The sequence below is a fragment of the Planomicrobium sp. CPCC 101079 genome, from assembly GCF_007859275.1.
GTDB lineage: Bacteria > Bacillota > Bacilli > Bacillales_A > Planococcaceae > Planococcus.
In genome coordinates this window covers 172145-229621 of sequence record NZ_VOHC01000028.1, presented here as the reverse complement: position 1 = coordinate 229621, position 57477 = coordinate 172145, and the positions used below count along the sequence as shown (strand labels likewise).

Annotated in this window: 58 protein-coding genes, 1 pseudogene and 1 riboswitch (1 of these 60 running past the window's edge); of the genes and pseudogenes, 42 read left to right on the top strand and 17 right to left on the bottom strand. The window is 45.1% G+C overall.

The window, feature by feature from the left end; all coding sequences use genetic code 11:
- Positions 1 to 44 precede the first annotated feature (44 nt).
- The 3 genes from FQV28_RS13255 to FQV28_RS13245 all read left to right on the top strand — a co-directional run bounded on the left by FQV28_RS13255 (position 45) and on the right by FQV28_RS13245 (position 2656).
- A complete protein-coding gene (locus tag FQV28_RS13255; protein ID WP_146496972.1) occupies positions 45 to 446 on the top strand; it encodes an acyl-CoA thioesterase in 402 nt (133 codons plus the stop codon).
- A gap of 62 nt (positions 447 to 508) precedes the next feature.
- Positions 509 to 610, top strand: a riboswitch (purine riboswitch).
- Positions 611 to 758: 148 nt separating this feature from the next.
- A complete protein-coding gene (locus FQV28_RS13250) occupies positions 759 to 1346 on the top strand; it encodes a xanthine phosphoribosyltransferase (protein WP_146496971.1) in 588 nt (195 codons plus the stop codon).
- A complete protein-coding gene (locus FQV28_RS13245) occupies positions 1343 to 2656 on the top strand; it encodes a nucleobase:cation symporter-2 family protein (protein ID WP_146496970.1) in 1314 nt (437 codons plus the stop codon). The genes FQV28_RS13250 and FQV28_RS13245 overlap by 4 nt, the downstream gene beginning before the upstream one ends.
- Before the next feature lie 42 nt (positions 2657 to 2698).
- Here FQV28_RS13245 and FQV28_RS13240 read toward each other — a convergent pair whose 3' ends face one another.
- Positions 2699 to 3697, bottom strand: a complete 999-nt coding sequence (locus FQV28_RS13240; RefSeq protein ID WP_255472944.1) for an alpha/beta hydrolase — start codon at positions 3695 to 3697, stop codon at positions 2699 to 2701.
- A gap of 203 nt (positions 3698 to 3900) precedes the next feature.
- Between FQV28_RS13240 and FQV28_RS13235 the strand changes: the two genes are divergently transcribed.
- From FQV28_RS13235 to FQV28_RS13225, 3 genes are all read left to right on the top strand, one after another.
- Entirely contained in the window at positions 3901 to 4599 is a 699-nt protein-coding gene (locus tag FQV28_RS13235) for a hypothetical protein (protein ID WP_146496969.1), read from the top strand.
- A 2-nt stretch (positions 4600 to 4601) separates the two neighbouring features.
- Positions 4602 to 5759: a pyridoxal-phosphate-dependent aminotransferase family protein gene (locus FQV28_RS13230; RefSeq protein ID WP_146496968.1), complete on the top strand. Its 1158-nt coding sequence runs from the start codon at positions 4602 to 4604 to the stop codon at positions 5757 to 5759.
- 93 nt (positions 5760 to 5852) lie between these two features.
- Complete coding sequence (locus FQV28_RS13225; protein WP_146496967.1) at positions 5853 to 6794, top strand: ring-cleaving dioxygenase; 942 nt, start codon at positions 5853 to 5855, stop codon at positions 6792 to 6794.
- Between the two features lie 46 nt (positions 6795 to 6840).
- Here the strand turns inward: FQV28_RS13225 and FQV28_RS13220 are convergent, their stop codons facing one another.
- The 3 genes from FQV28_RS13220 to FQV28_RS13210 all read right to left on the bottom strand — a co-directional run bounded on the left by FQV28_RS13220 (position 6841) and on the right by FQV28_RS13210 (position 8947).
- Positions 6841 to 7749, bottom strand: a complete 909-nt coding sequence (locus FQV28_RS13220) for a proline dehydrogenase family protein (protein ID WP_146496966.1) — start codon at positions 7747 to 7749, stop codon at positions 6841 to 6843.
- A 287-nt stretch (positions 7750 to 8036) separates the two neighbouring features.
- On the bottom strand, positions 8037 to 8366 hold the full coding sequence (locus tag FQV28_RS13215) for a hypothetical protein (protein WP_146496965.1): 330 nt from the start codon (positions 8364 to 8366) through the stop codon (positions 8037 to 8039).
- Between the two features lie 2 nt (positions 8367 to 8368).
- A complete protein-coding gene (locus tag FQV28_RS13210) occupies positions 8369 to 8947 on the bottom strand; it encodes an SCO family protein (RefSeq protein ID WP_146496964.1) in 579 nt (192 codons plus the stop codon).
- Positions 8948 to 9196: 249 nt separating this feature from the next.
- Here FQV28_RS13210 and glgB point away from each other — a divergent pair, with 249 nt between their 5' ends.
- The 8 genes from glgB to FQV28_RS13170 all read left to right on the top strand — a co-directional run bounded on the left by glgB (position 9197) and on the right by FQV28_RS13170 (position 19388).
- Positions 9197 to 11080, top strand: coding sequence for a 1,4-alpha-glucan branching protein GlgB (glgB, locus tag FQV28_RS13205; protein WP_255472943.1), 1884 nt, complete (start codon positions 9197 to 9199; stop codon positions 11078 to 11080).
- Entirely contained in the window at positions 11077 to 12243 is a 1167-nt protein-coding gene (locus FQV28_RS13200) for a glucose-1-phosphate adenylyltransferase (protein ID WP_146496963.1), read from the top strand. The genes glgB and FQV28_RS13200 overlap by 4 nt, the downstream gene beginning before the upstream one ends.
- Complete coding sequence (locus tag FQV28_RS13195) at positions 12221 to 13243, top strand: GlgC family sugar phosphate nucleotidyltransferase (RefSeq protein ID WP_186763875.1); 1023 nt, start codon at positions 12221 to 12223, stop codon at positions 13241 to 13243. The genes FQV28_RS13200 and FQV28_RS13195 overlap by 23 nt, the downstream gene beginning before the upstream one ends.
- On the top strand, positions 13240 to 14676 hold the full coding sequence (glgA, locus tag FQV28_RS13190) for a glycogen synthase GlgA (RefSeq protein ID WP_146496961.1): 1437 nt from the start codon (positions 13240 to 13242) through the stop codon (positions 14674 to 14676). The genes FQV28_RS13195 and glgA overlap by 4 nt, the downstream gene beginning before the upstream one ends.
- A 9-nt stretch (positions 14677 to 14685) precedes the next feature.
- Positions 14686 to 17034: a glycogen/starch/alpha-glucan family phosphorylase gene (glgP, locus tag FQV28_RS13185; protein WP_146496960.1), complete on the top strand. Its 2349-nt coding sequence runs from the start codon at positions 14686 to 14688 to the stop codon at positions 17032 to 17034.
- A 33-nt stretch (positions 17035 to 17067) separates the two neighbouring features.
- Positions 17068 to 17874 (top strand): SDR family oxidoreductase, encoded by an 807-nt coding sequence (locus tag FQV28_RS13180; protein WP_146496959.1) that lies wholly within the window; start codon positions 17068 to 17070, stop codon positions 17872 to 17874.
- 160 nt (positions 17875 to 18034) lie between these two features.
- On the top strand, positions 18035 to 19129 hold the full coding sequence (locus FQV28_RS13175; protein WP_255472942.1) for an MBL fold metallo-hydrolase: 1095 nt from the start codon (positions 18035 to 18037) through the stop codon (positions 19127 to 19129).
- A 1-nt stretch (position 19130) separates the two neighbouring features.
- The gene (locus tag FQV28_RS13170) at positions 19131 to 19388 is read left to right on the top strand and encodes a DUF3006 family protein (protein WP_146496958.1); all 258 of its coding nucleotides are present in this window, start codon (positions 19131 to 19133) and stop codon (positions 19386 to 19388) included.
- 47 nt (positions 19389 to 19435) lie between these two features.
- On the opposite strand, the gene FQV28_RS13165 is transcribed toward FQV28_RS13170, so the two are convergent.
- The 4 genes from FQV28_RS13165 to FQV28_RS13150 all read right to left on the bottom strand — a co-directional run bounded on the left by FQV28_RS13165 (position 19436) and on the right by FQV28_RS13150 (position 22645).
- On the bottom strand, positions 19436 to 19732 hold the full coding sequence (locus FQV28_RS13165) for a DUF3219 family protein (RefSeq protein ID WP_146496957.1): 297 nt from the start codon (positions 19730 to 19732) through the stop codon (positions 19436 to 19438).
- 18 nt (positions 19733 to 19750) lie between these two features.
- Positions 19751 to 20908 carry an acyl-CoA dehydrogenase family protein gene (locus tag FQV28_RS13160; RefSeq protein ID WP_186763874.1) on the bottom strand — a complete coding sequence of 386 codons (1158 nt, stop codon included), beginning with the start codon at positions 20906 to 20908 and terminating at the stop codon, positions 19751 to 19753.
- A gap of 103 nt (positions 20909 to 21011) precedes the next feature.
- A complete protein-coding gene (locus FQV28_RS13155) occupies positions 21012 to 22070 on the bottom strand; it encodes a YkvI family membrane protein (protein WP_146496955.1) in 1059 nt (352 codons plus the stop codon).
- A 248-nt stretch (positions 22071 to 22318) separates the two neighbouring features.
- The gene (locus tag FQV28_RS13150; RefSeq protein ID WP_146496954.1) at positions 22319 to 22645 is read right to left on the bottom strand and encodes a YflT domain-containing protein; all 327 of its coding nucleotides are present in this window, start codon (positions 22643 to 22645) and stop codon (positions 22319 to 22321) included.
- A 124-nt stretch (positions 22646 to 22769) separates the two neighbouring features.
- Between FQV28_RS13150 and FQV28_RS13145 the strand changes: the two genes are divergently transcribed.
- The 6 genes from FQV28_RS13145 (at position 22770) to FQV28_RS13120 (ending at position 28128) form a co-directional block, all read left to right on the top strand.
- On the top strand, positions 22770 to 23507 hold the full coding sequence (locus FQV28_RS13145; protein WP_146496953.1) for an MBL fold metallo-hydrolase: 738 nt from the start codon (positions 22770 to 22772) through the stop codon (positions 23505 to 23507).
- A gap of 135 nt (positions 23508 to 23642) precedes the next feature.
- Entirely contained in the window at positions 23643 to 24629 is a 987-nt protein-coding gene (locus FQV28_RS13140; RefSeq protein ID WP_146496952.1) for a cation diffusion facilitator family transporter, read from the top strand.
- 80 nt (positions 24630 to 24709) lie between these two features.
- Positions 24710 to 25714, top strand: a complete 1005-nt coding sequence (locus FQV28_RS13135) for an LLM class flavin-dependent oxidoreductase (protein WP_146496951.1) — start codon at positions 24710 to 24712, stop codon at positions 25712 to 25714.
- A 23-nt stretch (positions 25715 to 25737) separates the two neighbouring features.
- Positions 25738 to 26379, top strand: a complete 642-nt coding sequence (locus FQV28_RS13130) for an NAD(P)-dependent oxidoreductase (RefSeq protein ID WP_146496950.1) — start codon at positions 25738 to 25740, stop codon at positions 26377 to 26379.
- 182 nt (positions 26380 to 26561) lie between these two features.
- Positions 26562 to 26756: a hypothetical protein gene (locus FQV28_RS13125; RefSeq protein ID WP_146496949.1), complete on the top strand. Its 195-nt coding sequence runs from the start codon at positions 26562 to 26564 to the stop codon at positions 26754 to 26756.
- 85 nt (positions 26757 to 26841) lie between these two features.
- A complete protein-coding gene (locus FQV28_RS13120) occupies positions 26842 to 28128 on the top strand; it encodes a purine/pyrimidine permease (RefSeq protein ID WP_146496948.1) in 1287 nt (428 codons plus the stop codon).
- Positions 28129 to 28174: 46 nt separating this feature from the next.
- On the opposite strand, the gene pepF is transcribed toward FQV28_RS13120, so the two are convergent.
- Entirely contained in the window at positions 28175 to 29986 is a 1812-nt protein-coding gene (pepF, locus tag FQV28_RS13115; RefSeq protein WP_146496947.1) for an oligoendopeptidase F, read from the bottom strand.
- 741 nt (positions 29987 to 30727) lie between these two features.
- On the opposite strand from pepF, the gene FQV28_RS13110 reads away from it, so the two are divergent.
- The 4 genes from FQV28_RS13110 to FQV28_RS19275 all read left to right on the top strand — a co-directional run bounded on the left by FQV28_RS13110 (position 30728) and on the right by FQV28_RS19275 (position 33733).
- Complete coding sequence (locus FQV28_RS13110; protein ID WP_146496946.1) at positions 30728 to 31207, top strand: PaaI family thioesterase; 480 nt, start codon at positions 30728 to 30730, stop codon at positions 31205 to 31207.
- Positions 31208 to 31442: 235 nt separating this feature from the next.
- Positions 31443 to 32501: an LLM class flavin-dependent oxidoreductase gene (locus FQV28_RS13105; protein WP_146496945.1), complete on the top strand. Its 1059-nt coding sequence runs from the start codon at positions 31443 to 31445 to the stop codon at positions 32499 to 32501.
- An 11-nt stretch (positions 32502 to 32512) separates the two neighbouring features.
- Entirely contained in the window at positions 32513 to 33463 is a 951-nt protein-coding gene (locus tag FQV28_RS13100) for an ATP-grasp domain-containing protein (protein WP_146496944.1), read from the top strand.
- A 96-nt stretch (positions 33464 to 33559) separates the two neighbouring features.
- Positions 33560 to 33733, top strand: a complete 174-nt coding sequence (locus tag FQV28_RS19275; RefSeq protein ID WP_186763873.1) for a hypothetical protein — start codon at positions 33560 to 33562, stop codon at positions 33731 to 33733.
- 29 nt (positions 33734 to 33762) lie between these two features.
- Here the strand turns inward: FQV28_RS19275 and FQV28_RS13095 are convergent, their stop codons facing one another.
- Positions 33763 to 34059, bottom strand: coding sequence for a hypothetical protein (locus FQV28_RS13095; protein WP_146496943.1), 297 nt, complete (start codon positions 34057 to 34059; stop codon positions 33763 to 33765).
- Positions 34060 to 34188: 129 nt separating this feature from the next.
- Here FQV28_RS13095 and FQV28_RS13090 point away from each other — a divergent pair, with 129 nt between their 5' ends.
- On the top strand, positions 34189 to 34866 hold the full coding sequence (locus tag FQV28_RS13090) for a hypothetical protein (RefSeq protein ID WP_146496942.1): 678 nt from the start codon (positions 34189 to 34191) through the stop codon (positions 34864 to 34866).
- A gap of 80 nt (positions 34867 to 34946) precedes the next feature.
- Here FQV28_RS13090 and FQV28_RS13085 read toward each other — a convergent pair whose 3' ends face one another.
- Together FQV28_RS13085 and FQV28_RS13080 are read right to left on the bottom strand one after the other, a co-directional pair.
- On the bottom strand, positions 34947 to 36215 hold the full coding sequence (locus FQV28_RS13085) for an erythromycin esterase family protein (RefSeq protein ID WP_255472940.1): 1269 nt from the start codon (positions 36213 to 36215) through the stop codon (positions 34947 to 34949).
- Between the two features lie 103 nt (positions 36216 to 36318).
- Entirely contained in the window at positions 36319 to 36588 is a 270-nt protein-coding gene (locus FQV28_RS13080) for a GNAT family N-acetyltransferase (RefSeq protein WP_146496940.1), read from the bottom strand.
- Positions 36589 to 36795: 207 nt separating this feature from the next.
- On the opposite strand from FQV28_RS13080, the gene FQV28_RS13075 reads away from it, so the two are divergent.
- From FQV28_RS13075 to FQV28_RS13065, 3 genes are all read left to right on the top strand, one after another.
- Positions 36796 to 37722 (top strand): ABC transporter ATP-binding protein, encoded by a 927-nt coding sequence (locus FQV28_RS13075; RefSeq protein ID WP_146496939.1) that lies wholly within the window; start codon positions 36796 to 36798, stop codon positions 37720 to 37722.
- A complete protein-coding gene (locus FQV28_RS13070) occupies positions 37719 to 38498 on the top strand; it encodes an ABC transporter permease (protein WP_146496938.1) in 780 nt (259 codons plus the stop codon). Before FQV28_RS13075 ends, FQV28_RS13070 begins: the two co-directional genes overlap by 4 nt.
- 61 nt (positions 38499 to 38559) lie before the next feature.
- On the top strand, positions 38560 to 39474 hold the full coding sequence (locus tag FQV28_RS13065; protein ID WP_146496937.1) for a catalase family peroxidase: 915 nt from the start codon (positions 38560 to 38562) through the stop codon (positions 39472 to 39474).
- Positions 39475 to 39543: 69 nt separating this feature from the next.
- On the opposite strand, the gene FQV28_RS13060 is transcribed toward FQV28_RS13065, so the two are convergent.
- From FQV28_RS13060 to FQV28_RS13050, 3 genes are all read right to left on the bottom strand, one after another.
- On the bottom strand, positions 39544 to 40923 hold the full coding sequence (locus FQV28_RS13060; RefSeq protein ID WP_146496936.1) for a Glu/Leu/Phe/Val family dehydrogenase: 1380 nt from the start codon (positions 40921 to 40923) through the stop codon (positions 39544 to 39546).
- Between the two features lie 110 nt (positions 40924 to 41033).
- Positions 41034 to 42524, bottom strand: a complete 1491-nt coding sequence (locus FQV28_RS13055; protein ID WP_146496935.1) for a glycine betaine uptake BCCT transporter — start codon at positions 42522 to 42524, stop codon at positions 41034 to 41036.
- 111 nt (positions 42525 to 42635) lie between these two features.
- Complete coding sequence (locus tag FQV28_RS13050) at positions 42636 to 43193, bottom strand: SLOG family protein (RefSeq protein ID WP_146496934.1); 558 nt, start codon at positions 43191 to 43193, stop codon at positions 42636 to 42638.
- Positions 43194 to 43333: 140 nt separating this feature from the next.
- Between FQV28_RS13050 and FQV28_RS13045 the strand changes: the two genes are divergently transcribed.
- The 9 genes and pseudogenes from FQV28_RS13045 (at position 43334) to FQV28_RS13005 (ending at position 50756) form a co-directional block, all read left to right on the top strand.
- Positions 43334 to 44296 (top strand): threonine ammonia-lyase, encoded by a 963-nt coding sequence (locus tag FQV28_RS13045; RefSeq protein ID WP_146496933.1) that lies wholly within the window; start codon positions 43334 to 43336, stop codon positions 44294 to 44296.
- A 147-nt stretch (positions 44297 to 44443) separates the two neighbouring features.
- Complete coding sequence (locus FQV28_RS13040; RefSeq protein WP_146496932.1) at positions 44444 to 44599, top strand: YfhE family protein; 156 nt, start codon at positions 44444 to 44446, stop codon at positions 44597 to 44599.
- A gap of 192 nt (positions 44600 to 44791) precedes the next feature.
- The gene (locus FQV28_RS13035) at positions 44792 to 45565 is read left to right on the top strand and encodes an SDR family oxidoreductase (protein WP_146496931.1); all 774 of its coding nucleotides are present in this window, start codon (positions 44792 to 44794) and stop codon (positions 45563 to 45565) included.
- Between the two features lie 60 nt (positions 45566 to 45625).
- Entirely contained in the window at positions 45626 to 46048 is a 423-nt protein-coding gene (locus FQV28_RS13030; protein ID WP_146496930.1) for an acyl-CoA thioesterase, read from the top strand.
- The gene (locus FQV28_RS13025) at positions 46038 to 47810 is read left to right on the top strand and encodes an acyl-CoA dehydrogenase family protein (protein ID WP_146496929.1); all 1773 of its coding nucleotides are present in this window, start codon (positions 46038 to 46040) and stop codon (positions 47808 to 47810) included. The genes FQV28_RS13030 and FQV28_RS13025 overlap by 11 nt, the downstream gene beginning before the upstream one ends.
- Before the next feature lie 12 nt (positions 47811 to 47822).
- Positions 47823 to 48322, top strand: a pseudogene (locus FQV28_RS13020) (zinc-binding dehydrogenase).
- A 109-nt stretch (positions 48323 to 48431) separates the two neighbouring features.
- Positions 48432 to 49349 carry a ketopantoate reductase family protein gene (locus FQV28_RS13015; protein WP_146496928.1) on the top strand — a complete coding sequence of 306 codons (918 nt, stop codon included), beginning with the start codon at positions 48432 to 48434 and terminating at the stop codon, positions 49347 to 49349.
- Between the two features lie 49 nt (positions 49350 to 49398).
- The gene (locus FQV28_RS13010) at positions 49399 to 50382 is read left to right on the top strand and encodes a zinc-binding dehydrogenase (protein ID WP_146496927.1); all 984 of its coding nucleotides are present in this window, start codon (positions 49399 to 49401) and stop codon (positions 50380 to 50382) included.
- 65 nt (positions 50383 to 50447) lie between these two features.
- Positions 50448 to 50756: a DUF4870 domain-containing protein gene (locus FQV28_RS13005; RefSeq protein WP_146496926.1), complete on the top strand. Its 309-nt coding sequence runs from the start codon at positions 50448 to 50450 to the stop codon at positions 50754 to 50756.
- 235 nt (positions 50757 to 50991) lie between these two features.
- Here FQV28_RS13005 and FQV28_RS13000 read toward each other — a convergent pair whose 3' ends face one another.
- Both FQV28_RS13000 and FQV28_RS12995 read right to left on the bottom strand, forming a co-directional pair.
- The gene (locus FQV28_RS13000; RefSeq protein WP_146496925.1) at positions 50992 to 51432 is read right to left on the bottom strand and encodes a YtoQ family protein; all 441 of its coding nucleotides are present in this window, start codon (positions 51430 to 51432) and stop codon (positions 50992 to 50994) included.
- Between the two features lie 52 nt (positions 51433 to 51484).
- On the bottom strand, positions 51485 to 51706 hold the full coding sequence (locus FQV28_RS12995; RefSeq protein ID WP_146496924.1) for a transcriptional regulator: 222 nt from the start codon (positions 51704 to 51706) through the stop codon (positions 51485 to 51487).
- A 131-nt stretch (positions 51707 to 51837) separates the two neighbouring features.
- Here FQV28_RS12995 and FQV28_RS12990 point away from each other — a divergent pair, with 131 nt between their 5' ends.
- From FQV28_RS12990 to FQV28_RS12970, 5 genes are all read left to right on the top strand, one after another.
- Positions 51838 to 53004: an exonuclease SbcCD subunit D gene (locus FQV28_RS12990; RefSeq protein WP_146496923.1), complete on the top strand. Its 1167-nt coding sequence runs from the start codon at positions 51838 to 51840 to the stop codon at positions 53002 to 53004.
- A complete protein-coding gene (locus FQV28_RS12985) occupies positions 53001 to 56093 on the top strand; it encodes an AAA family ATPase (protein WP_146496922.1) in 3093 nt (1030 codons plus the stop codon). Before FQV28_RS12990 ends, FQV28_RS12985 begins: the two co-directional genes overlap by 4 nt.
- A 95-nt stretch (positions 56094 to 56188) precedes the next feature.
- Entirely contained in the window at positions 56189 to 56842 is a 654-nt protein-coding gene (locus tag FQV28_RS12980) for a hypothetical protein (protein ID WP_146496921.1), read from the top strand.
- 30 nt (positions 56843 to 56872) lie between these two features.
- Positions 56873 to 57085, top strand: coding sequence for a hypothetical protein (locus tag FQV28_RS12975; RefSeq protein ID WP_146496920.1), 213 nt, complete (start codon positions 56873 to 56875; stop codon positions 57083 to 57085).
- Between the two features lie 103 nt (positions 57086 to 57188).
- Positions 57189 to 57477, top strand: partial view of an acetyl-CoA hydrolase/transferase family protein gene (locus FQV28_RS12970; protein ID WP_146496919.1) — the 5' end (the start) only. 980 nt of this gene lie beyond the right edge of the window; the window shows 289 of its 1269 coding nt (coding positions 1–289); the start codon lies at positions 57189 to 57191; its stop codon lies off the right edge, out of view.

Genomic DNA, 57477 nt, shown 5'->3' with positions numbered 1-57477 from the left:
AGGTAAAAGCAGCCATATTAATTGGGATAAGAGGGGATTCATAAATGTATCAAACAATACTGACGCCAAGAGTTTCTGAAACAGATGGAGTGGGGCATATTAACAACACAACCTTGCCGGTCTGGTTTGAAGCAGCCCGGAATCCAGTGTTCAGCTTGTTTACACCGGACCACGATTTTGGGAAATGGAAAATGGTGATCGTCAAGACTACATTGGAATTTATCAAGCAAATTTATTTTGGCACTGATGTGGAAATCCGCATTTGGATGAAGAAAATAGGCAATTCTAGCCTTGAGCTCTATGAAGAGCTTTATCAAAATGAAATCTTATGCGCTAAAAACACAGTAGTCTATGTGAATTATGATTTAGCAGCAAAAAAATCGGAAAAAATCCCAGAAGAAATACGCCAAGAATTAAGCAAACATTTAATGCCTGCAGATTTCTGAATTAACAGAATTATATTTTAATTATGTAAACCTTGAAAGGTTTTTTTCACATGCTATAATAAGACCATTCTAATATATTCACTCATATAATAGCGGGGATATGGCCCGCAAGTTTCTACCGGTTTGCCGTTAACAAACCGACTATGAGAAGCAACGGAATGGCAAGACTATGCCTGTGTATACTGGCATATTTCTTTTCGTTTCCTTTCGGCATCAAGCTCGAAGGACATTGCTCCGCTCATGGTATGAATGGATGCACGTTCTGAGGGCTATTTTTTATGCCTTTAGGCGTGACGAAAGGGGACCAGTTGCATGAAGCAATTACAGGAGAAAATCTTAACTGACGGCAAAGTGCTGTCAGAATCAGTGTTAAAAGTCGACTCTTTTTTAAATCATCAAATTGATCCTGCTTTGATGCAAGCCATCGGCGACGAATTTTCAGCACGTTTTAAAAATGAGGCCATTACCAAAATTTTGACGATCGAGTCATCAGGGATTGCGCCGGCAGTCATGCTCGGATTGAACCTTGGTGTACCTGTCGTGTTTGCGCGCAAGCGGAAATCATTGACGTTGGTCGATCAATTATATACAGCAAGTGTGCATTCTTTTACCAAAAATGAAACAAACGATATTTCTGTCTCCAAAGACTTCATCAAAAGTGATGATGTGGTACTGATCATCGACGATTTTCTGGCTAATGGACAAGCAGCTCTCGGCCTTGTAGACATTGTAGAACAAGCGGATGCGGCACTTGCAGGCATCGGCATCGTGATTGAAAAAGGCTTTCAGACAGGCGGCAGCATGATCCGTGAACGCGGAATCCGTGTAGAGTCGCTTGCAAATATCTCGTCGATGGCCAATGGCAAAGTTGAATTTTTCCAGGAGGTTCCGTCCCTATGAAAAACTCTTTAGGAGCAGCAGCTTTAGGATTCCAGCACCTTCTCGCTATGTATGCAGGCGCAGTATTGGTGCCGTTAATTGTTGGAGATGCTCTTGGACTTACACCTGAACAATTAACTTACCTTGTAGCCATCGATATTTTGCTTTGCGGTGTGGCAACTATTCTTCAAATCGTCAACAACCGGTTTTTCGGCATCGGCCTGCCGGTAGTTTTAGGCTGTACGTTTACAGCAGTCGGCCCGATGATTGCGATCGGTGCTGAATTTGGAATTTCCGCAATTTATGGCTCTATTTTGGCTTCGGGTTTATTCGTTGTTTTGATCAGCGGTTTCTTTGGCAGCCTTGTCCGTTTCTTCCCGCCAGTTGTTACCGGTTCTGTAGTGACGATTATCGGGATCACATTGATTCCGGTAGCGATCAATAATATGGGCGGCGGCCAAGGGGCAAGCGATTTCGGTTCAATGACTAACATCGCTTTGTCTTTTGGAACCTTGCTGTTCATCATTTTGGTTTACCGCTTCGCGACTGGTTTCATGAGAGCTATCTCCATTTTGCTTGGATTGATCGCAGGAACAGTTGCAGCAACAATTATGGGCGTGGTTGATTTTACGGCGATCAAAGACGCTTCCTACTTCCATATGGTCGAGCCGTTCTACTTCGGGGCGCCGACATTTGAATGGTCTGCTATTATTACGATGATGTTAGTGGCAATGGTATCTCTAGTCGAGTCAACGGGCACTTACTTTGCCCTAAGCGATATTACTGAAAAGAAATTGACCGAAAAAGATTTGGCAAAAGGTTACCGGGCAGAAGGTTTGGCTATTGTCCTGGGCGGAATTTTCAACTCATTCCCGTACACGACTTTTTCGCAAAACGTTGGCCTGATACAGATGTCTGGCGTCAAATCAAGAAAGATTATCTTAATCACTGGTTTAATGCTGATTGCGCTAGGTTTCTTGCCGAAAGTTGCAGCTGCAACCACCATTATTCCGACTGCTGTTTTAGGCGGAGCGATGATTGCCATGTTTGGTATGGTGATTGCACAAGGCATTAAAATGCTCAGCAAAATCATTAGCGAATCGCAGGAAAACTCCATGATCATCGCTTGTTCTGTCGGTCTTGGCCTTGGTGTAACAGTTGTTCCGGAACTATTCGCACAACTGCCTGCAAGCATTCAGATTTTGACGAGCAACGGCATTGTAGCTGGAAGCGTCACAGCAATCGTCTTGAATATCGTTTTCAATATGCTGCCTTCAAAAAGAAAACAGCCGGTTCGTGTGCCTGTACAAAAAAGCGCAATTAACCATTGATATGTAGAAAAGAGCCTCCTACTTGGAGGCTCTTTTTTTATGCTAATTGCTTTTCGCAGCCAGGAAATTGAATGTTTTTTCCAATGTTTTCTGTGCATCGATGGTATCGAGCGCGTATTGGAATTCATGTTTGAGCTCTTTGCCGCTGTCTTCAAAAAACACACTGTCTACTAAAACATTTTGCGAGTCCAGCGCTTGAACCAGTTCCGCTGCTTGGGAAGCAAATGGGTCTCCGTCTCCGACCGTTATGAATACCGGAGGGTAATCCGGTGTGATTTGATTGACAGTCGACAATTCGTCGATACGGGAAAACGATTCAAATTGATCCGATCCAGTATATGTATTCAGGAACAAGTCGATATTCGGAAAGCCGGTTGCCCGGACTGTTTCCATATTATATAAACCGCACATCAACAAAGCGCCTCTCAGATGCTCCAATTGGACAGCTGGCCGAATGTCCATGGCGCCGGCCAATTTTTTGTTGGAAATTACTGCAGCAAGCTGGCTCGCTATTTGCGCGCCAGCTGAATCGCCTCCTATGAACAAACGGCTCATGTCTCCACCGAATTCGCTGGCATGAAGCTTCATGTATTCAAGTGCGGCATTTGCCTGCAGAACCGGCCCTGGGTACACTTGGCCGGGGGCTAAGGCATAATCGATGTTGGCCACAATGTAACCGGCATTTGCAAGTGCCATGCCGTAATCCTGCCGGCTGTCTTTTGAACCGCCGACGTAGCCGCCGCCGTGGATCCATAAAATAACAGGAAGAGGATCGGCTGCATATGCAGGACGGTAAATATCCATAAAACTATTTTTAGTTTCATCGTATATCAGGTCTTTCAAGACGTGCACTTCTTTTTTAATGGCCTCTATATTGGGCGGGGCACTGAAAATTGCAGAGCCGGTAACTTGATCGGAGGCTGAAACGTTTACGGAAGTTGCGATTTGTTCGGCAGGAACAATTGTAAACATGACAAACAATATACAGAGGAGAACGCTCAGTTTTTTTCGTTTATAGGGAATTGGATAAGTGTTTCTCATGCGACACTTCCTTTGGCAGATAAAGTTTCTTTGAAGAATAGTAATATCATCTTATCTGGGACTTATGGCAAAAAGATAGGGACTTTTAACTTATTAATTGTTTTACAAAATCAAATTTTGTGATAATACGAGTCTTTGCGTGGAAAAACGGGTATAAAAATGATTCATGCGTTTAATGGACAAACGAAAAAAGAGGGGATTTAATGTTTGGTCTTTCAGATCTACTGTCACTAATTATTTCCGCTTTTCTCATTTTGCCTACAGTTGTGTTTATAAGAGAAATGGGTTATTTAATTGTCAGTGAAGTCTTCGGAGTGGAAAATGCCAGACTAACGATCGGTACTGGTCCAAGGATTTTTAAACTTGGAATATTCGATGTGCGTAAATACTATCATCTCTACAGCTGGTTTTCCTACGACTCCCTCAAAAGAAAAAGCAATTTCGCTTATGTATGCATTTACGCGGGTCCGATATTAACGAATCTAGTGCTGGCTTTAACATTGAATGCTCTTCTGGCTAATGGCGTAATTCAGGAATATGTGAAGTTTTGGGACCGCTTTGTTTTTTATGCGTTTTACTATGTATTGTTTGATGTTGTCCCGATGAAGACATTTAATGGCAGACCGAATAATGGTTTAATCATTTATGAGATGCTGCGCTACGGAAGACGTACAGACTATAACCAAGAGCCGTTCATCCCATCAACGACTGAAGTGGAAAAGCAATACGAAGAAGAAATGGAAAGAATAGAAGAAATCAGTGAGCAAGAGAAGGAAAATGAAAAGGATCCGCAAGAAAGAGCGGAAATCGAACAAGAAAAAAAGCAAGAACAAGACGAGCTGAAAGAACAAGAAGAAGAGGAGAAAAAAGAAGTAATCGAACAGCGGCAGAAAGGAGACTGACCATGCAATTAGATCAGCAGATTTTACGGATTCCGGGTCCGACCCCTCTTCCGCCCAGTGTGGTGCGGGCGATGAACCACCCAATGCACAGCCACTCGGGTGAAGAAACGGCGGCTTTGATGAAAAAACTTGAAGAAAAAATCAAACCTGTTTTCGGTACCTCCCAGGAAGTGGCGATTATCGGAGGAAGCGGCACAGCCGGACTGGAAACGGCTGTGGCGAATGCTGTAAAACCTGGGGACGAAGTGGCAGTGATTGTCACCGGTGCCTTCGGGGAGCGATTTATGGATATCTGCGGCTCTTATGGCATTAAGGCCCATCGTTTTGATGTGGAGTGGGGCCGGGCTGCCAATCCTTCAGACGTTAAAGAATTTTTGCAACAACATAAAAACGCCAAGGCCGTCTTTATAACCCATAGCGAAACGTCGACGGGTGTATTAAATCCAGTGGCTGAATTAGCAGAAGCGATTCGAGAAGCAAATGATGCGCTGGTTATTGTAGACGGCGTTTCAAGCACAGGCGGAACCGAAACCGAAATGGATGAATGGGGCGTCGACTTTTTTATCACTAGCTCGCAAAAGTCCATGATGCTCGCTCCTGGTCTGGCTTTTGTAGCAATCAGCAAACGGGCTTGGAAAACGATTGAAGCGAACGGCCAACCCAGATTTTACTTTGACTTGTTGAAATACCGTGAAAGCATGGCGAAAAACACCACTCCATTTACGCCTTCTTTGTCATTGATGTACGGATTGGATCGTGTTTTAGACCTAATGCATGCAGAAGGGCTGAAAAATGTCTATAAAAGGCACGAACTGATGAAAAATATGACTCGTACTGCGTTTAAAGCGTTGGATATTCCATTGCTTGCTGACGATGCAGCAGCATCGCCGACTGTTACAGCGGTAAAACCAAAAGACTTTAAAGCGGAGGACCTCAAAAAAATTCTTAAAGAAGAATTTAATTTGGAAGTGGCGAGCGGTTTGCAAAAACTTGAAGGCGAAATTTTCCGGATTGGGCATATGGGTTATTGCACGCCCGCCGATATGCTCCAAGCCATCAGCGCTATAGAAATCGGTTTGCACAAGCTTGGAAAACACATTCCGTATGGTGCTGGAACTATTGCCGCTCAACAAGTGTATATAAGCCAAAAAAATAGTTAACCTTCTTGAATGTATTTATCTTTAATTCGAGATATATAATGCTATAATAACTCTTGGGTAAGGAAAGAAACGGAAGTTAAGGAGAGGTTATAGATGGCAAAAAATTCAATGGGGATCCATCATATCACTGCAGTAGTCGGCAATCCACAGGAAAACGTGGATTTTTACGCAGGCGTGCTGGGCCTGCGTCTTATTAAACAAACAGTCAACTTTGACGATCCAGGAACTTATCATCTCTACTTTGGCAACGAAGGGGCAGACCCTGGCACAATCATCACCTTCTTTCCATGGGGAGACGCTTACAAAGGCCGGATTGGCGATGGCCAAGTAGGTGTGACAACTTATGTGGTTCCGGCCGGCGCTTTAGAATTTTGGGAAAAGCGTTTAATGGACTTCAATGTCGGCGTGATAAAGAGCGAGCGTTTTGGCGAGCAGTATTTAGGGTTTGACGATCCCCATGGCTTGCACTTGGAAATTGTGGCGCGACAAGCAGGCAAAAACAGCAAATGGAGTTTTGGCGAAATTGGACCAGACAAAGCGATTAAAGGTTTTGGCGGCGCAACGCTGTATTCGTCCAATGCTGAGAAAACAGCCGAGTTATTGGAAACGGCAATGGGGTTGGAACGGATTGGAGACGAAGGCGACTTGCTGCGGTTTCGATCAACAAGCGACATCGGCAATATTGTTGATTTAAAAATGACGCGCCAAGGCGCCGGCCAGTTGGGAGTCGGTACGGTCCACCATATCGCATGGCGGGCAAAAGACAACGAAGACCAATTGGACTGGAAGCGGCATATTGAAACCTATGGCCTTGGCGTCACGCCTGTCCAAGACCGCAATTACTTTAATGCCATTTACTTTAGGGAGTATGGGGATATTTTGTTTGAAATTGCAACGGATCCTCCAGGATTTGCGATTGACGAGCCGCTGGAAGCGCTAGGGGAAAAACTGATGCTTCCGCAGCAATATGAACAGTACCGGGCAAGGCTGCAGCAAGATTTGGAGCCGATCCAGGTCCGGGTGCTGGATAAATGATAAAAAAGCTGTTTCTCCTGCTCGAAACGAGCGGGAGAAACAGCTTTTATTTTGATACCATGCTTTTCAGCACTAAGTTGATATTTTGCGGGCGCTCAGCTAAGCGTCTCATGTAGTAACCATACCAGTCTTGGCCGAATGGAACATACGTAGTGAAATTATAGCCTTCCTTCGCCAGTTCTTTTTGCATTTCTGAACGGAATCCGTAGAGCATTTGAAATTCAAAGCGGCTAAATGGAATGTTATTTTGTTGGACGAATTTTTTCACTTCATTGATGATGTTATGGTCATGCGTGGCGATGGAAGTGAAAGCTTTGCCAAGCAGGCGGTTCTTGATCAGGTTCATATAATTTTCGTCGATTTCCTGTTTGCCTTGCAAGGAAACCTCTTCGTTTTCTTTGTAAGCGCCTTTGACGAGCCGCAGCCGGACATCTTGCAAGTTTTCAAGATCTTTTTCCGAGCGGTACAGGTACGATTGAATAACCGTTCCGACATTATCATATTCCTTCAGTAATTCGGCAAGCAGATCCAGCGTCTGTTGCAAATGTCCGTAATCTTCCATGTCAATGTTGATGAAAATATCGTAGTGGGCAGCGAGATCCGCAATTTCCCGCATATTATCGAGACAGAATTTATAATCCACGTCCAACCCCACTTGGGTCAACTTGATCGACATATGCGCGTTTACCGCATGCAGTTGAATCGCTTCTAGCGTCTCTAAAATATTTTTTTTCGCAAGGAGGGCTTCTTCTTTGCTGTAAACAAATTCGCCGAGGTTATCGATGGTTGCGCTGATGCCGTTGCTGTTTAGTTCTTTAACCGATTTCATCATGCTGTCAATATCCGTACCGGCGACAACTTTGCTGGCTCCGAGCTTCAATCCCCATTTTTTTGCGCCATTATTCAATAACTGATTTTTAGATAATGAAATAAAAAAATCTCTAGTCAACCCCACTTTGTATCCTCCTATACCTTCATAAGCGCCTGTTTTATATGCATCGCTCTTTAGCATTCATATCATGCTAAAGAGCGATAAAATGAAACTCTAATCAGCGGAGTCATCCTCGTCCCCGCAATCTGTTAAAGCAAGACTTCTATTCCTCGAAAGCAGCAGAAGCTGAATTCTAACTTTTATTATAATCGATTGTGCCCATTCAGCCTAACTTTACTTCGAAAGAAAGATTTTAAAAAGTTCTTAAACAAAAAGCAGCCAGAGGCCGAACCTCTGTCTGCTTTTAGCTATCACCAATCTTCTGTCTCTTTTTCCATGATGCCCAGCTCTTTCATCAAGCTGACAAAAAAACTGTCGCGATTGCCTTGAAACGCTTTTTCTGTGCAAGCGGACTCTGCGGGGTAGTTCAAATCGCGAGCTTCTTGCAGCGTGGATTCCTCGAGGAAATTCGTCGCATTCGAACCTTCAAAGCAAGAATAGGCAATATACGTCCGGTGCGAATGTTCCAAAATGACCCGTGTTTTTGGTGGCGGCTGGTTATCGCGCGGCATAAGGAAGAGCACAAGAAGAACAGCCGCAACCACAGCGCATAACCATAGCCATTTCTTGTTTTTGCCCATGCTTATTCCTCCGCAGCCAAAATCTTAATATCTGAAATGATATCATCCACTGGCGGCTTAAGGCCATTGTAGTCTTTCATCACGACCCCGTTTTGGTCTACAAGAAAAAACGAAGTGCCGTGCATGGCCTGGTCCTGATCCTCAGGCTTTCGCGCAATTGTCTTGAAGTTTTCTATGGCGAATTTATCGATAGTTTCTGAAGAGTACCCAGTAAGCAAATGCCAGCTTGTTAAATCAGCGCCGTAGTTTTGTGCATAGGATTTTAAAACTTCAGGTGTATCAAAAGCAGGGTCAGCTGTAAACGAAACGATTTTGACATCAAGCCCTTCTTGTTTTAACTGCTCCTGAAGGTCGGTCATGTTTGCCATCATCGGCAAGCAAACCGTAGTACAATTTGTAAAAACAAAATCAGCCAGCCATACTTCCCCTTTTAAATCAGCCAAGCCTATTTGTTCGTTTTCTTGGTTCGTGAACGTGAACTCTTCCAGTTCCCAGTTCAACGGATCTTGTATCGATTGTCCGCATCCTGAGAGGATGAGGGTAAAAAGCAACAGTGAAAAAAGCCAGACGTTTTTTTTCAAGGTTCCTCGTCCTCGCTTTCTTAGCTAGTTTGTTCTTCATAAGCGTATTAGAAATGCTGCCGGCAAACAAGTGCTTTGCAAGGGGAATATGTGTAAACATTTCGAACGGCAAGTAAATTTTATCCTTAAAGTGTTAAGTTTAAGTAATATTTTCTGACTATTTTGTAATTTTACAAGGGATTCTTAAGCTGTTTGTAGAATAACTAGTAAGAAAAGACGGGGAGCGGCAGTCCTTTTGGAGGTGTTAAATTGATCAGCCAAGCAAATTCTTTAACACACGAAAAATTAGTGGAATTCCATAAAGGGCGAATGATTGATGCCTACCGCTATTTTGGCTCGCATGTGCGAGGCGGCGAGACAACTTTTACAGTTTGGGTGCCAGAGGTGGAACAGGTCACGGTAGTTTGCACAGATGCCAAAAATAACATAGAAGAAAGATTTCCCATGGCTTCCCATCCGCTCGATTCAACTGTGTGGCAATTATCAGTGCCCAGGATGATGATGGGCTATCGGTATGAATACGAAATAGAAACAACGCAAAAGGAAAGGCTCCGCAAAGTGGACCCTTTTGCCCGCTCGAGTGAAAAGAGGCCGCAAAACCGTTCAATTGTGCAAGCGGACTCCCAATATGTATGGCCAGAGGCGGTGCTTACCCAGAAAAAAGCGCCAAACCGCCAGCTTTTTGAAGAACCCATGGCAATTTATGAATTGCATATCGGCACATGGAAACGCACAAAAGATGGCCGGTTTTTAACGTACCGGGAATTAGCTGAAGAAGTAATTCCGTATGTGAAAAAGCAAGGATTTACCCATATTGAAGTGATGCCTATTACGGAACATCCGCTTGACGAATCATGGGGATATCAAACCACCGGCTATTTTTCTCCGACCAGCAGGTATGGATCAGGGGATGATTTGAAGTATTTCATCCAAAGATGTGCAGAAAGCGGAATTGGTTTGTTTCTTGATTGGGTGCCTGGCCACTTTTGCGTCGACCTGCATGCTTTAGCTTTATTCAATGGTACGCCTCTTTACGAAGAAGCGAGAGCGGAACGCCGGATGAACCCGGATTGGGGAACGTTGAATTTCGACGTGCGCAAAGGGGAGGTCGTCAGTTTTCTCTTGTCGAGCGGCCATTACTGGTTGGATGAATTTAAATTCGATGGCTTCCGGATGGACGCATTGGTCAACTTGCTGTTTGTTCCAAATGATCCGGAACGAAGCCCTAATGAAGACGGAGTGGCGTTTCTGCGCACGCTGACAGCTTCTTTAAGGCATCATTATCCGGAAGCCGTGCTAATTGCAGAAGACGCTTGGCATTATCCGAAAGTGACGGGCGAAATTGAAGAAGGAGGAGTTGGATTCCATTATAAATGGAATTTCGGTTGGATGAACGATGTCCAAGAATATATGAAACAGCCGCCCGCAGAACGCTCTAGCGTACATGGCAATATCAACTTCTCGATTTTTTACCATTACGAAGAACGATTCATTTCCACTTTTTCTCACGATGAATTTGTTCATGGCCAGGGGTCCTTGCTCAACAAGCTTCCGGGAACTTACGAAGATAAATTTCATCAATTGCGTCTGCTTCTCGGATTTTGGATAGCCCATCCAGGAAAGAAACTATTGTTTATGGGCCAGGAATTTGGCCATTTTGACGAATGGAAATTCCAGCCCCAATTGGACTGGCATTTATATGACTTTAGAGCCCATCGGCAAATGGCCTTATTTACAAAAGAATTGTTGATGTTCTACAGGAATGAACCAGCCTTATTCGAACTGGACGATAAACAGGAAGGATTTCAGTGGCTTGATGCCGACAACAGCAAGCAAAGTGTCGCTTCGTTTATTCGCAGAGGCCGTTTGCCGGAAAACGAATGCATCATCGTCTGCAATTTTTCAGACCGCCATTATCCGAATTTCCAAGTTGGGACACCATCAAATGGCATTTACTTACAGGTATTTTCCACAGACTATACTCTTTACGGAGGAGGTGGTGGACAGCAAAATGTGCTGGCCGTTTCCAAGGAGACTCCACTCAACAATCAAAGCCAATCAATAGAAATTGATTTGCCTGCCTTCACCATGAGTATTTGGAAGAAAAAAAGGGATAGGAGTGAAGTTGAATGAAAACTGAAATCGTTGCCATGCTTTTAGCAGGAGGACAAGGAAGCCGGCTAAAATCGCTGACCTACAATATTGCCAAGCCCGCCATTCCCTTTGGCGGTAAATACCGGATCATCGATTTCCCTTTATCGAATTGCATGCATTCAGAAATTCATACGGTCGGTGTGTTGACGCAATACCAGCCGCATGTCCTGCATAATTACATCGGCCTGGGAACCCCATGGGACCTCGACCGGCGCAATGGGGGAGTTACGATGCTGACGCCTTACGCAGCTATGAGTGGCATTCGTTGGTACGACGGGACCGCTAATGCAATCTACCAAAACATCAAATTTTTAATGGGACACGACCCCGAATATGTCATCATCTTATCAGGCGATCATATTTACAAGATGGATTATGGCATGATGCTGGATTTCCACAAAGAACAGCAAGCGGATGCCACCATCTCGGTCATCGAAGTGCCGTGGGAAGAGACCAATCGATTTGGCATTATGAATACAGACGAAAACATGAACATAACCGAATTTGTTGAAAAGCCGAAAGATGCGAAAAGCAATTTGGCTTCGATGGGTGTCTATATATTCAATTGGCAGAAACTGAAAGATTACTTGATCATGGACAATGAAAATGAAGACTCTTCTCATGACTTTGGGCATGATATCATCCCCCTCATGCTCGGCAAAGGGGAAAAGCTGGTTGCCTACCCTTACAAAGGATATTGGAAAGACGTGGGAACTGTAGAAAGCCTATGGGAAGCGAACATGGACTTGTTGAACCCGGATTCAGGATTGAACTTGCACGATTCTGCATGGCGTATTTTTTCTTCCAATCCTCAGCTGCCGCCGCAAGTTATCACAGAAACGGGCTATGTCCAGGAATCTTTTATCAATGAAGGCTGCGTTATTGAAGGGCGAATAACCAAATCAGTGGTTTTTCAGGATGTTTACGTAAAAGAAGGGGCAATCATTGAGGATTGCGTCATCATGAGCGGAGTGGTTGTTGGCAATGGCGCAAAATTGTCGAGAGCCATCGTGCCTCCTTCCTTTAACGTTCCCGATAATTTCGAAATAGACAATCCAGAAGGCGGAATCATTTTATTGACAGACGAAATCGTCGAAAAATGGAAAGGAAGTGGTGAACATGCGTTTGATGGCAATCGTTGATGCGGCAGTGAGAATGCCTGGGTTGGAAGATTTGACGATGTACCGTTCGACAGCCTCTGTCCCTTTTGCGGGGCGGTATCGGTTGATTGACTTCACATTGTCCAATGTTGTCAATTCCGGCATAAGCTCAGTAGGCATTTTCCCTACCAATCCATTTGTGTCGCTTTTAGACCATGTGGGCATGGGGAAAAGCTGGGATTTGGACCGCAGAAAAGACGGTTTGTTTCTCTTGCCGCCTTCACAACTGACTGGCGGACATATGAGTGTTGGAGCTTTTGCGGTGATGGAAGAACATAGAGCGTTTATAACAAAAAGCAGACGCCAATATGTCGTGATTACAAATTGCTACACCGTTTCCCAAATCAAATACCATAAAATGCTGCAGGCCCATATTGAATCAGGTGTAGATATTACGGAAGCGGTCAGTGGGGATATCTCGTTAAAAAGCTATATCATGTCCAGAGAGCTGCTGATGGAGCTGGTGGATGTCTATAAAGAAAAACGAATTATCAGTGTGGAAGACCTTGTCAATTTGAAGAAGAAGCCTTACACATACGGCCGCTATGAATATGAGGGTTATTTGGCTGTCATTGACTCAGTCCAAAGTTATTTCCATGAATCAATGGCTTTGTTAGACGTTGAGCGATGGGGAGAGCTGTTTCTTCATGAATGCCCGATTTTTACAAAAGTAAAAGACGAACCTCCAACCCGTTACCTGAAGGGCTCGTTAGTGAAGCGGGCATTGCTCGCTAATGGCGGCACCATTGAAGGTTCGGTAACAGAAAGCATTCTCGGACGCGCGGTTATGGTCAGGAAGAATGCAAAAGTCGATCACTGCATCATTATGCAGAAATGTGTGATTGGTGAAGGCTGTGATTTGTCTTATGTGATCGCCGATAAAGATGTCCATATTGAATCGGGAGTAGTTTTGCACGGGACTAAAGAAAATCCGGTTGTCTTACGAAAAGGGGAGCGAGTATTGAAGGAGGAAGTTGGATGAAAATTGTCATGGTGGCAGCAGAGTGTGCTCCTTTTATAAAAGTAGGAGGACTGGCTGATGTGATGGGGGCATTGCCTAAAGAATTGGTGGAGCTCGGCCATGAAGTAATGGTTATACTCCCGAAATACAATTTGTTTCCAGAAAAATACGAGGAGGAATTCACATTCAATAGAGAAATCGAGATTTCCTTCAAGCACGATCAAAAAAAGTGTGGAATTTTTGAATATATGCTTGATGGGGTGCGATTCATTTTTTTAGAACATGATCATTATTTTAAGCGGGATCGGGTTTATGGGCATACCGATGATGCCGAACGTTATGCTTTTTTCAATCGTGCCGCTTTAGCAGTTATGCGAACCTTGAATTTTAAAGCAGATATATTACACGTACATGACTGGCATACAGCGATGCTGCCGTTTTTGGTGCGGGAGGACAAACAGTACCGGGATTTCAATGAAGGAGTCAAAACGGTATTGACTATCCATAATCTGTTCTATCAAGGACCTTATTCAAAAGAAGTCTTCCTCTCCAATTACGAGATGGATGAACGCTATTTTGACGAGGGCACAGTTGAATGGAACGGCAAGTTTAATATGATGAAGACCGGCCTGTTATACGCTGACCGGATCACCACTGTCAGCCCTACATATCGGGATGAAGTTTTGACAGAGAAGTTCGGAGAAAAATTAGACCCTTTGCTTCAAGAGCGGGAAGCAGATTTTGTCGGCATATTAAACGGCATCGATACAGTTGCTTATAATCCCGCGGCTGATTTGATGATTGAAAAGGAATACGACCAAACAAGCATGGAAGAAAAAGCGGTCAATAAACGGGCAGTACAAGCAAAATTCAAATTGCCGGAACGCGGAGATGCTCCTTTATTTACAATGGTTTCCAGATTATCCAAACAAAAAGGCGTGGATGTGTTGATGGAGACATTGCCGGATTTCCTTGAAAAAACGGATTTGCAGTTTGTGTTGCTTGGAACTGGCGAAGAAAAAAATGAACAGTTTTTTCGTCAGCTAGCCGAAGACTATCCACAAAAAGTAGGGGTTTATATTGGTTTCGACGAAGCGCTTGCGCATTTATTGTACGCTGGAGCTGACATCTTTCTAATGCCTTCTCATTTTGAGCCTTGTGGATTGAGCCAACTGATATCAATGCGTTATGGAACCGTTCCAGTTGCCAACAAAACCGGCGGCTTGAAGGATACTATTGAAGAGTATGATGAAAACAGCCACAGCGGAACAGGTTTCCTTAGCGATTTCATACAAGGAAAACCGTTTTCTGCCGCGGTAGAACGGGCTTTGTCACTGTATTCCAAGCCGGAACATTGGGAGACAATCAAACGTAATGGAATGGTCGGCGATTATTCTTGGGCTCATTCAGCGAAAGAATATGCAAAGGAATACGAGAGGTTAGCCAGAGGGTGAGGAAGAATTATGTTTCATTCCAAAGAGAAGTTCAAAGAAGAATTTGCGAAACGGCTGGAGCAGGCCGGTGGGAACAAGGAGCCCCGGCTAGCGTATGCAGTACTTGGCGCCATGGTGAGAGAGGTCGTGGAAGAAGATTGGATCCGCACCAATAAGCGCTACAAGGAATCTGAAACAAAGCAATTGTATTATTTTTCAATTGAATTTCTAATTGGCCGGTTGCTTGGACAAAACCTTTACAATTTGGGGATTTTCACAATTGTTCAGGAAGGGCTGCGCGAACTCGGCTATAGCTTGGCTGAACTAGAAGAAATGGAGCCGGAACCAGGTCTTGGCAATGGTGGCCTTGGAAGGCTAGCGGCTTGTTTTTTGGATTCGCTTGCTGCTTTGCAACTGCCGGGGCATGGATGCGGAATCCGTTACAAAGGCGGTTTGTTTACGCAGCGGATTGAAGATGGCTTTCAAACCGAATACCCGACTGATTGGATAAAGGAAATGGGGAATTGGGAAATCCGGCGGGAAGATCTAACAGTGGAAATTCCGTTCTATGGCCGTTTGCATCCGCACCTTACAGACATGGAATGGGTCAAGGCTGTTCCATACGACATGCCGGTTATCGGTGCATCCAACGGGACAGTAAATACTTTGCGGCTATGGCAAGCGGAGATTTCCGAACGTCCGCTTCCGGCGCATAAAGATTTTGAGGAATATGCGATGGAAACCGCGGCGATTTCCGATCGGCTTTACCCGAATGATTCCCTGGTTACAGGGAAAATATTGCGCTTGAAACAGCAGTATTTTATGTGCAGTGCTTCTCTTCAAACCATTTTAAAAACCTTGCCTTGCCCAGTTCGGCAATTGCCTGCTCATGTAGCGATCCAGATCAACGATACTCATCCAGCCATTGCGATTCCAGAGCTGATGCGTATTTTGCTTGATGTGGAAGGATTGGAATGGGAAGAAGCCTGGTATTTGACCACCCAAACAATTTCTTATACAAATCACACCATCTTAGGGGAAGCGATGGAAAAATGGGACAGCCACCTGCTGTCGGCATTGGTTCCCCGCGTTTATGAAATTATCCAAGAAATTGATCGCCGTTTCAAAGCACAATTGCAGGAACAGCAGTGCAAAGAAGAGGCGTTTAAAAAGATGTCCATCATTGACGACGGCATTGTGAAAATGGCCGTGCTGGCGGTTGTGGGCAGCTATAAAGTAAACGGAGTAGCACAACTCCATACGGATATTTTGAAGAATCGGGAAATGAAGGAACTGTATAGGCAGTTTTCAGGGAAATTCCATAACAAAACCAACGGCATCAGCCATCGACGCTGGTTGATTAAAGCTAATCCTGAACTGACAAATCTAATCACAGAATCTATCGGACAAGAGTGGATCAAAAAGCCGATTCTGTTGAATAACTTAAATAAGTTCGCTATCGATGCTTCTTTCCAAGAGGCGCTGAAAGCGGTAAAGCAGACGAAAAAAAACCAGTTGATCGACCATGTTGGGAAAGCGGGAAACAGCCCAATTGATCCGTTGTCTATTTTCGATATCCATATTAAACGGTTTCATGGTTATAAACGCCAATTGATGAACATTCTTCATATTCAATCGCTCTACGACCGCATCAAAGAAGACAGCACATTCCGGCCTTATCCACGGACGTTTTTCTTTGGCGGTAAAGCGGCTCCTGGATATGAATTTGCCAAACAAGTCATTAAATTAATCAATGCTGTAGCAAGTAAAGTAAACAAGGACCCTTTAGTACGCAAGCATATCCATATTGTTTTTGTGGAAGATTACAATGTCAGCCATGGCGAAAAGCTGTTTCCGGCTGCAGACGTCAGTGAGCAGATTTCGACCGCATCCAAAGAGGCTTCAGGCACTGGGAACATGAAGTTCATGATGAATGGAGCCATAACGTTAGGTACGCTAGACGGCGCAAACGTTGAAATTGTTGAGCGGGTAGGCAAAGAAAATGCTTTTATTTTCGGTCTTCATTCTCAGCAAATTATGCAGCTTGAAAAGCACAAATCGTACCGGGCACAAGACGTAATCGAGCAAAGCCCGGAATTGGCAACCCTTATGGCCCGACTTCTGCATGGGGAATTTTCTGATGGCAGTGAGAATATCAGTTTTATCCGCAAGCAATTGGTGGATTTAAATGATCCTTATTTTGTGCTAAAGGATTTTCAAAGTTATGCCACGGTACATGAAGAAATGGTGGCGGCTTATGCAAATTCCGCAGAATGGTGGGGGATGTCAGTGAAAAACATTGCAGAATCCGGCGTTTTTTCCAGTGACCGAACCATCCAGCAATATTCGGACGAGGTTTGGCACCTTGAAAAAATTTAAGCACGCATTGAAATTTGAAAGGGTGGTAATGGAGTGGACAAATCGTTCAATAATACGGATTTGGAAGACTACAAAGAAAGCGGGGTATTAAAGGGCAAAGTGGCTCTTGTTACTGGGGGCAGCAGCGGCATTGGCCGTGCTGTCTCCATTGCTTACGCCAAAGAAGGCGCGAAAGTCGTGATTGGCCACTTGGACGATGAAGACTCGGCAAATGAAACGATACAAGTTATTGAAAAGTACGGCGGTGAAGCAAGGGCGCTAAATGGAGATTTGAGTACCTCTAAAAACTGTGATCGATTGGTCCAGTTTGCGCTGGATGAATTTGGCCAATTGGACGTCGTGGTTAACAATGCAGGCTTTCAATACCCCCAGGAGTCACCGCTCGACATTTCAGATGAGCAGCTTCTTAAAACGTTTCAGATTAAAGTGTTTGCGATGTTCTACATTACCCGAGCCGCGCTGCCCCATTTGAAAAAAGGGAGCCGCATTATCAACACAGCTTCCGTTAATGCTTACCAAGGGCATTCTGACCTCATCGATTACGCAGGCGCAAACGGAGCCATTGTCTCTTTGACCCGTTCATTAGCACGGCGCTTGGTTGACCAGGAAATTGCAGTGAATGGCATTGCGCCTGGACCGATTTGGACACCGCTCATTACAAAGACATTCGAAGACATAAACCCGAATGTGGCGGAAGATTTCGGAGAAGATGTACCGGCTGGCCGCCCAGGCCAGCCGTACGAACTGGCGAAAGCTTTTGTTTTCTTGGCCGATCCTCAAAACTCCTATATGACTGGCCAATTCTTGCATGTAAACGGCGGCGGTTATATGTCATCTTAATGCTCCAACTTAAAAAAGCAGAACAAGGCCGCTTCGGAATTTCTGAAGCGGCTTTGTTGCGATTGGGTATGGTTATCTGCCTGGTGCGCTGAAGAAAGGGCAAAAAGAGAAAGAACCCTATGCCTTATGGTAAAATGCAGTATGAAATGAGGGGGAGTCCTTGAAGAAAAAATGGCTAATTTTCTATAGCATACTGATTTTATTACTGCTGGCGGCTTGTATTCGCCCAGGAGAGCAGGCAGAAGAGGCTGAACCAGAAAAGCAAACAGCCCAAAAGCAGCAGGCTGGCGGCTTAAAAGTGCACTTTATTGATGTTGGGCAGGGAGATTCGACTCTGCTTGAGATGGAAGGTTATACGATGCTCATTGATGCAGGCGATTGGAATTCTACGGATGCCGTCGATTATCTAGAAAAGCAAGGCATTCAAAAAATCGATATTGCTGTCGGGACCCATCCCGATTCCGACCATATTGGGCAACTCGCTGATATCATCAATAACTTTGACGTTGGGGAAGTGTGGATGTCGGGCAACGAAAGTACATCTGATACCTTTATCGAAACATTGGAGGCAATCGACTCCACTGGCATAGATTATTACGAGCCTCGGAGCGGAGAAGTATTCGATCTGGGAGATATGAAAATCGAAGTGTTGTATCCGGAAACGGCCACAGGAAAGGCGAACGAAGAATCGATTTCGTTCCGGCTGTCGTACGGGGATATCCGGTTCGTCTTTACGGGCGATTCCGGCATTAAAGAAGAGCAGACCATGATTGATAGCGGAATAGATTTGGACGCTGAAATTTTGCATTTGGGGCACCATGGCTCTAATACGTCCACGGGCAATGCCTTCTTAAAGGCAGTTTCACCTGAAATCGCTATTTATAGTGCAGGAGCGGATAATTCATATGGCCATCCCCATGCGGAAGTATTGGCTGCTGCAGAAAACGCTGGAGCGGAAGTGTACGGCACCGACGTCAATGGCACTGTCATTATAGAGACAGATGGAAAGACATACAGCGTATCGGCGGAACGGAACGGACTTGTTAAAGAAGGCAAGAATCGGTGCATCGATTTGAACGCCGCTTCTTCTGCAGAACTGCAGGAAATCGAAGGCATCGGACCTGCTTTTGCAAAAGATATCATTGAGGAACGGCCATTCCGGACAATCGACCAACTAACGGAAATAAAAGGCATTGGACCTGCAAAACTTAAGAATATCAAAGAACAAGGTCTTGCTTGTTTGGGGGGAGAATAGGATGAGAGGGATGCTTGACCGAATCGAGGATGGCTCCAATGCAGTGATTTTATTAGAAGAATATGGCCGGGAAATTGTCATTCCTGCTTCTCAATTGCCTGAAGGCAGCCAAGTACATTCATGGTTTACCATCACGATGAATGAAGGAGAAGTTGTATCGATTGAAGTGGACGAAAATTTGGCTAAAGCTAAAGCTGCACGGGCAAAAAACTTAATGCAGCGGCTAAGAAGCAAGTCCGGAAGCCGTTTCAAAAGATGATGAAAAGAACTGCCCACACCCATTTAGGGGTGTGGGCAGTTCTTGCTTTATGCTTTCTCTGTCAATTCCAGCTTATAGTCAGCCACTTGATTTTCTTTATAAAGATTGGTGATGGAAGTCGAATAGTTGGAAATTGCAGCAAAAAAATCCATTTCTTTTTCAGGAACTCGAATGCGAAACTCCATTTTATACAACAAGACGGCAATATCGTGGTACTCTGCGCTCGTCACTTTAAAATCAAAAGTGATTTTCTGCTTTTTCTTCCCTGAAACAGCGTCGGGTATAGTTTCTGCTCGAAAGTTCAAGGCATCAATTTTGGTATCATCAATCCATACTAGGGTCATTTTGCTTTTCTCCACCTTTCAATTTTCTTCCGCGCGAAAAATTCCGATTGCCTGGCTGGCAAGCTGGGCTTTGACCATATCTTCCATCGGCGGGTTATATAGGCCAGCGCGCACATTTAAATAATGGCGGTGCATCGGATTTGATTCCGATAAGGCACGGGAACCGACAATTTTCATCGCTTTGTCGACGATGCCGATGGCTGCATTGGTAACGGCAATTTTCGTGATGCTCAACGCTTCAGCCAGCATTGCTTTGTCTTCAGCATGTTCGTAGCGTTCGACTGTACCATATAGCAGGTGGCGGGCGGTGGCTAGTTCCAGTTCCATCTCACCAATGAGTTGCTTGATATTCGGCGTTTCTGCAATAGGTTTGCCAAGCGAAGCGGGAATATAGCCCGCTGCAAACTGCACAGCATACGTCCGCGCGGCAGCGGCGATGCCGATATAACAAGCTGGAATATGAAGCAGCCAGCCTTTTGCCGGTGTTTGAGCATGGGATGGTTTCAGTACATAAGAAACAGGGATGCGGACATTGTCCAATATGAGCGTTTGGCTTGCTGTTCCCCGCATGGCGAGCATGTCCCATGAGTCGTCGATCGAGACGCCTTCTGCATCGCGCGGAACGATAAACGTCATGACAGTGCTGTTCTCAGTTGTAGCGGTCACAAAAATATAATCGAGGACAGGGGCGAGCGACGTATATGTCTTTTCGCCATTGAGGACCCACTCATTTCCGTCCTGCACAGCTGTCGTTCTTGGCAACGCGCCACGCAGCGGACTGCCTGCATTGTTCTCAGTCGCAGCAGTATTAATGAGCGCACCATGCTGTATTTTTTCCATCAGCCAATCAGCCGATTCCCGATGCCAATGCCGGTTTTCGGCATATTCGAGGACAATGCCGACATGCCAGCCGATGGATAGGCCGGTGGCGCCGGATCCTTCTGAAATTGCTTCTTGGGCAAGTATGTATTCATAAAGGCCGAATCCTTGTCCGCCGAACTCTTTTGGCAATGTCAGCGTATGGTAATCCAGTTTTTTTAAATCGGCAATATTGTTGAAAGGAAAAGAACCAAGAGCGTCCAATTCCGGTTCGCGTTTTTGGAAAGCTGGCTGCAATTCTTTGAGTTGATCCAGCAACTTTTGCTGTTCGGGTGTTTTGACGAACGACTCCATCAATGAGCACTCCTTTCAGGTTATTATCTAACTAGAACCATATCATGAAAAACCGCCAAAGCGGAATTGCCTGCTTTGGCGGCTGGGATTTTTGAGAAAAAATTAATTAAATTGTAGCTGTTTTTCTGTGGTACCTGAAAGCTGCAACAATGATTGCCCCTACCAGGAAAAAGCCGAGATAGCCCACAACCGGATAGAAGTCGTTGACAAGATTTTTAAAGCCGACAAAGCTTAGGATAAACGAAACCACTCCAGTGATAATCACGAAAATCCGGAATTTTGCCGTGCCGAACTCGAAAAATCGAGCAGAGAATGCAAAGACCATCCCGACTGCGGTATTAAAAATCATTCCAAATAAGATGATCGACATGAAAAACCCGAGGATAGGGGAAATGTCATTCGCAATTTGCAGCATCGGCATATCTGCATTGCCGACTGCATCCACTTTAGAAAAAATTGCCAAGTGGCTTAAGATAATCAGAATTCCAAGCCCGAGCCCACCGATCAAGCCGCCGCGTGCCGCCACTTTTTCATCTTTTTCCGTACCGCCCATCACGATTGCCATTGAAGCACCTAACGCAATGTTAAAAGATACATAGTTAAAGGCTGATAAAAACCAGTTAGGCACGGCAGATACTTGTTGTTGAGCGATTGAGTCAAGATTGGCGAACGAGCTGTCCATTGTCACCAAACTATATATAGCCAATACCACAACCATCAAGATTAAAAATGGCGTAATGCTGCCAATGATGGCAATGACTTTGTGGACATTGAGCATAATGGTTACAATGACCAACACTGTCATCAACGTGCTGCCAGCAATTGCCGGCAGTCCAAATTGCTGGGACACTAAAGAACCTGCTCCTGCAATCATCACTACCCCTACGCCGAACAAAGTGAAAATAATGATGTAATCGACAACTCTTCCAAATACTTTACCGCTGATGCCGTAAACCACTTCTTTGTGGGAAGTGGTCTGCATCCGGCTGCCGAGAAGTGTTAAATTCATGCCCAAATAAGCAAATAAGGCTGTTGCGATACCGGCTATAATGATGCCCATCATACCGAAACTCGTGAAATACTGAAGGATCTCCTGTCCAGAAGCGAAACCTGCTCCCACGATAATGCCGATAAAGGCGCTGCCCATTTTTATGCTGTTCTTCATTCCGTTCCCCCTTGATGCCCTGCAGAAAAAAGCTGCGATGCTATCATTTCGAAAATTAAACTTATTCAAATATAGCAAAAATCAAATGCTATATCAATGAGAAGAACGGTACTTCCAGTGTTCCTAACTATTTCCCTAAGTAACTGGAAGAAAAATGTTTAAGTTAGAATAATAAAAATATAAAAAATTTTCATTATATTGAAAAGTGAAAGGCCGTTCTCTAGAAGAGAAGCGGCCTTTTGTATTGCTTATTCGTCTTTAGATGCAATGATCACTAATTTTCCTTTATCAAGCTCTTCTTCGTATTCTTCGGCTTCTTGATCGGATAAACCGACTGCGGCCATTTGGGCCCGAAGCTCGTCTCCACGGGAACTAGTCATGTTTTTCATGCCGGTCAGAAAGCCTTGTTCTTTCATGCCGACACTTTCAGTATCCAACGCTTCAGTGATATCCTCTTCACGGCGTTTGTCATGGGCGAAAATATAAATATTGTCATCGCTATATCCTTGGCTTTGCAATCTTTCAATTTCCGCTTTTGCTTGTACCGCGTTTTCTACTGTTAGTTTTACTGTCAAAGTAATCCCTCCAATTTGATTATCACTCATTTGTATACATACCACACATAAATAACGCCTAAACAAGATGGCTTTGATTGAATCAGGTATACTGAAGAAAACAAATTGGCAAAGGAGCGGTTTTATGAAGGTTACACCAATTGGGATTTGGGGAGCTTTCCCGAATAAAAACGAAGCGACTTCTTCATTTTTGATTGAACAAGATGGTTTCCGATGTTTAGTTGATTGCGGAAGCGGAGTGTTGGCAGCGGTACAGAATTACACGGAGCTGCGCAAAATCGACGCGGTAGTTATCAGCCATTATCATGCAGACCATATTGCGGATATCGGTGTTTTGCAGCATGCGGCGATGATTGGCATGCAGTTAAAAGAGTGGGACAACATACCCTTGCCGATTTTTGCCCATGACAAAGACAAAGAAGCGTTCGACCAGCTCTCTTTTAAAGGAGTCACTGAAGGAAGAGCGTTAAATGTAGAGGAGAAAATTCAAATTGGGCCCTGGGAAGTGTCGTTTTGTGAAACGGTCCATCCGGTGTATTGTTTAGCCCTCCGGTTTTCTTCCAATGGGAAATCGGTGGTCTTTACAGCAGACACGGAATGGACAGAAGCCTTGGTTGGCTTTGCTGAAGGCGCAGATCTACTAGTAGCTGAATCCAATTTATATGAAAAGTACATCGGCATTATTGAAGGGCATATGAGTGGGAGCCAAGCTGGTACTCTTGCAGAAAAAGCAGGTGTGGGCAAATTGCTGTTGACGCATTTGCCGCAATACGGCAGCCTCGATGAAATTCTTCAAGCGGCTCAAGAAACGTATAGCGGCATCGCAGCGTTTGCTGAAATTGGTAAAGTTTACGAAATTTAAAGTGCAAAAAGGAGAGCCATGAAAAATGGCTCTCCCTTTTCTATGCCGAATTTTTGGCGTTTACGTGTGAGCTTCTTGAAATTGGGGAACAAAAAGAATAGCAGAAAGTTAAAGTAAACGGGGAGATGAAGCCGAGTGAGAGAATTTTTTCGACTCCTAAAAGGAGGAACAAAGTCCGCTTTTTGGGCTGCTTGCGTCAATACTATTGTTGCGATTATCAAAACCATCGCTTATCTAATTACAGGAAATGTCGCGATGTTTGCCGAAATGATGCATAGTTTTGGCGATGCCGCCAACCAATTGTTTGTTTTTGTCGGTTCTGCCTTGAGTAAGAAAGCCCCTACGGAACGGTTTCCAGGCGGTTTTGGCCGTTTGGTCAATTTGGTTTTGCTGGGGGCAGTATTGGTTGTCGGTGTTTTAGCTTACGAAACCATTGTAGAAGGCATTCATCATATTTCCGATACCACGCATTCGGAAGACTGGTTTTGGCTGAATATCAGCGTGCTGGGCGCTTCTGCTTTATTGGAGGCTTTTGTCCTTCAAAAAGCGATGAGGGAAATCACAGAACATCTGCCTGCGGAAAAAATCAGCGGAATGAAATTCGTCTTTCAAAGCTACAAGCACGTAAAAGAAGCGAAGCCAGCCACAAAATTGGTCTTTTTGGAGGATAATGTAGCGGTCGGCGGAGCGGTGCTGGCATTACTGGCGATTGTCATTTCGACATATACCCCGTTTCACAGCGCTACCGGTTATGCATCCATCATTATTGGTGCCATGCTGATTCTGGTAGTAGGACGGGTATTCCTGGATAATGCGGCAGGGGCGCTTGGTGTAGCTGATGTAAAGATGCAGGCAAGAATCGGAGCCAAAGTTTTACAGCATGAAAAAGTTCGGGATATCCAAGACTTGGATGTCATCAAAGAAGGGGAAAGCTTCCACATTGAATTGAAGCTGGAAGTAGATCCTAAAATGACCATAGCAGAAGCGGACGATGTCAGGGATTATATTGAAAAACGAATCAAAGAAGGGGTGAAAGGCGTCACGGACGTAATTATCGAATTCGACGAAGACGATAAAATCGACACATGGCGCAGCCTATCAAAAGAAACGCCGACTTCTTAAAGCTGCAAGCAGAAAGTTTGTATTCAAGATTTTCTGGTTCTATGCTTAAAGTACAGCTATAGAAGAAAGGGCGTTAAGAAATGAGTGAAGTACGAACAGCAATACCGGTATCTGTGTTGGATTTAGTGCCGGTGCGTGAAGGGTATACAACCAAAGAGGCATTACAAGACATGGTCGAGCTGGCGAAACACGTGGAAGGATTAGGCTATCGGCGCTTTTGGCTGTCGGAGCATCACAATACGCCGACGCTGGCCAGTTCAGCCACTTCTATTTTAATCGCAAAAGTCCTGGATAACACGGAATCGATTGAAGTCGGCTCTGGCGGTGTCATGCTGCCAAACCATACACCGCTTGTTGTAGCGGAGCAGTTTGGAACGCTGGAAACCATGTATTCGGGACGAGTCAATTTAGGGCTTGGCCGTGCGCCGGGAACCGATATGCAAACTGCCCATGCTTTGCGCAGAACCAATCAGGAAACGGCTTTCGTTTTTCCGCAAGATGTGGTCGAACTGCAAACTTATTTAAAGTCTGCCGAACACCAAGGAAAGGTCCATGCGCATCCTGGAGTAGGGACAGAAGTGCCGATTTTTATACTTGGATCGAGCACGTCCAGTGCCCAGCTAGCGGCACGTCTCGGTTTGCCTTACGTGTTTGCTGCACATTTTGCCCCTCAGCAGCTTGAGCAGGCGCTCGGCATTTACCGGAGTGAATTCGAACCTTCCGAATATCTTGCCAAACCTTACGTAATGGTTTGCGTTAATGTGATTGGGGCAGAAACCAATGAAGAAGCTGAAATGCTTTCAACCTCAAGCGATCTGTTTTACTTGAACGTTGTCAGAGGAACCCGGAATCTTCTTCAGCCGCCAGTAGAATCAATGGATGGCAGATGGAATTTCTATGAAGAAAGCATGGTGCACGGCATGTCGAAGTATACGTTCAAAGGGGACCGGAACACCCTGAGCGAACAAATCAACCGCTTCTGCGGAGAATTAGGAATTGACGAATTGATGGCGGTATCTTATATATACGATCAGGAAAAAAGAAGACGGTCCTATGAAATATTGAAAGATGCCATAGAGCAGTAAGAAAACGCTGGGAGGAACCCTGAATGAAAGTTGGAATTATTGGAGCAACTGGAAAAGCGGGAAGCCTTATTATGAAAGAAGCGATGGTGAGAGGCCATGACGTTACAGCCATCGTTAGAAATGCCCAAAAACTTGAACGGCCAGATGTAAAGGTTTTGGAAAAAGAAATCTTCAACTTAACTGCTGAAGATTTAAAGCAATTTGACGTAGTAGTCAATGCATTTGGCGTGCCGGTTGAAAAAGCAGAACAGCATGTGGACGCGGGAAAATTTCTGATTGAAGCATTAAAAGGTGCACCGAACACAAGAATGATTGTCGTCGGCGGCGCCGGAAGTTTGTTCGTCGATGAAGCAAAAACGACGCGCTTTTATGAGACGCCGGAATTTCCGGAAACCTTTAAAGCGATTGCCTTGAACCAGAGCCAAAACCTAGCCGATTTGGAGGCTTCAAAAGGGATTCAATGGACTTTCCTGAGTCCGGCTGCTTTTTTTGATCCGGAAGGAATGCGGACCGGCTATTACCAGTCGGGTGAAGACGGATTTATCGTCAACTCAAAAGGCGAGAGCTACATCAGTTACAGGGATTACGCCATCGCCTTAGTTGATGAAATTGAGGATCCTAAACATAAGAACAAGCGGTTTACTGTGGTTTCAGAAGGCGAATAGGAAATTTGTAAAAAATGCCAGCCAGCGTAACAATGCGGCTGGCATTTTTTCTGAACAAGTATGTATGGAAGAGAATTGAAGATAATGGATTGCCACTAAACGTTCACGTTCCTTCCTTAAACAGCTATAACTATCATGTATAATAGGGAAAAATTGATTAGATAAAGGCGGGAAAAAATATAATGGAATTTCTATATTTTCCAGAAGACAAGACCGAGTATATTCCAGGAATTATTTCCGTTATTGTGATATTCATTTTATCTCTTGTTATTATTTGGCTCTTAGTGAGAGCTTCGAGAAAAGAAGTGAAGAACTTAGAGGATCAAGGATATACAGTAACGTATGATAAAGACGGCAACAAGAAAAAAGAGTCCTGACGGCGTCAGGCCTTTTTTTTGTCTTATATAAAATGGGGTATACTGGATAATGATATGACATATGCAGGAAGTGGAGAAAGTGTTGATGAAAAATTTAGTTGGTGGAATTCAGTGGGCGGTCTTTCTTTTGGCTTCGTCAATAGCCGCACCAATTGCAATCGCGAGTGTTTTTGGCATGGACGGGGGAGACACAACCTTATTTGTGCAGCGTACCATTTTTGTTTTGGGAGTTGCTTGTCTTGTACAAGCCGTCATTGGCCATAAAATGCCGATCAACGAAGGGCCGGCAGGTTTGTGGTGGGGCATTTTCATCGTTTATGCCGGATTGATTGGCATGATGTACCCAACAATGGATGCGTCACTGCAGGCGCTCCAAAGCGGCCTGATTTACAGCGGGGGTTTGTTTATCATTTTTGCGTATACCGGGCTTGTGGACAAAATGAAAAAATTGTTCACGCCGACGATTACGTTCATTTATCTGCTGCTGCTCGTTTTGCAGTTGAGCGAATCCATTTTAAAAGGGTTGCTTGGCATTGTGGCTGAAGGCGATCCGATTGATGGCATCATTGTTTTTGGGGCGGTGCTGGTCATCATGATTACGTTTTATTTGATGGGCCACAAAACGGCTTGGGTAAACCGCTATTCCGTACTCTTGGCTATTTCAGCCGGATGGCTCATTTTCCTTCTATTGGATAAAGCGCCAAGCGCCGCATTTGTTGAGAGTTCTGTCTTTTCGCTTCCAGAGATATTCGTCTTCGGACCAGTGATCTGGGATAGCGGCATGTTTGTGACGGCGTTATTCCTCACCATTCTGTTGATCGCCAATATGATGGCATCGGTCCGTGTCATGGAATCGGTATTGAAAAATGAATTTTCCATCACCAAAGAAGATCGGATCAAACAAGCTTCTGTAGCGTCAGGGCTCAATCAAATATTGGCTGGCGTATTTTCATCCATTGGACCGGTTCCGATTTCCGGCGCAGCTGGTTTTGTCAGTGCTACGAGAACACCATCGCTTAAGCCGTTCATGATCGGCGGGGTTCTTGTGGTGCTGGTCAGTTTATTCCCGAATATCATGGCGCTGCTCGCAGCATTGCCGGCGCCAGTTGCCTACGCGGTCATTTTTGCGATTTTCACTAAGATGGTCGAAATGGCATTTAATGAGTTAACGGAAGCTAAAGATCAGCAACGCGCCTATAAAGTGTCGGCATTTGGGTTGATGATCGGCGTTGGGCTCATGTTTGTCCCGCCGGAAAGCATGGTCAACTTGCCGTCTGTCTTGGCTGCTACACTGTCGAATGGCTTGATTGTCGGAACAATGGCGGCAATCGCAGTCGAACAAACATTGAATTGGAGAAGCGCTAAAAAATGAAAAAAGCCGGACAGATCTTGTCCGGCTTTTTTACATTATATACTTGTTACTTCACTTTAATTTCTTCAGTCAGTTTGACAAGTTCGTCCACCAATTCACCGATGTAGGCAATGGTATCACGAAGCGGCTGTTCAGTTGTAATATCGACGCCGCCCATTTTGGCCAGTTCAACAGGCGTTTTCGTGCCGCCGGCTTTCAATACTTCGATCCAGTCATCGACAGCCGGTTGGCCTTCTTTCAAGATGCGCTTGGATACTTGCGTGGAAATTGTGAGTCCTGCGCTGTATGTGTACGGATACAAGCCCATATAGTAATGCGGCTGGCGCATCCATGTCAATTCAGCTCCTGGCGTAATTTCCACAGCATCTCCCCAGAATTCTTCGAGCACACCGCGTTTTAAGTTGTTCAAAATGCCCGCGTTAACGCTTTGGCCAGCGTCAATGCGTTCATATACTTTACGCTGATAAGCTGCTTCAAGCAAATGCGTCACAAAGTTATGGTAATACGTTCTGGCGACAATTGAAGAAATGACCCAACGCTTGAATTGCGGGTCGTTCGAGCTTTCAAGAAGGTGGTTGGCAACGAGCATTTCGTTCATCGTTGACGGCGCCTCGATAAAATACAGGGATGGGCGCGCGTTAAATACGTTCTGCTCGCGGTTGGCGTTGTAGAAATGGCCGGCATGGCCCAGTTCATGAGCCAAAACAAACACTTCGTTCATGCGTCCTGTCCAGGATATTAAAATATACGGATGGTCGCCGTAAGGGCTTGAGCAAAAAGCACCTGTCGATTTCCCGGTATTTTGTGCAAAATCGATCCAGCGTTCTGAATACGAGCGATCGACCATCTCCAAATAGTCCGGACCCATAATTGCAAGTGCTTCATTGATGTATTTTTTGGATTCTTCTACAGTGATTTCAGGTTCATACGATGGATCCAATGAAATCTTCAAATCGGCAAAGGTCATCTTGCCAAGGCCATGGACATCTTGCAGCAATTTTGCGTATTTGCGCATATGCGGAGCCAATTCTTTCATAATCAAGTCAATTTGGCGATTGTAGAGGGACTGGTCGACTTCCTGATTAAACAATAAATAATCAAAAATACTATCGTAGCCGCGCAAATCTGAAGTTGTCTTTTCCGTTTGCAGTTGCATATCATAAGTTTTCGCTGTTGTATGCTGATAATCTTTCAGCTTAGCAGAAAACGCGTTGAAGGCTGCGCGGCGAAGTTCGACATTCGGTTCGGCTTCCCAGTCACCTTCAAACGAAACGTAGCTGAGCGGATGGTTTTTGCCGTTCACTTCAAAATCGTCAAATTTCATATCAACCATTTTAGTGGTGTTATACAAACCGTATGGCGCGCTGAATGTGGGCGAATAAGCAGCTAGGGTTTTTTCCACTTCGGGATGCAATTGATATTGTTTTTTGCGGATCAGCTTTTCCAAGTACACTTTGAACTCTTCGGATTCATTCATCGCTTGCTGCAGCATCTCTTCAGGCAAGGCCAGAAGTTCACTGTTTAGAAAAGCCAGTTTGCTGCTGATCTTTGCGGCGACCGATCCAAATTTGCTCGAAAGCATTTGAGCGGCGTCATCTGTTTGGTCGGTGCTTAACACTAAACTAGCATATGTACTTAGGGGAACCAGTTTTTCGTAAAGCGCAGCATAGGCAGTCAACGCTTCAATGATGGAAGAAGCATCTGCCACTTTTCCTGAATACTGCTGCTGGAACGAGTTGGCATGCTCCTCAAGCGCGGACAATGCTTGATAAAATTCTTCTTCTGAAGAAAATAAACTTCTTAAATCCCATGTATCTTCTACTGGTACTTCTGAACGCAAGGGTAAACTCTTAGCCATAAAATCTCTCCTTTATTACGGAATTCGAACTAATTCCTAGTATAGCTTGCTAAAAAGGAAAAGTAAAAAAATAATTAAAATTTAATAAAGATTCTAATAAATTTTTAAAAAAGAGGTTTGAAAAAGATTAGAAGGGGTATTTTATTTATACAAGGCAGAACTACCGTAGGAAGAAACGAGTAAACGGGCAACTAAGATAAATCGTTTACAATCGCCTTCAGACGAGGAATTGCACAGCCTTGGCGGAAAATTTGCTTTACTGGCGATTATCACTCTCGTCGGGGACCAACGTTTCATGTGGTTTCTAATTGGAAAGTGTAACAAAAGTAAGATGTAAGTTTTTTGTGTAAGTGCATTTGAAAGACTGGCTGCCATCAATCGTCACCAAAATGTAGATGTGAATCCACATGCCGGAATGGCAAAAAGCAGTCAGAGCAAGTGAACTATAAGAATGGCGAGGGTTTGTTATTCGTCAGAAAATGACAGTTTGTAGAAGGAATTTAATCGAATTTTCCGCGTGCAAAGCCCCTTCAGGAAGAAGGGGAAGCAAAAGGGAAAGCATGATCTGATGAAAAGGATCATGCTTTTTCTTTTGGAATGCAAAAAAGGTTTGAAGCGAAAGGGCTTCAAACCTTTTTTGTTTAGGGGGAAAAGTTTGAATACTTGCATTAATCCACTAGTGCTGTGATAAGATAAAGAATATTTTGTGCTTTGGAAACCGGAAGAAAAGAGGGGTAGTTGATGGCATCGGACACGCGACATGCAATACAAGACGATTATGCGGAAGAATTCGCATGGTGTTATGGCTGCGGCCGGTTAAATCCGCATGGACACCATTTCCGCACCAGTTGGCAAGGGGAAGAAACGGTGACTTTCTACGAACCAAAAGAAGAACATACCGCCATTCCTGGATTTGTGTACGGAGGGCTGATCGCTTCACTGATCGACTGCCATGGCACTGGCTCTGCTTCTTTGGCGCTTCACCGGAAGAATGGTTTTGAACCGGGAAGCGGAGAGGAACCCCCTCGTTTTGTCACTGCTTCTTTGCATGTAGATTTCATGAAACCGACACCAAAAGGAGCAATGTTAAAAGCTATCGGAAAAGTGGAAGAAATTCACCCGAAGAAATTCCGGGTTTCGATCGAAGTGTTTGCAGATGAAACGCTATGCGCGGGAGGAGAGGTAATGGCTGTTGTCATGCCCTTATCTTTCGGAAAGTGACGAGTTCTTGCCTATAATGAAAACAAGAAAAGCCTGTTATGAAAAGTTAAAAAATTTATAACCAAGTTCACTGGTAAGAATAAACGGGTTTATTGTATAATACGTTTAATCTTCAAAAAATGGATAATGAAGTTTCAACCAATTTCTATTTTTTAAGTTGGCTCTATAAAATTACAACTCTGGGAGAAACTCCGGGAGTGACAATCACTTCATAGATGAGAGGAAGCGAGTAGAGATGAGATATGGTTTTTGGATGCCGATTTTCGGTGGATGGCTTCGCAATGTAGAAGAGGAAAATATGCCCACTACATTCGAATATGCAAAAAAAGTGACTCAGTCAGCAGAAAAATGGGGATATGACACTACCTTGATTGCTGAATTGAACTTGAATGACATAAAAGGGATGGAAGCTGATTCGCTTGAAGCTTGGTCTACGGCAGCGGCACTTGCCGCTGTAACTGAAAAAATCGAAATCATGACAGCCATCCGGCCTGCTTTCCATAACCCTGCTATCACGGCTAAAATGGCGGCGAACATTGACCAGATCTCTAATGGGCGCTTTACGTTGAACGTCGTTTCTGCATGGTGGGCAGAAGAAGCGCGCCAATACGGCGGCGAATTCACAGAGCATGACGAGCGCTATGACCGGACAGATGAGTTTCTTGAAATAGTAAAAGGAATGTGGACCCAGCCAGAGTTTTCGTTTAAAGGAAAATATTACGATATTCAAAACGCACGCTTGGAGCCGAAACCGGTGCAGCGGCCGAACCCGATTTTATATGCTGGAGGCGAAAGTCCGCGCGGCAAAAAGTCAATCGTCGAGAATTGCGACGCTTATGTGATGCATGGTGGAACAGTGGAAGAGATTGAGAAGAAAATACAAGATATGAAAGACCTTCGCAAAGCGGCAGGAAAAGAGCCGTTGCAATCATTCGGTATGGCGGCATATGTTGTGTGCCGTGATACAGAAGAAGAAGTCAAAGAAGAGTACGCACGCATTGTTGATATGAAGGATTCGAGCGGCTATGTTGGCTATAACGACTTTGTCAGCAAATCGCAGCTCGAGCAGCAGGTGAAATTGGAAGATTATTCGGTTTCCAACCGCGGCTTGCGCCCGAATTTGATCGGTACGCCTGAACAAATTGCAGATCAGATTCTGGCTTATGAAAAAGTGGGCCTTGATCTATTGCTTCTGCAATTTTCTCCGCAGCTGGAAGAGATGGAACGCTTTTCGCAGAAAGTAATGCCGTTGGTGGAAGAAAAACGAAAAGCGCTTGAAACGCTTTCTAAATAGGAGGACTTTTTATGACTGAAAAAATATATGTAATTCACGAAAATGAAGAATGGACAACCCACTTATTCAAGCGTTTGGATGAACTGGGCTTGCCTTATGAAAACTGGTTTACCGATGAAGGGCTTGTTGACTTGAACGAAGCGCCGCCAGAAGGCGTATTCTATAGCCGCATGAGTGCTTCCTCGCATACTCGCGGCCATCGCTATGCGCCTGAACTTGCAGAATCTTTATTGGTTTGGCTTGAGCACCACGGACGCAAAGTCTTTAACGGAAGCCGGGCTTTGCGTCTTGAAGTCAGCAAAGTCAATCAATATATGGCGTTGAACGCAGCAGGCATCCGTACGCCAAAAACGATTGCGGCAAACGGCAAAGAGCAAATCGTCAAAGCAGCAGAAAAACTGGGAGAATCTTCTTTTATTATCAAGCATAACCGTGCAGGAAAAGGATTAGGCGTGCAATTGTTCCATTCGATGGCAGCGTTGCATGAACACTTGGATGGCGGCGGTTTTGAACCATCAATTGATGGCATTACGCTTGTCCAGCAGTATATCCAAGCGCCGGAACCGTTTATTACGCGCTGTGAATTTGTCGGCGGCAAATTTGTCTATGCGGTGCAAGTGGATACATCAGAAGGCTTTGAATTATGCCCGGCGGATGCATGCAGCATTGAAGACTTGTTCTGCCCTGTAGGAGAGCAAGTGGAAGAAAAGCCTAAATTCCAAGTGGTTGAAGGCTTCAATGACCCGATCATTGCGAAATACGAAGAGTTTCTTCGCCAAAACAATATTACCGTGGCGGGAATTGAATTTATCCGCAACAGCGCGGGTGAAATTTTCACTTATGATGTAAATACCAACACCAATTATAATTCAGACGCAGAAGCGGCAGCCGGGAAATTTGGCATGTTAGAACTGGCGAAATTCCTTGGGAAAGAGCTGAAAAGCGTAAAAGTGACTGTCTAATCAAAAAAACCGGACCTATAAAAGGGTCCGGTTTTTCTGTGTGTTTAAGTGTAGGCGTGGAAGGGAAAATTATATATAAACAGAGGGGTGGAAGCGATGGAAAAGGAACGGCCAGAAGAAACGATTGAACCAGAGGCGGAAACGGAAGAAAAGGAAGACCATTCGCGCTTGGACGAAATCTACAGCAATATATCTTCGAACCGCTATGAAAACCTTCGAACCAGCTATATTGAAAACAAAGCGAAAGAATTGAGAAAGAAAAAGCGCTAAAATACCGGGTGCACCTAGCACCTGGTCTTTTAGCGTTTCGGGAAGTTTTGAATTTCTTCGGTGACGGCAAAAGCCAAATCGTCATTGCCGAACAGTTGCAGCACTTCCAAAAGGGTGTCATGCCCGATTTCCATATGTTCTTGTTCTGCTTCTTCCACTGCTTTCAGCAGCGTGTCATTTTGTACTTGGCCAGGATAAGCGCGCTGGTATAAAGCAACGGCATCCACGTCATGGTTCAAGCACCATTGCACGTAAAGCTGAATCATTGTTTCTTCATCTTGCTGGTATTTTTTGATAATGAATTCATCGCGATTTTTGAAGTCCATTCGCATGCTCACCCTTCTTGTATATTTGCTTGTTCTACCATACCAGACAATTTTATCGATTGCATGGACTTCTGCCATTATTTCCTCTAAAATCTACAGAGGAGAAATACAAGTGTTGGAGGGGAAAACATGAAATTAATTCAAGCACGCAAAGGACAGTTCGTTTATTATAATAACGAGCTGCACAAAATTTATTCCATTAAGCCCCTAGCTAAAAAGTCGATTTTGATGTTTCGGATCAAAGATATGGAGCAAGTGGCAAGCAAAGCGGAAGAGGTAACTTACTACAAACCGAAGCATATGGATTCGTTTTTGTTTTTGGGAGCAAAATACACGCTTCGTGAAGACCGTGTAGCAGAAGAAGGCGGCTATATTTTAATCAGCAAGCCGGACCCGGACTATATGGATCATTACTCCTTGAACGAGTTTGAGAAAGTTGAAATGGTCGAGGGCAAGGATGTAATTACCACTCGCCAAAACACAGTGAAGGCCAGGGAATTTTTTGTCATGGTTCCTGGTGAAGAACCTGGCAGCAACGATGTAACTTATCAGGACAAATCCAAGGTGTCTGCAGATCAGTTGGAAGAAGATGTGAAGCTGGAAGATACGATAAAAGAAAAGCATGCGCTAAGACCTTCAATTGGTGATGTGTATTTGAATTTGGACAATGGGGCGACCGCCATGGTGGTTGCGATTACGCAAGAAGAAGTAACATTGGGTACAGGGGACCGGTTAACGATCCACGCTTTGTACAAAGCTGACAATTGGAACTATCTCTATAGCCTTAACGACGGCGGTTTTATATGAAACAAAGGCAGACCATTCCAGGTCTGCCTTTTTCTTTGGGGTTGAAAAGCATCAAAAGAAGCCGTGAAAGTTGAATTCGGTTAATCGACTATTGGATTTTCAACTTCTAAGGGAGTTAATGCTTTTGTTTCGTCGATAAATATAAATGCATCGTAGCGCTGTGAAATTTTTGACTGGACATAATTGCCATAAGCTTCGAAATCCGGATTGTAGACAACGCCAATAGCCCGGTGTCCGACCCAATCCTCAAATAGCAAACGGCTTTCTTGATTGAAAACCAAAAATTTGTCATGGGCGCCGGAACGATGCAAAATCTCTTCCCATGAGTGGATGCGAGCAGGCGGGACGGACATCCGCTCATACGGTGCTCCCCAAGAGTCGGATGCAATGACGGTGCCGCGATAAGTTCCAAAGCCAACGGCAAAAACGTCTTGCGGGCGGTTTTGTTCCCGCAGTACTTGTCCGACATTGAGCATGCCATCTCTTCTCATGTCAGTTGCCCGGGCATCACCGATATGGGTATTGTGCTCCCAAATAATGATTTTAGCGTCGGGTCCATGGTAATCCCGCACTTCGTTGATGGCTTCGACCATATGCTCATCTCGAATATTCCAGGAGATTTCACCGCTTCGAACCATTGCCCGGTAATAATCTTCCGCGTTTTTCGCAACGAGGGCGTTGATTTCCAAGTTCAAATCGCTTTCCTGATCATCTTTATACTGTTCCTCATTGCTGCGGAGCGAGGACAACAACTTTGAGACTTCATCGACGCAAACTTCTGTGAAATTTGCTGTCGAAATGGCGTATTTTTCCGGTTGACGATTGAATGGCTCAAAGCAGGAAAACGCTTTTTTCGCCAAATCCAAATCCCCTCCGGCAGGGTTGGTATCGGTCAGGTACTGCACCACTTCTTCCATCGATTCCCACAGACTATAAACATCAATCCCGTAGAAACCAACCTGTTGTTCATTATTCTCGTTGTAGTTTTTCAGCCATCGGGTAAAATCGGCAATTTCTTCATTAGCCCACATCCAAGTCGGCCACCGTTTAAACGCCTGCAGCACTTCCTCCGAACTTTTGCCATTGCTGCTGTATCCTCGAATATAGCGGTTGACTTGCTGCGACGACGGCCAATCGCCTTCAACTGCTATTAACGTGAATCCTTTTTCTTGGATTAGCCTCTTTGATAATTCTGCACGGACGGTGTAAAATTCAGATGTTCCATGGCTCGCTTCACCAAGCATGACGATTTTTGCATCTCCAATGGCATCAAGCAAAGGCGTTAAATCCTGGGGTGATTGAAATGGCTGGGCATATTTTTTAACAGATTCTTCGAGCGGCTGGGACATGAGCATAAACCCCTTTCTGCTGTTTGGTCTTACTGTTTCCCCAAATTGAAGCGCGAAACAACTAGCGGAGGGACAAAAAAACACCCGCTTTCGCGGATGCTGTTCATTTTGCCAACACATCTTGAAATTCGGGCGTTTTCTCGATGATGGCGCTGGCAAAAGGACATTGAGGATCGATGGTCTTTCCTTCATCACGCGCGTATTGCACAACTTCCGCCACCAACTTTTTGCCGATTCCTTGGCCTTCCAATTCAGGCGAGACAACAGTATGATCAACCGTCAACATGTCGCCATTCGGCACGTAGGAAATAAACGCCATTTCTTCTTCGTTGTCCAAAAGAGAAATCTTATTGTTTTCGTGTTTCATATCCATTTTGTTTCCTCCTTTAATTCAAACTTTGTATATGTATTCCCGTTATCTGATGAGATATTCAATAAACAAGGCAACTTCCACTTGAATTTCACCTTGTAGTTTCTCGTTCAAAAGACCATAATGGTGGCATGAATACGCTTTTTCTTCCGCTGGAGTTGAACGGGAAGTTGCTTTTATGCTGAGGTTCTGACAAGGGAGCGAAGTGAAATGAAAAGCCTTATCGAAACAGATAGATTGTCTAAGCGCTATAACGGGTTTCAAGCAGTCGAGGATCTTTCACTAAGTGTCAATAAAGGGGAAATTTACGGATTTATCGGATTGAACGGTTCTGGAAAAACCACCACCATCCGAATGCTCTTAGGCATGATAAAACCAACTTCAGGAACTTGCTTCATCTATGGAAAAAAAGTGAATCTCCGCAATTACGCTATTTGGGAAAAAGTTGGTTATATGGTCGAAACACCCTATGCCTATCCTGAACTTACAGTAAAAGAAAATTTGCATGCTTTTCGCCGACTTCGCTTGATCTCCAATCCGGACGTGGTAGACCAAGTGATCGATCGTTTGAATTTAACGCCATATGCCGACAAAAAAGCGAAAAACCTGTCCTTGGGCAATGCGCAGCGCCTCGGAATTGCCAAAGCTCTTTTACACAAGCCCGGAATTTTGATTTTGGATGAACCTGTCAATGGGCTGGATCCTGCTGGGATTGTTGAAATTAGAGAGTTTCTTCAGGAGCTGGCTTTTAATGAAGGGATAGCCATTTTTATTTCAAGTCATTTGCTGACAGAAATCGCCAGGATTGCGACAAAGGTCGGCATCATTCATCAGGGCCGGCTCGTTCAAGAAGTGGAAGCTGCCCAATTGCATCTTCTGTTAAATCAAAGGCTTGTGTTAGGGGTGCGTGAGAAAACGCAGGCTCTTGAAGTGATGGCATCAGCAGGCTTCGTTTCTTCCTTAAACAAGGATGGATTCATCGAGACTTATGATGTGAATGCCATCAAGCGCCCGGACGATGTTGCGCGTTTTCTTGTCCATCAAGGGCATTCCCCCACTAAATTAGCAGTGGAGGAAGAGGATTTAGAAACCTATTTTCTGCGGCTTATCGGCCAGAAAGGGGACAAGCTGTTATGACTCCTTTACTGGCTGTATTGCAAGTGGAAGCAATGAAGCTCCGGAAATCCAAATTGCTCTGGATTGTTCTGGCGACTTTTACGATTGCGCCGTTAATGGGTGGATTTTTTATGTTCGTCTTAAAGAATCCGGAACTGGCGAAAAGCACAGGTTTGCTCGGCGCGAAAGCGCAAATTGCAGGAGAAGCTACTTGGCCAGCCTATTTTTCGATGTTAGCTCAGATTATTGCGGTAGGGGGGCTTCTGGTGTTCGGCTTTGTGGCAAGCTGGATTTTTGGCAGAGAGTATACAGACCGGACGATAAAAGACCTTTTGGCGCTGCCGTACCATAGAGGAATTCTAGTTTTAGCCAAGTTCTTAGTGGTTTTTGCCACAGCGGGTTTATTGAGCTTGTATGCTGTGGGTTTCGGCATGTTGATCGGATGGGGAATCAGCCTTTCCGGCTGGTCGTCAGCTGTTTGGCAAGAAGGGCTATTTATTATAGTGATCACAGCATTATTGACAATCAGTTTGAGTACGCCCATCGCTTTTTTTGCTTGTTGGGGAAAGGGGTATTTGGCCCCTTTGGGTTTTATGATCCTGATGGTCGTTTTTTCGCAGATTATAGCGGCTATCGGTTATGGAGATTATTTCCCATGGTCTATCCCGGCTCTTTATAGCGGCATAGCTGGAGAAGGATACAATCTGAAGGCGAGCAATGCCTTCACCGTACTTTTTACCAGTTTGGCAGGAATTATCGGTACATTGGTCTGGTGGCTATATGCCGACCAATACTAAGTTAAGTGTTTTGTTAACTGCGCTTGTAAGAGGGGTATAGCAAAAGCAACGAGGTGATAAAATGGATAAACAGCCATTAGCGGAAACAGCAGTCAACCAGATTGAGAAAGTGTTCGGGAAATATCCGGGTTATCGGCGTGCCCACGCCAGAGGAGATGTCTACGAAGGGGTCTTTTCGGCGAATGGGGCAGCGTCAGGACTAACGGCGGCACCGCATTTTAAAGCAGGCGAAGTCAAGGTGCTTGTCCGTTTTTCGCATAGCTCGCCGGACCCCACTTGGACCGATATCATGTCTCCGGTCAAAGGGATGGCGGTCCAATTTCAATTGCCGGAAGGCGCCGTGGCGAATATCGTCGGAGTGAATTCACCCATTTTCATGGCAAAAACGCCTGAGGTCTTTACCGAAATGCTGACTATCATGAAATCGTTCAAGAATGGAAAACCGCGTGTAGTCGACTTGGCCCAATTAATCGCAAAATATCCGGAAAGCAGAGCTGCCATTGAGGTCTTGAAAAAAATGCATGCACCTGCCAGTTTTGCTACCGGGCGTTATCATGCTATCCATGTGTTTTACTTTGTCGATGATCAAGGAAACAAAAGGCCGATCAAATACGAATGGGAGCCGGAAGCGGGAGTGGATACGCTGTCGCTGACAAGTGCCGCTTCGATGCCGATTGAATATTACAAAGCTGATCTGGAAGACCGGCTTGCTGCCGGGCCGGTAGCTTTTCAGCTGAATATCATCCTAGGTGAAACAGAAGATCCAACGGACGATCCGACGCAGGAATGGCCAGCAGAGCGAAAGAAGCTCACCATTGGCCGCTTGATGGTTACAAAAAAAGCGGAAAACGCTGAATCGGTTATTTTCGATCCGACTGTTACAACTTTAGGCATCGAATGTTCAGAAGACCGCATTCTCAATTTCCGGAAAGAAGCTTATTCCATTTCTCATGAACGGCGGACGAATGGAATGTAAGAAACCGGGGCCTCAATTGGCTCCGGCTTTTTGCATATAAGGAGATCTAAACTTTTGTCTTCGCTTTTGTTAATACAGTTGGCCTTGGCGGTACAAAATCGTAGATAATCTTCTAACCGAATGGATATAGCAATTTTGGCGAAGTGGGAATGGATCACCGAAAAACTGAGGGAAAATCAAATCCATTGTGTCTTTCATTTTTTCCAGCAGCAGCCGGTAAACTTCTTCTTCCGAATAGAATTGAGTTTCCCGGCCTTGCAGCCATTCGAAATAAGAGACAATTACACCGCCGGCATTCGCTAAAATATCCGGAATGATGATGACGCCCTGATCGCTCAGGTATTCATCCGCTTCCTGCGTGACTGGAGCATTTGCACCTTCAATAATGATGCGTGCCTTGATGTCCTGCATATTATTGGTATGGATCTGGTTTTCCAATGCAGCAAGCAAAAGAACATCAACAGGCATTGTCAGCAACTCATCGCGCCCTCTGATGTCCGCTGTTACTTTGGCTTGTTGAAGCTGTTCTTCCGTGTTCGGCAAATCTCCCCGGTTTGTTGCAGCAAATTCGACCAATGACAAAATGTCCAAGCCATCTGCATTATATAATGTGACGTTGCGGTCACTGACGGCTACGACTTTATTGTTGATATGGGTGCTTTTATAAGCTTCAAGCGCCGCTACAGACCCAACGTTTCCGAAACCTTGTACAGCCATTGTCAATGGCCGGTCAAAGTGGGCTAGGGCAGTTGCTGCGAAAATATTGTCGGAAGATTTTAGTTGTGTTTCATTTTCTTTTATAAAGTCATGGAGCAAATAGCGGAATGTAAAGTAGACGCCTTTGCCTGTTGCTTCCCGTCTGCCAAGCGAACCGCCATTTTCAATGCTTTTTCCGGTAAAGCTTCCAAGGTATGCGCTGCCGTTGGTGATTTTTTTGTATTCTGTCATCATCCAATCCATTTCGCGAGCGCCCGACCCGACATCAGGTGCGGGAATGTCTTTGTCAGGCCCTATGACATCGGAAAAATAACGGACGTATTTACGGGCGATAAGATTCAACTCTTTTTCCGAAAATTTGCGGGGATCCAAGACGATGCCGCCTTTTCCGCCGCCGAACGGCACGCTGTGCAGCGCATTTTTCAACGTCATTAAAAAAGCCAAGTTGACAACTTCTTCTTCATTGACGCTTTCATGGAAACGGATTCCGCCTTTGTACGGGCCAAATGCGTTATTATGCTGGACGCGGAAAGAAGGAATTCGTATAACCCGGCCATCATCCAATGGAATGCGGAGGAACGACTTGTGTATTTTGTTCGGAGTCGAAAGAATAGAGCTTAATGAAGTAAATGCTTGATTTCTCATTGGCCCTTGCAGCTCCGGCAAAAACTCTTGATTTTCCATTAAGGCATCCAAAGAATCCTGGATAATTGCTTTCGTTTGCTTTTCCATTGAGTTGAGCACCTCCAATTTTGGCTTTCTTTTTTCCTATACCCTGCTTAGTAAAAAGTATGTATATGATAAAACCGCCTCCCACTGGATAAGTGGAAAGCGGCTAAAAGTCATTTCTTAGGTTTTATTAATTTTAATTCAGCATTCAATGCTTTAAATAATGCAATGAGCATCAGAATTATGATGAATGAAAACGGCAAAGCAGCAACGATAATGGTGTTTTGCACGGCGGTAAGTCCACCGACGGACAGCAGAATTGCAGCCACAAGCGATTGGGCGATGCCCCATAAGATTTTAATCTGGTTGCTTGGCAATAACGAACCATTAGTCGATTGCATCCCCAACACAAAAGTAGCGGAGTCCGCAGATGTGATGAAAAACGTACTGACAAGCAAAATGGCCACTATTGCCATTAATGTACCGATCGGCATTTCACTGAACATCGCGAACAATGTCTGTTCTGTTGGAAAAGCTGTCAAATCAAAGCCGCTTTTCTGAATATCAATAGCGGTTGTACCGAAAGCGGCAAACCAAATCGAGCCGAATACCGTTGGGGCGATCACCACACCGATTAAAAACTCCCGGATTGTCCTGCCTTTGGAGACACGGGCAATGAACATGCTGACAAATGGTGCCCATGAAATCCACCAAGCCCAGTAAAAGATGGTCCAAGAGTTTAGCCAGCTGCGGTTTTCTGCATCCAGCGGAGCTGATTGGAAACTAAGGCCGATCAGGTTCTGGAAATACGCGCCGAATGTTTCGGTGAAGATATTCAAGATAAGAATGGTTGGGCCGAGAACTAAGACAAGGATCAGCAACGTGATGGCAAGCACCATATTGGTATTAGACAAATACTTGATGCCTTTGTTGAGCCCCGACCATGCGGATATGATGAAAAGGATAGTAACTACACCAATAATGGTCATTTGAGCAGCGTAACTTTGCTCAATGCCAAACAAATAAGCAAGTCCGCCATTAATTTGAGCAGCGCCGAAGCCGAGAGAAGTAGCTACGCCGAATACCGTTGCAAAAACTGCAAGCACGTCGACAAGCGTCCCTAAAGGGCCTTCCATCTTCTTGCCGAAAATCGGCTTCAATGTTGATGAAATTAATGCAGGTTGGCCTTTTCTGAATTGGAAAAAGGCGAGTGATAAAGCAACCATTCCGTACATTGCCCAAACGTGGATGCCCCAGTGGTAATAGGTGCGCTGGAGCGCCTCTTTGAAAGCAGCATCCGTTCCTGGTTCTGCAGTAGCAGGCTGGATAGCAAAATGGGAAAGTGGTTCGGAAGCGCCATAAAAAACAAGTCCGATTCCCATCCCTGCTGAAAAGAGCATGGAAATCCAAGATATGGTTGAAAACTCCGGACGATCCGCATCTTTGCCGAGCCGGATTTTTCCGTAAGGGCTAATGATGATGATGAATGTGAAAATCAATAAAAATGCCATGAGCATCAGATAATACCAGCCAAAGGCAGTATCGATAAATGATCGAATATTTCCAGTCACTTTTTCAAACAGTTCAGGAGCAATGACTCCAAATGCTACCGTTAAAATAATTAAAACAAATGTGATGTAAAAAACTTTTGAAGCTTTCTTCATAAATTCCTCCTCGTAGTGCGTTTTGCTAAAGACAATTCTTTAAGGTTACCGAAGGCAGCTAACTTAGTCAAATGTCAAAAAAATCAATCAGGCGCTTATTGGCCTGATTGATCATCCCCACTCATCCAGTTGTTCTTCTTCCGTCACGACGCGGAGGTCATCTGCAGTAATTGTCAGTACCGCATAATCCGCTTTTTCAGCATAGCGGTCCGCTTCTTGTTTGATAAATTTGGGTGAGCCGTCTGTTTCTTCATCATAGACAATCAGAATGCCATCGGAATTTCGAAGGAAAAACTTATTCTTTTCGATAAACTGCCATGGTGCTTCATAGGGTTTGTTTGTCAAACTGCGATGAAAATCTGCTTGTTCAACAATTGACCGGTACTTTTCCTGCTTGGTTTCGTTCCAATTCTTTTCTTGTTCGAGAAAAGGAGTAAGCACGGCATACTTTAAATCCGGGAATTCCTTTTTCATCTCTATTACGACTTCAGCCGCCCAGGTTTCGACACCAAGCTGACCACTCAAAATTACCCATTCAAGCCCTTCGTCAAGCAGCGAGCGCAGACGGTTTTCCAGTGCTTTTTTAATAAAGCGGACTCCAGGGTTTTTATCATCGAATATGCCTAATTCATGTTGCTTGTATCCAGTGATCACTAAACGTTTCAGCATAGCAGCCGCCCCTTTCCTGTATAAGGATAGTTTACCATGTGAAAGGGTCACTTTCTTCAACGGCAGTAGGAATATATGGTTCAAATAACGAAATTATCAGACTATTTGTGTTAAAATGGCTTCCATAAAGGAGGGAAGCTATGGTCAATCTAAATGATGTAAAAAAAGCGCAGCAGGAACTGAAAGGCATCATTCATCAAACACCGGTTTTAACTTCAGCTTTACTGGATGAAAAAAGTGGAAATCGCATTTATCTCAAATCAGAACATCTTCAAAAAACCGGCTCTTTTAAATTGCGCGGCGCTGCAAATGCGGTCATACAAGCAGTTAAGGAAGGAGCCCGTCTTGTCACGGCGGCTTCATCCGGCAACCATGGCCAGGCTGTAGCATATATAGCTGCTGAATTGGGCATTCCTGCAATTATTGTCGTTCCAGAAGACGCAAACCGCGCGAAGGTTGCAGCCATTAAAGCGTACAAGGGGGAAGTGGTGTATTGCGGTACCACATCTGCTGAGCGAATCCCGAAAGCGGTCCAGCTCGCTGGGGAAAACAATGGCTTTTATGTGCCGCCTTATGACCATCCGCACATTATCGCTGGCCAAGGCACGGTTGGGCTGGAACTGCTCGATCAAGTGCCGGAAGTGGACGCCATTGTGGTTCCCGTTGGAGGAGGCGGATTAATCGCCGGCATATTGACAGCCGTCAAAGCTGCTCAGCCGAATGTAAAGGTGATTGCTGCCGAACCGGAATTCGCTAATGATACGTACTTATCACTTAAGAACAATAGAATCACAGCGATTCAAGGGACGGCGACAATTGCAGATGGGTTGCGGACTTCACAGCCAGGTGATTTGACATTCCCGATTTTACAGAAGCATTTGGACGGAATCATTTTGGTGGCAGAAGAAGAAATCAAAGAAGCATTCCAATTTATGGCCGAGCGGACAAAGCAGCTGATTGAGCCTTCCAGTGCGGTGGCGGCCGCCGCTATACTTTCTGGCAAACTCGAGATGGCTGATAAAAATATTGCCGCAATTTTATCTGGAGGAAATGTGGACTTGCGGCAAATGGAACTGTTTTTGCCGCATCTGCCCAAGGATTGAAAAGTGGAACGAAATCTCTTGTTTAGTGTCTTGTTGAACGGGAAAACAAATTGAAACGGAGCGTGGAAAGAAAGTTGGAAAACGTGTTCCGTTAGGCATTTCTTTTGGAGAAGTAGACAACCGTACATATGAAAGGAGGCATATTACATGAGCAATAACAAAGAGCCACATGAACAACTGGCAAAAGATGAGTTGGATTTGAAGGCGGCACAAAAGGTGAACTATGCCGACGATTTTAAAAAAGCGGACCAAGCCGGAAAAGAGCAGGATGACCAAGGTGAAAAAGACGACGCAGAAAAATGAACATTAGATGGCCCTCAAGTTGCAATTGAACTTGAAGGCCATTTTTGTTTTAGAAATGGGCAAATGCCTGCTGCAAAAAAATTTGGCGTGTTGCATTCCTATTATGAAAGCGTTAACATATTGTTTAAGTATTTAGAAAATACCAACTAGTCGGTATGTAACCGGTGTCTAAGGAAACGGAGGAGGCAGACAATGAACGTAATGGATTTGTTTAGGCTAGATGGCAAAACAGCAATCGTAACAGGAGGAGGCCGCGGACTTGGCGCCCAAATTGCTGAAGGATTCGCGGAGGCAGGGGCTAACGTAGTCATTTGTTCGAGAAAGATTGAAGCGTGCCGGGAAATGAGCGATAAGCTGAAAGAAAAAGGTGTACGTTCATTGGCGCTTGCTTGTGATGTCACCAATCCGGAAGATGTGAAAAATGTGGTGCAGCAAACAATAACGGAATTTGGGGCAGTCGATATTTTAGTAAACAATTCCGGTGCCACTTGGGGAGCGCCTGTTTTGGAAATGCCGTTTGAAGCCTGGCAAAAGGTTATGGATGTCAATGTCAACGGCACGTTTTTGATGAGCCGCGAAGTAGGAGAAACAATGATTAAACAAGGCGGCGGGAAAATCATTAATATCGCTTCTGTCGCCGGTCTTGGGGGAATTGATCCCCGTTTCATGGACACCATCGGCTACAACACCAGCAAAGGCGCGGTCATTACGTTCACGAAAGATCTCGCTGCGAAATGGGGCCAGTATAATATTAACGTCAATGCGCTGGCTCCTGGATTTTTCCCTACAAAAATGTCGGAAGTGTTGATTGAAAGAGGCGGCCGGCAACTTCTGGAACACACGCCGCTTAAGCGGTTCGGAACAGATGAAGATTTAAAAGGCGCAGCTTTATTCTTGGCCTCAAAAGCGTCGGATTATATCACCGGAGATGTGGTCATTGTAGACGGCGGCATGCACGCAATATAAGGGGAATCGGCATGGAGAAACAGAGCCCTTCCCACGGCAACCAGGAAGGAGAGGGAAGAAATGGCCCATGAAACAACTATAAAAGTGCGTTTTAGTGAAACTGATGCACTTGGACATATCAGCAATATCAGCTACTTTATCTATTTGGAAGAAGCACGTACCGACTTTTTCGAGAAAATTGGCCTAGGCACAAACATTGCTGATTGGAAAATTATCCTTATATCAGCTAAATGCGATTTTGTCCGCCAAGGGTATTTTAATCAAAGCTTAAAGGTTATTACGGGAATCAGTAGGATTGGGAATTCAAGTTTTATGATGGTGCATCGAATTATGGACGAAAAGACGGGCGAATTGATTGCCAAAGGGGAAGCGGGGGCTGTCTACTTCAATTTTGAGAAACAAAAAGGCGAAAGATTGCCTGCCGAGTTAAAGGGCGAACTGGAAAACCATTTAACAAAGGAGGCGGGACAGCATGGAACGTAAAACGTTCACTTATAGCGGAGCAAGTTTTCTCTATAGTTCAACAAAGGCGGAAAGCATTTTTACTCCAGAAGATTTTACCGATGAACACCAGCTGATCGCCAAAACAGCAAAGCGTTTTCTGGAAAGCGAAATACGGCCGAATAACGAGGCCATCGAACAGCAGGATTTTCAATTGGTCAAAATGCTGTTAAAAAAAGCGGGTGATTTAGGCCTCTTAGGACACAGCATTCCCGAAACTTATGGGGGTCTCGGCTTGGACAAGGTCAGCAAAGGCTTGGTCGGTGAATCACTCGGTTCAGCCGGGGGCTATGGCGTCGCCCAGTCCAACCATACGTGCATTGCGACATTGCCAATAACATATTTTGGCACAGCCGCCCAAAAAGAAAAGTATTTGCCGAAAATGGTATCAGGCGACTGGATCGGCGCTTATTGCCTGACCGAGCCAGGAGCGGGATCGGACGCTTTATCTGTTAAAACGACGGCAAGGCTTAATGAAGCCGGGACCCATTACATATTGAACGGGACTAAGATGTTTATCACCAATGCCGCTTTTTCAGATACTTTTATTGTCTACGCTAAAGTGAATGGCACCGATTTTACCGCCTTTATCGTGGAAAAAGACTGTCCCGGTTTATCGCTCGGCGTGGAAGAGCAGAAAATGGGCATTAAAGGCTCTTCGACACGGACAGTCAGTTTTGAGGATTGCGAAGTACCGGCGCAAAACTTGCTTGGTGAAATTGGCAAAGGCCATGTTATTGCGCTCAACGTATTGAACCTTGGCCGCTATAATCTTGGTTCGGCCTGCATGGGCGCCGCAAAATATGGTCTGGAACTGGCATTGAAATATGTGAAAGAGCGCCGGCAGTTCGGCAAATCAATTGCTGATTTTACAGCGACCCAAGAAAAAATCGCCGATATGGCATTGCGGATCTATGCGGCTGAATCGCTTCAATACCGGACAGCCGGCTATTTGGAAGAAGCGCTTGGCGACTTATACGAATCGGAAGACCACGGACTAATCGCCAAGCGGATGATGGAATACGCAACAGAATGTGCTGCATGCAAAGTGTACGGTTCTGAAACGTTGGATTTTATTGCCGATGAAGCATTGCAATTGCACGGCGGATACGGCTATATCAAAGAATATAAAATTGAGCAGATGTACCGGGATTCCCGCATCAACCGGATTTTTGAAGGGACAAATGAAGTGAACCGTTTATTGATTCCGGGTAATTTTCTGAAGCAAGCTGCTAAAGGGATTATTCCGTTTGAGCGCTTAGTGGGTCAGGCGCTGGCTGAGATGCGCTTGCCGAAAGTGGAAGCAATCGGTTCGATTTCCCGGGAAATAGAAGCAGTACACGCCATCCGCCGGGTTTTCCTGCTTACAGCCGGCATGGCATCAGAGATTTTTGGGGAAGCTCTGGGGGAAGAACAAGAAACACTCATGAAGCTGGCTGATATCGGTATCACTTTGTTTGCAGCGGAATCGACTGTCTTGCGGACGGCAAAAGCGCTTCACAAAGGCGAGGAGAAAGAACAAGCGGTAAAAGTGGCGTTGACAAAAGCGTTTGTTGACGATGCGCTATTGACAGTTGAAATGATTTCCCGAAAATTGATACAAGGCATCGCTTCAGGAAAACAACTGCATGAAGCAAGTTTGGCGGTAATTGGAGAACTTAGCCGCATGCAACGAGAAGGCGGCCATCAAACAAAGCGGTATATCGCAAGGCGAATGCTTGAAGCTGAACAGTATGTGGTTTAAGGAGGAGAAGCGGTGAAAGCTATCAAGTTCGAAGAATATGGCGGTCCGGAAGTGCTGAAGCTTTTGGATATTGATAAACCGGAACCGGCAGAAAATGAAGTTCTTATCGAAGTGAAGGCCAATATGTCGTACCCACCGAACTGCCCTATGTGCCGGGTTCTGAAGTGGCGGGGGTAGGTGTCGGGGTAGGCAGCAACGTAAAAAAATTCAAGGTCGGCATGCGGGCAATGGCGCTTATCGAAGCAGGCGGCTATGCGGAATATGCAGCAATCGATGAAGCAACTTTGACGGCGCTTCCTGATGGTGTCCCTTTTGAACACACGGTAGCTCTGCCCCAGATTATGCGCAAACCGGAGCTGTTCCAGCAAAGTTTCGAAGAATTGCTGGGTTATATGAATAGCGGACAACTAAAACTGACAATCGGCGGAGTGTTTTCGCTGGCAGAAGCGGAAAGCGTGCATCGCTTGCTGCAAGGCAGAGAAGCCATTGGAAAACTAATATTGAAACCGTAAAAGCTCCTTGCAAGCTAAGGGGCTTTTTTATAAGAGCAGAATTGTGGCGCAATTTAAAAACTTGCTCCACAATGAAGATTAACCCAGGCAATGAAAAGGAGAAAAGTTGATGAAAATTCTTATTGTAGGTGCTGGTGCAATCGGCGGTTATTTTGGCGGCCGGTTGCTTGAAAAAGGTGAAAATGTTACTTTCTTGGTGCGTGAAAAACGTAAAGCACAGCTTGAAGAAACCGGATTGAGGACTACGAGTGTCAACGGGGACAGCCATTTGACTCCAAAATTAATAACAGCGGAAAATGCTGGCGAATCTTTTGATGTGGTGGTTGTTTCCACAAAATCTTATCAGCTTTCAGGGGCGATTGAAGACATGCGTCCATTTGTCGGAAAAGAGACGATGATCTTGCCTTTATTAAATGGCATTGCCCATATCGATACTTTAATAGACGCGTTTGGCGATAGAGCGGTTATTGGTGGCTTATGCTTTATTGAATCGACGCTTGATGAAAGCGGGGCAATCATCCAGACGAGTCCCATCAACCAACTTGTTTACGGAGAACGGACGGGAGAAAAGACCGAACGGATCATGAAACTGCAAAAAGCATTTGAAGGCACAAAAGCTGATATTGTTTTCAGTGAAAATATCAATCAGGATATGTGGCATAAGTATTTATTCATCACTGCGATGTCAGGGATTACGACCGTAATGGAGTCGCCGATCGGCCCGATTCGTGAACTGGAGACGGGGCGGCGGACAATTGCCGCTTTCATCGAAGAACTTGCGGCCATTATGTTTAAAATAGGCGCGCCGATCAAAGAAGCCATTGCACAAGAACAAATAGAAAAAATCAATCTAATGGCAGCTGGCATGAAATCTTCAATGCAGCGGGACGTGGAAAAGTCATTGCCGATTGAAGCGGATCATCTGCAAGGGTATTTACTAAAAAAAGCTAACGACCACAAGGTGGCTGTTCCGATTCTTGAAACGATCTACACAAAGTTGATGCTTTATGAGAATACATACATTTAAATCTTGAAATAAGCAGGAATCTAAAACGAAAAAGGAGAGGATGTCAAAGGTGAAAGCATTTGTAATCGAATCTGGAGAATTGAAGCTTAAAGATATGGAAGAACCGAAAGCGGGCGCTGGCGAAGTTGTCGTTTCTCTTCGGACAGCAGGGTTAAACCGCCGGGATCTAGGATTAGTAAGGCGCCATGGCAATCATCCGGAAGCGCTGATCATCGGATCAGACGGTGCTGGCATTGTTGAATCGGTTGGTGAAGGAGTCTCGGACGTTTCTGTGGGAGATGAAGTGATTGTAAATCCTGCTTTGCGCTGGTATGACAACAGTGATGCCCCGCCGGAAGAGTTTGATATTCTTGGTATGCCTGACCACGGAACATTCGCTGAGAAGGTTGTGGTAGCAGCTGAGCAAGTTGAGCCGAAGCCGGGCTACTTGTCATGGGAAGAAGCAGGCTCTTTGGCGCTGGCTGCGTTGACGGGCTATCGCGCTTTGTTTACAAAAGGAGAAGTTAAAAAAGGGGACACCGTGTTTATTCCCGGAGCAGGCGGCGGTGTGGCCACTTACCTGATCCAATTTGCTAAAAATGCGGGCGCAAAAGTCATTGTGACATCACGAAGTGAAGAAAAACTGGCACATGCGAAACGGTTAGGGGCTGACATTGCCATCGATACGGCAAGCGACTGGAAAACAGAACTGTCCGGAGAAACCATTGACCTCGTCATTGACAGCGTAGGGCGTGCAACCTTTAACCGTTCGCTTGAAGTATTGAAAAAAGGCGGGCGCATCGTTATTTTCGGCGCAACAACCGAAGACAACGTCGATTTCAACCTTCGCCAATTTTTCTATGGCCAGTACCAGCTGTTTGGATCGACGATGGGCAGCAGGGAAGAACTGCGTGACATGCTTGCGCATATCGAACAGCATGGGACGCATTCGCTTGTCGATAAAGTCTTTCCGTTAGAAGACGCCCAAGCGGCATTCGACCGTTTATCGGAAGGGAGCCAATTCGGGAAAGTTGTTTTGCGGATTAGTGAATAAAAAGCGGAACTTTTCAACTGGTCGCTCGTATAACAGGTATTAGAAAATGACTGGAGATGAAACTTATGCAAAATACCGGATTAAAAGTCCTTGTCCACGCCAGTGCCTTTTTTGCTCCATTTCTAGTACCGTTTATCGTCTTTCTCATTACGGACGATAAGGAAGTAAAGAAATTGTCTATTCAAGCCTTGCTGTTCCAGTTGGTCATGGGTGTTCTGATTTTCATTTCGACGCTGCTAATGTTTGTCATCATCGGTTTCCCTATGTTAATTATCTTCGGAATTATGACAGTTGTCGTGCCAATCCTGGGCATCATCAGAGCATTGAACGGCGAGCGCTTCGACTACCCATTTGTCGGAAGCTGGTACCAATAAAAAAAACGTCCATTAGGGCGTTTTTTTTATTGGGCTGTCGAGAAACTCTTGTTGCTCTTTTCACATTGCGCTCCAAGCGGACGCTTTCCGCGGGGTGCGGCCTAAGCCTCCTCGCTCGCCCGCGGCAAGCGCAGCTGATTGGCGAACTATCGGTTATGGGATGATTGCTCATACAACGTTAACTTTCTCAACAAGCTGAAAAAAACACGGCCATCTCTGCAATGGCCGTGTTTTGTCATTCGAAAATATACGATAATGCTTTGAGGGCTTGGTCGACGGTTGCGACGGTAGCGCTCGCTTTTCGGGACAGCTCTTTTAACGGATGGTGCAGGTTTTCAGGTCGAATGATGATCAGCGGTTTGCCGGCTGCAATCGCGGAACTGGCATCCATGGCGGTATTCCACTGTTTATACTGCTCACCAAAAAAAGCGATGACGAGATCCGCTTTATGGATCAAAACCCCGGTCCGCAGATTGTTGAAACTGGAGGCAGTCATGTCTTTGGCTAACGCGTCGGTCTGTTTGCCCAGAATTTCTTCACCGATGTTATCTGAACGCTCATGATTTTCCATCGGTCCGACAAAATCAACGGGCAGCCTTAATGCCAATGCTTTTTTCTTAAGTTCCTCGCGCCACGCGCTATGAATTTCTCCGGCCAGGTAAACTGTCAATCTCATGCTAATCCCTCCAACAGCCATTTCTTTCAGTTTAACATATTTGGAAGCCGGATTAGATGATCAGGCGTTCTTTTTGCGTTACCGGAATCAATGAAAGCACATTCTCTACTTTAAACGTGCGTTTTTTGTTCCGCAGAAAGCAATAAGCCTGGAACGTGTCGCCGCTCACTTTCAATATTTTAATCCGTCGCTTGCTGATGGAACCATCGTTCGCCATGTACATCATGTCAATGAGTTGTTGGTGTTTAAAGGCTTTGAGAATTTGTGCTTTCATGATTTTCACTCCCTCGAATAGAACGTTTGTTCTTATTATAACCCAATTATTTAAAGGAAACAAGCGAACGGATTTCGTGTATAATGGAACGAACATATATTCTTTTTAACTGTGGAAAGGAGCAAGAAACCATGAAATTTTTCCATACTGCCGATTGGCATTTAGGCAAGCTGATTCAAGGTGTTTACATGACAGAAGAGCAACGCTTTGTCTTGAACCAACTGATCGCTGCCATAGAAGAAGAACAACCTGACGCGGTAGTCATTGCAGGAGATTTATACGACCGGGCGGTGCCGCCGACTGATGCAGTCAATTTGCTTGATGAAATATTGGCCAAAATTGTCCTGGAGTTAAACACGCCGGTGCTTGCCGTAGCAGGTAACCACGACAGCCCAGGCCGTTTGAATTTTGCCAGCCGCATCATGAAGATGAACGGCATCCATATCGCTGGGCATGTCCACAAAGAACATGAGCCGGTCATCTTGAAGGATGAACACGGGGAAGTCCATTTTCACCTGGTCCCGTACACCGATCCTTCGCTAGTTAAATATGCCTTTGATGATCCGGAAATCCGTTCGCATAATGATGCCATGAAGGCAATCACAGAAAATATCAAACAATCGCTTGATCCTAGCGCCCGTCACGTTCTCGTCGGACATGCATTTGTTACGCCGCACGGTGAACAGGAAGATAATACGAGCGATTCTGAGCGCCCGCTGGCTATTGGCGGGGCGGAACATGTTTCGGCGCATCATTTTGACGGCTTTCATTACACTGCACTCGGGCATTTGCACAAAGCCCATTATGTACTGAATGACACCATTCGTTATGCGGGATCACCGCTGAAATACTCGATTTCTGAAGAAAAGCACCAAAAAGGATTTCATGTGGTGGAACTGAATGCCAGCGGCGAAGTGACAGTCGAGAAACGTTTGTTTGCGCCAAACCGTGATATGCGGACGGTTGAAGGCACAATGGAAGAAATTTTGAAGCATGAGCTCAATGAAGATTTTGTATTTGTCAAACTGTTGGACGATGCGCCGATTTTGTATCCGATGGAAAAAGTGCGTTCGGTGTATCCTAATGCCATGCATGTGGAACGGAAAAACTTCAGTGGAACGGCTGGGCAAAGCGGAACCGGCGCCCGCAGGAAAATGGATTCACTGTCGCTGTTCAAAGCATTTTACGAAGAAGTGAAAGGCGAGGCGGCTTCAAAAGAGACAGAGGCAATTTTCAAAGACGTATTGGAAGAGTTTTTAAGTAAAGAAAGCGATAAGAAAGAAGGGGTGAGCGTATGAGGCCCCTAAAATTAAAACTGACCGCGTTTGGACCATATAAACAAACAGAAGTGATTGATTTTGCAGATTTGCAAGGCAATCAGTTGTTTGTCATCTCAGGGAGCACCGGTTCAGGAAAGACAACGATTTTTGACGGCATTTGTTTTGCGCTTTATGGATCGGCAAGCGGTTCAGACCGCAGTGAATCACGGATTTTGCGGAGTGACTTCGCCGATGATGGAACGCATACGTGTGTTGAAATGGAATTCGAGATACATAATAAGGTATACCGGATTTTGCGCCAAATGGGCCATGTGAAAAAAGGCAATAAAGGCGCGACTGGCGAACGCTATGAGTTTTTCGAGAAATGTGAAGATGGCGAAAAACCATGCGTCGAACGGCAAATCGTTTCGGAAATCAACCGCCGAGTAGAAGAAATCATCGGCTTGTCCCAAAATCAGTTCAGCCAAATCGTCATGTTGCCGCAAGGCGAATTCCGCAAGCTGTTGACTTCGGAAACCGATAACAAAGAAGAAATTTTACGCAAAATTTTCAAAACCGAACCTTATAAAATGATTAGTGAACGGCTGAAGCAAAAGAAAGACGCAGCGGCAAAAGCGTTTCAATTGGAAGAGCAGGTTTTGGCAAGCCACATCCGAAGCATTGCATCCTCACTTCCTGAGCGGGATTCGGCGATTTTTGAGCTGCTTTCGCGCGACCATTACAATGTTCACCAAGTGATGGCAGCCCTTGGGCAAGAAGCGGAATTTTATGAAGAAAAGATTGTTTCGGATGAGACGGTGTACCAAAGTGCTTATAAACGGCATGCAGAAAAACAGCAGATTTTCCATGAAGCGAAACAGTGGAATGACCGTTTTGACGAGTTGGCGCAAAAAAGAGAACGGCTGGAGCGGATGACAGCTGAACTTCCGGCTTTTGAAGAAAAAGAACGGCGTTTGCAACATGCGGAACGCGCAAGTTTAATCGAAGGGCTGGAAAACTTTTTTAGAGAACTGCAAGCAAGTGAAGCTGAGAAAATGGGGCTATTAAAAGCGGCCCAAGAAAATGCACAGACCGCTCTTGATCAATGGAGCGCGGCAGAGGCGGAATTTGTGGTGCAAGAAAAACGCCAAAGTGAGCGGGAGCAGCTTCATAAAAAGGTCATCGAATTGCAAAGCAAACTTCCGGCTGTGGAAGAATTGGACGGGAAAAGAGCGGAACTCAAGCGACTTGAAGCGCTGGCAAAACAAGCGGCGGCAGAGGCGAAATCTGCTGAAGAAACTTGGCAAACTGAAAAGCAGGTCCGCGAGAAGATAGCCCTACAAGCGGCAGAGCTGGAGCAAAAAGTTGAGGCGTTTGATGCGAAAAATGCAAACTTGGCGGAAGTGAAAGACAAATGCCGAATAGCGGCAGCATTCCTTACTGCAAAAAGCAGCTGGACAAAGCAGGAGAAGGAAAGCCGGGCATTGGAAGCGGCGCATCTGCAAGCTGCGGCCCACTATGCGGAGCTTGAAGCGAGCTGGTTTGCTGATCAAGCAAAAGTGCTGGCGGAGCAATTGCATGAAGGCGAAGCGTGCCCGGTATGCGGAAGTTTAGAACATCCCAATAAAATCAAACACACGCATGAATCGATGGTTTCGAAGGAGCAGCTCGATTTGGAGAAGTCCAAACTCGACAAAGTGGACAGCCGATTCCGCGATGCATCAGCCCGATTAAATGCATTGGCTGAACAGTTGGACGATAAGAAATCGGAAGCGCTTAGCTTTGGATTAAAACCGGAATTGGTGGAAGAAGCCTATCCGGGTCTGGAAACGGAACGAAAAGAGCTGGATGCGGAAGTCGGGGAGTTGCAAAAAGACAAGCAAAAGCTGCGCGCTCTAAAAGAAACCCTTGGACAATCGACGCAACAAGTGGAACAATTTGAACGGCTTAGAGAAGATGCGGCAGCGGCCATGCAAAAACAACGGGCAGTGTTTGAGACAGCGACAGCTGTTTTTGAGCAGCAGTTGTTGTCCATTCCAGAGGAGATCCGGGTTCTTGCCGTTTTGGAAAAGCATATTCAACAAGCTTTGGCCGAAAAAGACCGGCTTGAAAAACTATGGGCACAAGCGCAGGAGCGTTTCCAAGCGGCGAAAGAAACAAAAGCTTCTACAGTTGTAGCACTCGAACATGCCGAAAATACAGCCGAAGAAGTAAAAAATAAAAAAGAACAGGCCGGCCAACAGTTTTTCGCTGCACTTCAAAAGTCGGCGTTTGAAGCGGAATCGGCTTATCATCAAGCAAAACTGACAGAATCAGAGCAAATGGCGTTGAAAAAAGAAATCGAAGTTTATAAGCAGAACCGCCATACATTGGTTGAACAAGTGAAGGAATTGGAAATTTTGCTCGTAGGGCGCGAAAAAACAAATTCGGCCGATCTCGAAGCCGAGCTTGCTGAATTGAAACGCATTTACGAACAAGCTTTTGCTCAATTGAATCACTCTAGAGAGTTTGAAAAAACAGCGGTGGCTTTGATCGGCAAGATTGCCCAAGCAACTGAACTAGCAGCACAGGCAGAACAGGAAATGAGCCGGGTTGCTGATTTGCATGATATGATCCGCGGCCAGAACCCGCAAAAAATTTCATTTGAACGATACTTGCAAATTGAATACTTGGAACAAATCATTCACTCCGCCAATGAACGTCTGAGAGAATTGTCGAATGGCCAATTTTACTTGATCCGCAGCGACCGCCAGGAAGCACGGGGCAAACAAAGCGGACTGGGGCTTGATGTCTATGATTCGTACACAGGACAGACGCGCGACGTCAAAACTTTGTCGGGCGGAGAGAAGTTTAATGCTTCATTATGCCTTGCGCTTGGCATGGCGGATGTTATCCAAAGCTTTCAAGGCAGTGTATCGATAGACACCATGTTCATCGACGAAGGATTTGGCTCGCTTGATGAAGAATCGCTGAACAAATCGATTGAAACCTTGATCGATTTGCAGAAGTCTGGCCGGATGATCGGGGTCATCTCCCACGTTCAAGAATTGAAATCAGCTATCCCGGCAATTTTAGAAGTGAAAAAATCGAAAGAAGGCTACAGCCAGACTCGTTTTTTGCTTAAGTAAAGAGTTGTGCCAGTTATTTATCCATTCGTCAGTGTTTAATTCCTTCCTGAATAGTGAATGACAAAACTAACAGAGCGGTTCCGGAAGGAGAAAACATGGATACAATTCTTTACTTTTTCTTTTCAGCAGCTTATCTCCTGGTGCTGATATGGGGACTAAGCCGCCAGAAAAATTGGAATATGATGTCGCTTGTGTTTTTAGTGGTGCTTGGCCTTATTTACGATAATGGCATAATTGCGCTCGGCAGATTTATCGGCGAAGGAGAACTGCTTGAAAAGTTAAGTGTGCCGCGTTTTTGGATCCATGCTTTTTTGACGCCTGCACTTGTCTTATTTTCGTGGGGAGCTTTAAATCAGGGCGGCGTGGACTGGGTGAAGAAAGCACCGGTTTTGGCTGGCGCTGCAGTCTATACGCTTGCGCTAATAGCAATCGAATATGTCTTTGAAACAGCCAACCTCAACTTGGAAAGCACGCGGGAATACGGGGTTTTGCGCTATGTTTCGGCAGAACCTGCAGCCGGGCCGCCAATCATGGTCTTGCTATTGACTGCAATACTTGTCTTTTCGGGTGCCGTGTTATGGAAAAGAACAGGCTGGAAATGGATGTTGGTGGGTTCAGTTATAATGGTTATAGGCAGCGCTGTCCCGATTCCAGTGAAAAGTTCAGCAGCGACCAATGCGTTTGAATTGTTCTTGCTAATCACGCTTGTCTGGACCAAAATTCATTTGGAACCCCCTAAAGCCCGATAGTGAATCCAATCATTCAAAGGAGTTTTTTCTATGAGAAATTTTAGTTTTAAAGGCCGAATCGCTTATTTCGCTGTAATTGCAGCCATCAGCTTAGCTTTTTTTGGCCTCCAGTTTTATGCGAATTCCGAAGGCTCTCCAGGGGTAGGTTCTACCATCTTGCTGATTTTATGGGGCTTGATGGCAGCGTTTGGCATAGGTGGAATAGTTTTAAGCGTTATACAACGAAGCCGTCAGCAAAAATGATGGCTTTTTGTTTTGCAGAAAAAATAGCAAATTTGAAAATAAGCAAATAAAAGAAACTATGATAAAATTTAACGATAGTAGCAGAAGTGGGAGTGAGAGATGGATGACCAAAAAGTTGAGTATTCCAGATTTGATCGGCTTGATCGAACCGGGAGCAGATATCATTATTCCGATAGCAAACGGGGAGCCGATCCGGTTGCTCGATCTACTGGAAGAACATGCTGAACAGTTGAGCGGCGTAACCATTCACCAAATGTTGGCCTTGCGCCCTAGGCCATATATTGAAGGGCAGTTTGAACAGCTGAAGCACGTTTCGTATTTTCTTAGCGGAGCCACAAGAAAAGTCTACCAGCAAGCAAAACTGGAGCTGGTTCCAAATAATTTCCACGAAG

Coding starts and splice junctions, on each gene's coding strand:
- FQV28_RS13255 (WP_146496972.1), top strand. CDS start 45: ATGTATCAAACAATACTGACGCCAAGAGTTTCTGAAACAGATGGAGTG.
- FQV28_RS13250 (WP_146496971.1), top strand. CDS start 759: ATGAAGCAATTACAGGAGAAAATCTTAACTGACGGCAAAGTGCTGTCA.
- FQV28_RS13245 (WP_146496970.1), top strand. CDS start 1,343: ATGAAAAACTCTTTAGGAGCAGCAGCTTTAGGATTCCAGCACCTTCTC.
- FQV28_RS13240 (WP_255472944.1), bottom strand. CDS start 3,697: ATGAGAAACACTTATCCAATTCCCTATAAACGAAAAAAACTGAGCGTT.
- FQV28_RS13235 (WP_146496969.1), top strand. CDS start 3,901: ATGTTTGGTCTTTCAGATCTACTGTCACTAATTATTTCCGCTTTTCTC.
- FQV28_RS13230 (WP_146496968.1), top strand. CDS start 4,602: ATGCAATTAGATCAGCAGATTTTACGGATTCCGGGTCCGACCCCTCTT.
- FQV28_RS13225 (WP_146496967.1), top strand. CDS start 5,853: ATGGCAAAAAATTCAATGGGGATCCATCATATCACTGCAGTAGTCGGC.
- FQV28_RS13215 (WP_146496965.1), bottom strand. CDS start 8,366: ATGGGCAAAAACAAGAAATGGCTATGGTTATGCGCTGTGGTTGCGGCT.
- FQV28_RS13200 (WP_146496963.1), top strand. CDS start 11,077: ATGAAAACTGAAATCGTTGCCATGCTTTTAGCAGGAGGACAAGGAAGC.
- FQV28_RS13195 (WP_186763875.1), top strand. CDS start 12,221: ATGCGTTTGATGGCAATCGTTGATGCGGCAGTGAGAATGCCTGGGTTG.
- glgA (WP_146496961.1), top strand. CDS start 13,240: ATGAAAATTGTCATGGTGGCAGCAGAGTGTGCTCCTTTTATAAAAGTA.
- glgP (WP_146496960.1), top strand. CDS start 14,686: ATGTTTCATTCCAAAGAGAAGTTCAAAGAAGAATTTGCGAAACGGCTG.
- FQV28_RS13170 (WP_146496958.1), top strand. CDS start 19,131: ATGAGAGGGATGCTTGACCGAATCGAGGATGGCTCCAATGCAGTGATT.
- FQV28_RS13165 (WP_146496957.1), bottom strand. CDS start 19,732: ATGACCCTAGTATGGATTGATGATACCAAAATTGATGCCTTGAACTTT.
- FQV28_RS13155 (WP_146496955.1), bottom strand. CDS start 22,070: ATGAAGAACAGCATAAAAATGGGCAGCGCCTTTATCGGCATTATCGTG.
- FQV28_RS13145 (WP_146496953.1), top strand. CDS start 22,770: ATGAAGGTTACACCAATTGGGATTTGGGGAGCTTTCCCGAATAAAAAC.
- FQV28_RS13135 (WP_146496951.1), top strand. CDS start 24,710: ATGAGTGAAGTACGAACAGCAATACCGGTATCTGTGTTGGATTTAGTG.
- FQV28_RS13130 (WP_146496950.1), top strand. CDS start 25,738: ATGAAAGTTGGAATTATTGGAGCAACTGGAAAAGCGGGAAGCCTTATT.
- FQV28_RS13125 (WP_146496949.1), top strand. CDS start 26,562: ATGGAATTTCTATATTTTCCAGAAGACAAGACCGAGTATATTCCAGGA.
- FQV28_RS13120 (WP_146496948.1), top strand. CDS start 26,842: ATGAAAAATTTAGTTGGTGGAATTCAGTGGGCGGTCTTTCTTTTGGCT.
- pepF (WP_146496947.1), bottom strand. CDS start 29,986: ATGGCTAAGAGTTTACCCTTGCGTTCAGAAGTACCAGTAGAAGATACA.
- FQV28_RS13110 (WP_146496946.1), top strand. CDS start 30,728: ATGGCATCGGACACGCGACATGCAATACAAGACGATTATGCGGAAGAA.
- FQV28_RS13105 (WP_146496945.1), top strand. CDS start 31,443: ATGAGATATGGTTTTTGGATGCCGATTTTCGGTGGATGGCTTCGCAAT.
- FQV28_RS13100 (WP_146496944.1), top strand. CDS start 32,513: ATGACTGAAAAAATATATGTAATTCACGAAAATGAAGAATGGACAACC.
- FQV28_RS19275 (WP_186763873.1), top strand. CDS start 33,560: ATGGAAAAGGAACGGCCAGAAGAAACGATTGAACCAGAGGCGGAAACG.
- FQV28_RS13095 (WP_146496943.1), bottom strand. CDS start 34,059: ATGGACTTCAAAAATCGCGATGAATTCATTATCAAAAAATACCAGCAA.
- FQV28_RS13090 (WP_146496942.1), top strand. CDS start 34,189: ATGAAATTAATTCAAGCACGCAAAGGACAGTTCGTTTATTATAATAAC.
- FQV28_RS13085 (WP_255472940.1), bottom strand. CDS start 36,215: ATGTCCCAGCCGCTCGAAGAATCTGTTAAAAAATATGCCCAGCCATTT.
- FQV28_RS13080 (WP_146496940.1), bottom strand. CDS start 36,588: ATGGATATGAAACACGAAAACAATAAGATTTCTCTTTTGGACAACGAA.
- FQV28_RS13075 (WP_146496939.1), top strand. CDS start 36,796: ATGAAAAGCCTTATCGAAACAGATAGATTGTCTAAGCGCTATAACGGG.
- FQV28_RS13070 (WP_146496938.1), top strand. CDS start 37,719: ATGACTCCTTTACTGGCTGTATTGCAAGTGGAAGCAATGAAGCTCCGG.
- FQV28_RS13065 (WP_146496937.1), top strand. CDS start 38,560: ATGGATAAACAGCCATTAGCGGAAACAGCAGTCAACCAGATTGAGAAA.
- FQV28_RS13060 (WP_146496936.1), bottom strand. CDS start 40,923: ATGGAAAAGCAAACGAAAGCAATTATCCAGGATTCTTTGGATGCCTTA.
- FQV28_RS13055 (WP_146496935.1), bottom strand. CDS start 42,524: ATGAAGAAAGCTTCAAAAGTTTTTTACATCACATTTGTTTTAATTATT.
- FQV28_RS13050 (WP_146496934.1), bottom strand. CDS start 43,193: ATGCTGAAACGTTTAGTGATCACTGGATACAAGCAACATGAATTAGGC.
- FQV28_RS13045 (WP_146496933.1), top strand. CDS start 43,334: ATGGTCAATCTAAATGATGTAAAAAAAGCGCAGCAGGAACTGAAAGGC.
- FQV28_RS13040 (WP_146496932.1), top strand. CDS start 44,444: ATGAGCAATAACAAAGAGCCACATGAACAACTGGCAAAAGATGAGTTG.
- FQV28_RS13035 (WP_146496931.1), top strand. CDS start 44,792: ATGAACGTAATGGATTTGTTTAGGCTAGATGGCAAAACAGCAATCGTA.
- FQV28_RS13030 (WP_146496930.1), top strand. CDS start 45,626: ATGGCCCATGAAACAACTATAAAAGTGCGTTTTAGTGAAACTGATGCA.
- FQV28_RS13025 (WP_146496929.1), top strand. CDS start 46,038: ATGGAACGTAAAACGTTCACTTATAGCGGAGCAAGTTTTCTCTATAGT.
- FQV28_RS13015 (WP_146496928.1), top strand. CDS start 48,432: ATGAAAATTCTTATTGTAGGTGCTGGTGCAATCGGCGGTTATTTTGGC.
- FQV28_RS13005 (WP_146496926.1), top strand. CDS start 50,448: ATGCAAAATACCGGATTAAAAGTCCTTGTCCACGCCAGTGCCTTTTTT.
- FQV28_RS13000 (WP_146496925.1), bottom strand. CDS start 51,432: ATGAGATTGACAGTTTACCTGGCCGGAGAAATTCATAGCGCGTGGCGC.
- FQV28_RS12995 (WP_146496924.1), bottom strand. CDS start 51,706: ATGAAAGCACAAATTCTCAAAGCCTTTAAACACCAACAACTCATTGAC.
- FQV28_RS12990 (WP_146496923.1), top strand. CDS start 51,838: ATGAAATTTTTCCATACTGCCGATTGGCATTTAGGCAAGCTGATTCAA.
- FQV28_RS12985 (WP_146496922.1), top strand. CDS start 53,001: ATGAGGCCCCTAAAATTAAAACTGACCGCGTTTGGACCATATAAACAA.
- FQV28_RS12980 (WP_146496921.1), top strand. CDS start 56,189: ATGGATACAATTCTTTACTTTTTCTTTTCAGCAGCTTATCTCCTGGTG.
- FQV28_RS12975 (WP_146496920.1), top strand. CDS start 56,873: ATGAGAAATTTTAGTTTTAAAGGCCGAATCGCTTATTTCGCTGTAATT.